Raw genomic sequence first — 47,333 nt, 5'->3', positions numbered from 1 at the left:
AGCAGCCGGTCCCAGCCGGCGTAGGCGAGGCCGACCTGTTCCTGGGCGGCGATCCGCAGCCCGTAGTCGACCGTCCTGGCCTGCTCGGAGGCCCACGCCGCGACGGAGCGCTCCAGCTCGGCGGAGTGGCCGCGGCAGGCGCCGAGCAGTCGGCGGGTGATCCGGCGGGTGATCCGGTCGGCGAGGGCGGCCGGGCCGCGCCGCGGCGGCCGGGGCGGGGCCGCCAGGGTGCCGCCGCCGAGACCGGGGGCGGCACCCCGGCCGGAGTCCAGGCAGGCGTCCAGGCTGCGCAGGAAGCGGCGGGCGGCGGCGATCTCCGGGTCGGCGGAGGCGGCGCTGCCGGCCACCACGGGGGCGAGCAGAGCGCGCAGCTCGCCGGCCCGCATCCACCAGAGGAAGGGCGAGCCGATCACCAGCACCGGCGCGGGCGCACCGGGGTGCGGCCGCAGCGGGCCGGGGCGCCGCGGCGGGGGGACGTCCTCCAGCCAGCTGTCGCAGTCCGGGGTGAGGGCGACGGCGGAGGGCGCGGGGACGTCCAGCCGGCCGGCGAGTTCGTCGATCAGCCGGTACAGCTCGGGGGCCTCGGCGCGGTCCAGCGGGACGGCGGGGGTCCGGGGCGGCTCGGCCCGGCGCAGGGCGCGGGCGGTCAGCCCGGCGACCAGCAGGGTCAGCGCGGCGACGGCGCCCACCGCCCAGCGGGCGGCGTCCCAGCCGGCGGCGTCGGCCGCGCCGGGCGCGCCGATCCTGCCGGTGAACCGGCCCGCGAGCAGGACCACCGCCACGGCGGCGGGCAGGACGGCGGCGGCCCGGGCGAGGCCTCGGACCCGCAGGACCGCCTGGGCGTGAGCGCGCGCGGTGTCGACAGCGGCCATACGGTGCGGCACCCCCTTCGGAGTCCTCGGGTGCCCGGCTAGGGGCCCTGAGCCGACTCGAAACGATCGGTTCCGACCGGGAAGCGGAGGCGTCCGATCCCGGTAGTGCATGCTGCGTGGCGCTACTGACATTTTCGACGCCCCGGTGCGGGTGGTCGTTCCGGATCACCCCGGTTTCCACTCGTCCCGGTGACATCGCCCGGATTCCGGACGCCGACGACCGGTCCGGTGCGAAGCACCCGGCGACCGCCCGGCCGGACGCCGTCCAGCATCCCCCCGCGGCAGCGTCGCTACCCGGCGGCGCCCCCCGCGCGCGAGCCCCGCACGCTGCGATCCAGCGCACCATAAGGCCGTGCGCGTGGTTACGTCAGCCGGATGCGGGTGCTGTCACTCGATGGGCTGGAATCCGTCCGCCGAACGGTACGGCCGCCCCCGGAGCCGCTCCGGCCCCGAAACGCCGGGGGCGCTGCGTCCATGGGAGTTGGTTCCCACGGTCCGCAGCGCCCTCGGAGCGGTCCCGACGCGGTCCCGACGCGGTCCCGGAGCGATCCCGGATCCGCCTCGGCTCGGTCTGACTCCCCTACGCGGTGGCCGCCTTCAGCGCGATGTCGGTGCGGTGCTGGCCGCCCTTGAGGGAGATCCGGTCCACCGCGGCGTACGCGTGCCCGCGCGCCTCGGCCAGGTCCGCGCCGGTCGCGGTGACCGACAGCACGCGGCCGCCGGCGCTCAGCACCTGCCCGTCCTCGCCCGCCCTCGTGCCGGCGTGCAGCACGAACGCGGTGCCGTCCGCCTCGGCCTCGGCCAGGCCCTCGATCGGGTCGCCGGTGCGCGGCGCGGCCGGGTAGCCCTCGGAGGCGACGACCACGGTGACGGCCGCGCCCTCGTCCCAGCGCAGCGGCTCCAGCTGGTCCAGGGTGCCGGTGGCGGAGGCCAGCAGCACCGCGGCCAGCGGGGTGCGGAGCCGGGCCAGCACGACCTGGGTCTCCGGGTCGCCGAAGCGGGCGTTGAACTCGATCACCCGGGTGCCGCGCGAGGTGAGCGCCAGGCCCGCGTACAGCAGGCCGGAGAACTCGGTGCCGCGGCGGCGCAGCTCGTCCACGGTCGGCTGCAGGACGGTCTCCAGGACCTCCTCGACCAGCCCGTCGGGCGCCCACGGCAGCGGCGAGTAGGCGCCCATGCCGCCGGTGTTGGGGCCCTCGTCGCCGTCCAGCGCGCGCTTGAAGTCCTGCGCGGGCTGCAGCGGGACCACGGTGGTGCCGTCGGTGATCGCGAACAGCGAGACCTCGGGGCCGTCGAGGTACTCCTCGATGACCACGCTCCCCCGGCCCTGACGGCCGGGAGGTGCCCCCATGCAGGACGCGGCGTGCGCCAGCGCGGCCTCGCGGTCGGAGGTGACCACGACGCCCTTGCCGGCGGCGAGGCCGTCGTCCTTGACCACGTACGGGGCGCCGAAGGCGTCCAGCGCCTCGGCGGCCTCCGCGGCGGTCGTGCAGACGTAGGAGCGGGCGGTGGGGACGCCGGCGCCGGCCATCACGTCCTTGGCGAAGGCCTTGGAGCCTTCGAGCTGGGCGGCCGCGCCGGACGGGCCGAACACCGGGATGCCGGCCGCGCGCACGGCGTCGGCGACGCCGGCGACCAGCGGGGCCTCCGGGCCGACCACGACCAGGGTGGCGCCGAGCCGCTCGGCCAGCCCGGTGACCTGGGCACCGTCGAGCTGGTCGACCGGGTGGACCGTCGCCACCTGTGCGATCCCGGCGTTGCCCGGGGCACAGTGCAGCTCGGTCACGGCGGGATCTTGGGACAGAGAGCGGCACAGGGCGTGTTCGCGGGCGCCGCCGCCGATGACGAGGACCTTCACGCCTCGGAAGCCTAGTCGGTGGCCTGTTCAGGCCGCTCTCCGGTCCCGTCGGATCGTCCAGGAGAAGAGCTCCGTACGCCGACGATCCAGGAGGATCCTCCAAGCCCGGAGGGGTCCGGAGCGCGCTGGGTGTCCGGGTCACGACCACGGGTCACCGGCCCCTCGCTCGGACGGGTGAAATCCCGCCGACCCCCGCAACCCGCTCACCTCGGGTTCCGATGGCCGAAACCGGTAACGATCAACCGGGAAGCTTCCCCACGGTCAGCCATTTGGCGGTAAGAAGTGCTGTTGGACAACCACCGGCAGACACCACGTCAGCCGATGCGCCGACAGACCCAGCCGCCCGCCCGCCACAGGGAGCCCCACAGGTGAGCCAGCCGGAAATGCAGCCCGAGGAGAGTGCCTGGGGCAAGGAGATCGGCGAGGAGGACCCGCCCGCCGCCGCCGTGGTCCGCCGGGCCCCGACCCGCCACCACACCGACCTGAGCACCCGCCAGTTCCCGCTCGGGGACTGGGGTGAGCCGGCCGAGCGGCTGGAGGAGCTCTACCGGTGGTCCGAGGAGCGGGCGGTGGAGGCCATCGAGTGGTACCGCCGGGACCGGGTCTGGAAGCGCCGGTGGGCGCGCCTGCTGCGGTTCGGCACGGCCGGCTTCGCGGTGGGCGGGGTGACCGCCCCGCTGGTCGACCTGGCCGGCGGCTTCGCGCACGGCACCGGCTGGGGCTACGTCGGCCTGGCGCTCTCCGCCGCCTGCTACGGCGCCGACCGGGCCTTCGGCCTCACCTCCGGCTGGATGCGGGACGTCTCCACCGGACAGGCCCTGCAACGCCGCCTGGAGGCCTTCCAGTTCGACTGGGCGTCGGAGTGCGTGCGCGAGGTGCTCGGCCCCACCGAGGGCACCGCGGGCGAGGCCGCCGAGCGCTGCCTGGGCGTGCTGCGCCGGTTCTGCGAGGACATCTCCGACATGGTCCGCACCGAGACCTCGGAGTGGATGCTGGAGTTCCGCGCGTCGATGACCCAGCTGCCCACCCAGACCCCGGGGAGCTGGGGCGGACGCTCCGAGCCGGGGGTGGGCGCCCAGGTGCGGGTGCTGCCGCCGCCGGGCACCCGGCCCACCATGCCGCGCCAGCGGCCGCCGGAGGGGCCGCTGCGGTAGGGCGCCGCGGGCGGGCAGCCACTGCGGGCGGCGTCGGCGGGCGGGCGGGCCGGCCGGGCGCTACGCGAAGACGATCATCGAGCCCTGGGTGACGCTCCTGGTCGCCGCCGCGTACAGGCCCGACCAGGCGTGCCGCTCCCGGGCGAAGGGGTGCACGTCGTCGATCGGCGGCCCGAAGGGCTGTTCCAGACCGGTCGGGCCGAGCGGCCGGGTCGGGTCCGGCGGGTTGAGCGGGTCGATGCCCAGCGCCGGTGCCACGGCCTGCAGTTCGCGCAGCAGTCCGTGGCTGGAGCCGAGCGGGCCGCCGGAGGCCAGCAGCGCGTCGTCCACCAGCGGCACCGCGAACTCGACCGGCACGTACGCACCCGCGTGGTCGAAGTGCCAGACCAGGTGCGACTGTTCGGCGCTGCTCTCGAACATCTCCAGCAGCTGCTCGTAGTCGCCGCCGAGCGCGTCGACCGGGGTGATGTCCAGACCGGTGAGGCCCAGCAGGAAGGCGCGGCGCAGGAAGTGCAGCGAGTCGTAGTCGAAGGCGGCTATCGGCTCGACCGCGCCGCTGATGCCCGGGACGTACTCGTAGACCGGCACCTCGGGCAGCCCGCGCGAGGCCAACACCGTGTTGTAGAGGGCTAGATCGTCCCGGAAGGGGTTGTCGGGGCTGTGGCTCAGCACGTCCACCAACGGGACGAGCCAGAGGTCGCAGGCCATGGCCGGCAGTTCCTCTCCGGGCGGCGGGGGATCGCCCTCGGGGCGGGGCGACGACGGGGGGGTCGGTACCCGGACGGCCCTTTCGCGGGGCCCCCGGTCCGATGCCCGACCACCCTACCGGCCCGGGGCGGCGTGCGGGCCGGGCCGTCCCTGCGGGGCCTCGGGGGGCGGCGCGGACAGCCGACGGCCGAACCGGCCGTACGGCACCGAGCGCGGCTGCGGCACCAGGCCGAGGCCCAGTCCCAGCTCACGGCCCAGTTCGCGGCCGACCTCGTCGCCGCGCGGGGGCCGCTCGGCGCGGGCCGCACCGGGCTCGGCGGCCGGTCCCGGCGGGGGCCCGGGCAGGGGCTCCGGGGCCGACGGCCCGCCGGGGCCCGGCGGCTCCGGCGGCGTCTGCGGTCCGGTGGTCTCGGCGAGCAGCCCGAGCACCGTCACGGACTCCAGCGGCTGCCCGGCCAGCTCGGCCAGCAGCCGGGCGGTGTACAGGTTGTACTCGCAGATGATCCGGTGCGCGCCGGCCAGGTCGTGCGCCTCGATCGCCCCGACCAGCTCCGGGTGGCGGTCCCAGCAGACCCCGGCCAGGCTGGGCATCTCCCGCAGGTAGGGGGCGGCGAACATCCAGGACTGCACCCGCAGCCAGTCCAGGTACTCGGCGATCCGGCGGTTGCCGAGCAGTCCGGCGACCTCCTGCCAGAACCTGCGGTCGCAGCCCACCATCACGTCCAGGTTCCCGGCCCGGGCGGCCCGGACGGCCGCGTCGGCCCGGCGGTGCAGCGAGGGCAGCCGGCTGAGGTCGGGCAGGGCCCGGCGGGTGACGAACTGGCGGTGGAAGCTGTCGGTGAGCAGCACCCGGGACTCGAAGATCTCCAGGAAGTCGTCCCAGCACAGCTCGGGCACCGTGAAGCCGCGGTGGTGCTCGGCCCGCAGCAGCCCCTGCGCGCCGAGGTCGACCAGCGCCTCCCGGGCCGGGGTCGCGGAGACGCCGTACAGCTCGGCGATCTCCTTGACGGTGAAGTTGCGGCCGGCCGCCAGGCGGCCGGCCATCATCTCCTCCCGCAGCGCACCCGCGATCTGCTCGCGCAGGCTGTTGCGCTGGATGACGGGGCGGGGGGCGTCGCCTGCGCCGTTGACGGGCATGGGCGCGACCTCCTCGGGCGGTCCTACCGTGCCGGCCCTCTTGGGCCGACGGGAACACGACGAGTGCTCATCTTCTCAAACCCGCCCGGGCCGGGTCCGAACCAACCCTCCCGAACGCCGCCCGCCCGGCCCGGATCAGCGCTGGACCGGCGCCGGGATCCCCAGCAGGCGGTCCCGCAGCACCGGGAAGTCCGCACGCGCCGCGGCCACCTCGGCCGGGTCGAACTCGACCGTCAGCACCTCCTCCTCCGTCCCCGCCTCGGCCAGCACCCGGCCCCACGGGTCCACCACGATGCTGTGCCCGGCCTGCTCCACCCCCGCGTGCGTCCCGGCGGTGTTGCACGCCAGCACGAAGGCCTGCTCCTCCACCGCCCGGGCCCGGGCCAGCAGCGTCCAGTGCTCGCGCCGCCGGGCCGGCCAGGCCGCCGGGACCACCAGCAGCTGCGCACCGGCGTCCAACAACGCCCGGAACAGCTCCGGGAAGCGCAGGTCGTAGCAGGTGGCCAGGCCCAGCGTGGCGAAGTCGGTGGGCGCGGTGACGATCTCCTGACCGGCGCCCATCACCACCGCCTCGCCACTGTCGAAGCCGAAGCGGTGGATCTTGCGGTAGGTGTGCACCAGCTCGCCGTCCGGGGCGAACAGCATCGAGGTGTTGTAGATCGGCCCGTCCGGGTCGCGCTCGACGATCGAACCGGCGTGCAGCCAGACCCCGGCAGCCCGGGCGGCGGCCGCCATCGCGTCCGAGGTGGGCCCGTCCAGGCCCTCCGCGCCGTCCGACCAGAGGTCGTACGCGAAGCCGCCGAGCGGCCACAGCTCCGGCAGCACCACCAGGTCGGCGCCCTGCTGCGCCCGGACCAGCGCCGCCGCCCTGGCCCGCCGCTCGGCGGGCGGCTCGGCGTCGGAGACCGCGAGTTGGATCAATGAAGCGCGCACAGTACCACCGTCCACGGCAATAGACCTACGATCGTCACCCGAAAGCGCTGCCCAGCTGTCCCCCGGCAGCGTAACGTGCGGTTAGCGTGCGCGCCCGGAAGCCGGACCATCCCGGTCGGCGGTGACGGCGGGGCGCGGACGGCAAGGAAGCTGACGGAGGGCCGGAGATTCCCGTGACGGACAACCAGACCGTGCAGGCTTACACGGAGGCGTGGGCCCAGAGCATCGAGTCCATATCGGAGCTGGTCGCCCCCCTCCCCGAGGGCTCCTGGAACCGGGCCACCGAGTGCCCCGGCTGGTCCGTCCGGGACGTCGTCTCACACGTCATCGCGGTCGAGTCCGAGCTGCTCGGCGACCCGCGCCCGATCCACTCGCTGCCGCGTGACCTCCGTCACGTGACCACGGAGTTCGCCCGCTACGTCGAGCTGCCGGTCGACAAGCGCCGCTGCCACACCGCGCTGGAGATGACCGGCGAGCTGGAGTACACGATCATCCGCCGCTCCCGGGCGCTGCGGAACGCCAAGCAGACGCCCTCCGAGCCGGTGCGCTGGCCGGCCGGGCCGCTCGCCCGGGACGTCCCGTACCACGAGCTGCTGCGGATGCGGGCCTTCGACGTCTGGGCGCACGAGCAGGACCTGCGCCGGGCCCTGGACGCCCCCGGCAACCTGGACGCCCCGGCCGCGCTGATCGCCCGGGACCTCCTGCTGGAACTGCTGCCCAAGGCCGTCGCCAACAAGGCCGGCGCCCCGGCCGGGACGGCCCTGGTGCTGGACGTCACCGGCCCGGTGGAGTTCCTGCGCACCGTCCGGGTCGACGCCACCGGCCACTGCACCGTGGACGAGTCGATCAGCCTGGCCCCCGACGTCCAGCTCACCATGGGCTGGGAGACGTACGTCCGGCTCGCCTGCGGCCGCGGCCGGCCGGGACCGGTCTCCGTCGAGGGGGACAAGGAGCTGGCCGAGCGGGTGCTGGCGAACTTCTCGGTCACCATCTGAGCTCCGGCCCCCACCACCCGGCGTGCACGCACCACCGCACGCCGGGTCGGCACCACTCGTGCGTCCATGCGTCAACCCGGCACCAGCCACCTCACCTGTTCGGCCTCGTTGTTCCCGGCGGTCCTGCCATCACCCGGAAGAACGAGGAGCAGTCCCGTGGACGACGAACAGAGGACGATGGTGCTGGTGCGGTCGAGCTTCCCGGTCACCGGGCAGCCGATCAGAGTCGTGATGATCGACGGGGAGCCGTGGTTCGTCACGACGGACGTGTGCCGGGTCCTCGGCCGCGGCAACCCGACGGACGCCGTCAAGGTGCTGGAACCCCACCAGCACCTCGTCGTCGACCTTCGATCGGTAACCCTTGTTCGGAACAAGGGTTACAACGTTTCCGCAGGTCAGAAAGCCTACCGGCGGGGGAATCCACTACTCGGCGTCGTCAGTGAAGCCGGTCTGTACGGCCTCCTGATGAGGTCGGACAAAGCCGCTTCCAGGCCGTTCCGGGAGTGGGTCACCGACGACCTCCTGCCCTCCGTCCGCCGCGGGGACACCGACGTCCCGACCCAGCAGCGGAGGATGGCGGAGACCCTGGCCGAGGCGATCGGACAGCAGGTGGAGGTCATCGCCGAACTCGATCGCGAGGGTTGGCCCCGGGTCTACCGCGGTCCGACGGGACCGTGCACTGCAAGCACGGGGAGATGCGCTTCGACGTACCGACACGCGAGGACGACAGCGGCCCGCCCTTCGGCGGCTACTTCTCCTGTCCGAGTGTCGAGCGGGTCGGCATCAGGGGTGGCACGGCCGTCCCGCGGTGCTCGAAGGTCAAGATCGTGGATCTGGTCCGCATGCTCGTCCTGGCACCTGCACCGCTCCCTGTCGGTGACGGACCGCTGACCGTGGAGCTGCACGGCGCGCGGATCCTCGGAACGGCCCGGCAGATTTCGGACCTGATGCGCGAGTACGGCCGCTGAGCCGCGTGCGCATGCTCTCGGAAATTCCGAGGGCCTGCGCATGTCCGCAGGTCGGAAACCCTACGCCCCGGCCGCCGCGACCTTCCGGCGCAGCCGCAGGATCATCGCCGCGCCCACCGCCAGCGGGACGTACTGCCAGCAGAACGCCCAGCGGAAGGCGGTCGCCGAGTACGACCCGGCGCCGTCCGGGGAGAGCGCGTCCAGCAGCACGCCGATGCCGAACAGCGTGATCATCGTGCCGATGAAGCCGCCCATGTTGACGATGCCGGAGGCGGTGCCGAGCCGCTCCGGGGGGTTCCCCGAGCGCGCGTAGTCCAGGCCGACCAGCGAGGCCGGGCCGTTGCTGCCCATCACCAGGATGATCCCGACCAGCAGCCAGGTCGGCGGGTGCCCACCGGGCCAGGACAGCACCAGCGCCCAGCCGAGCGCGGTGGTCACGATGACGGTCAGCACGATCGGCATCCGGGCACGCGCCGTGGCGGAGAGCAGCCGCCCGAAGACGAAGCCGAAGGTCATGTTGCTGAGCACCAGCAGGGTCAGCAGCCCGCCGGCGCCGGCCCGGGACATCCCCTGCGCCTCGACCAGGTAGGGCAGGCCCCAGAGCAGGCCGAAGGCGTTGCCGGGGAACTGGGTGGTGAAGTGCACCCACAGGCCCAGCCGGGTGCCCGGCTCCCGCCAGCAGGCCGCGACCTGTCGGCGGAGGCCCGGCCGGTCGCGCCGCTCCACCGGCCGCACCGGGGCTGCCGGCGCGGCCGACGCCTGCGGCGCTTCCGGGGCTCCGTGGTCCGGTGACTCCCGGAGGAACAACGCGACCAGTGCGAACACGGCGACGCCGAGCAGCGCGATCGCGGCGAAGGTGGGGGTCCAGCCCTCGCTGTGCAGCGCCTGCGCCAGCACCACGGTGGTGACCAGGTTGCCACCCATCCCGGCCAGACCGGTCAGCTGGGCCACGAACGGGTTCCGGGCCGCCGGGAACCAGCGGGCGGCGATCCGCAGCACGCTGATGAAGGTCATCGCATCGCCGCAGCCGAGCACCGCCCGGGAGGCCAGCGCGGGGGCGAAGGAGGAGCTGAACGCGAAGGCCAGCTGTCCGGCGCTCAGCAGTACGACCCCGAGCAGCAGCACCCGGCGCGGGCCGAAGCGGTCCACCAGCAGACCGACCGGGATCTGCATGGCCGCGTAGACCAGCACCTGGAGGATCGAGAAGGTGGAGAGCGCCGAGGCGCCGATGCCGAAGCGGTCGGCGGCGTCCAGGCCGGCCACGCCGAGGCTGGTGCGGTGGATGACGGCCAGGACGTAGACGCTGACGCCGACGGACCAGGCCAGCCAGGCCGCGCGACCGCCGGGCGGTGCGGGGGCGGGTTCGTGGACGGCCGGGGGCTCGGCGCCGGGCCGGGGAGCGGAGGCGGACAGGGGTGCTGCTGGACTGGCGGGCTCCACGGTCATAGTGCGACCAGGTTAGTCATCCCATGATGGGAGGCCCAGGGCGGGGTTCGGTCGCCCCGGGGCGCACCCGCGACCCCCCGGGCCCGCGGATCCGCCGGTGCGTTCCCCCGGCTCCCCGACCCCGGCCCGGCCCCGGAACGCGGACGCCCCGACCCGGCCCGGCCCGGCCCGGTTGCGGAACGCGAACGCCCCGGCCCGGTCGCGGCCCGCTTCAGCCCGTCAGGGTCCAGGACACCGAGCGGGTCATGAAGCGGTCCCGGAAAGCCTCGTCCCGCACCCAGTCGGTGGTGTCCCGGACGGTCGCCGTCACGGTGGCCGTCCGGCCCGGAGCCACGTCCAGCTGCGCGGTGTCCAGCCAGGAGCCGTCGGCGGACTGCGGTGTCACCGGGACGCCGTCCACCTTCCACTCCACCTTCAGCTGCCGCGGCCCGGTCAGCGGCAGCGGCCGGACGTCGAGCCGGGGCCGCCCCGTCACCTCGCCGGGCGCCGGGTGCGGGGCGTCGGTCGGGCGGATCTTGCGGTACAGCTCCTCGATGATCGCCTCGCGCGAGGGCAGGTTGTAGGCACTGCCCAGGGTCCGCATGACCGAGTCCTGGGTCGGCCGGTAGAGGCCGTTGGCGCTGCGGTACGCCCCGACGACGCCGGCGCCGTCCGGGGACACCGCACCCAGCCAGCGCCACCACTTGGTCTGCTTCCTGCGCATGTCGTCGGCGTTGAGGGCGGAGAGGTTCGGGTAGTCGGCGTCGTCGGGGGCGCTGTCGTACTCGTCGCCGAGGTCCCCCACGGTGTGCCCGATCTCGTGCTGGATGATCCGCCCGGCGTCCTGGCTGCCGCCCGCCAGGGTGGTCACCCCGGTGCCGCCGGCGCCGCCGTACTCGGTGGAGTTGGCCAGCGCTATCAGGTACTGCGGCCCGGCGCCGTCCCCCGCGTACCGGGCGGTGGCGGCCTCGTCGGCGCAGAGCAGCCGGGCGGTGCCCTCGCACCAGAAGTGCATGCCGAGCGGGGTGGCCGGGTTGCGGCCGCGGCTCTCGCTCTCGGCTATCCCGGAGGACGGGGAGACCACCTCGACCCGCCTTATGTTGAAGAAGCCCTGGTAGGTGCGGAAGGGCTCGATGTCCATCAGCGCGTGCCAGGCCCTGTCGGCCTGCTGGTGGAACAGGTCCTGCTCGCCGGTCGTGTAGCCGTCGCCGAGCAGGACCAGGGTGATCCGGTTGGCCGGGTCCCCGGTGCGGCGTATGTCGACGGTCGGGGCGGCCGCGGGTATCCGCTGGTCGGCGCGGAGCGCGGTGTGCGGCGGCACCGCCCGGTCGGCGGGGGCCCCCGGCCCGATCACGCCGAACGGCGAGGGGCCGGCCAGTTCCAGGGCGGCGGGGAGCAGGGCGGTGGACACCAGCACGAGCGCGGCCAGACTCCGAACGAGACGGCCAGGGTTGCCAGACGGCATACGGGTGCGTCCTCGGGGTTCCGGTCACCCGGCGTCGCCCGGGTGGTGGAGCGGAGACGTACCCGGACCGGCGTGTCGCCCCCACCGGCGGACGCAAATGTCACCGACCTGGCCGAACGATCCGCATCCTCCCAGCCGTGCGGGTCATACCAATCATCAACCCTCACGGCTCCGGCACCGGTTCCGCCCGGCGACCCCGGCACCGTTTCCGCCCGCGACCCCGGCACCGTTCCCCCGTACGGATCCCGCCGCGCTCCCGGTACCCCGCCCTCAGCGATCCGCCGCCGCGCCCTCAGCGATCCCCCGCCGCCGCCTCAGCGCTTCCGGAAGCCGAGCACCAGATGGGTGCCCAGCCCGAAGAGCAGTCCCCAGAAGGCCGAGCCGATCCCGAACAGGCTCATCCCCGAGGCACTCGCCAGGAAGGTCACCACCGCCGCGTCCCGTCCGCGCTCCTCCGCGACCGCCGCGGCCAGGCTCCCCTGCAGCGAGGCCAGCAGCGCGACCCCGGCGATCACCGCGATCAGCTCCTTCGGCAGCCCGGTGAACAGGCTCACCAGCACCCCGCCGAAGCTGCCCACCAGCACGTACAGCACGCCCGAGGACATCCCCGCGACGTACCGGCGGCGCGGGTCCGGGTGGGCCTCCGGGCCCGAGCAGATCGCCGCCGTGATCGCCGCCAGGTTCACCCCCGGCGAGCCGAACGGCGCCATCAGCACCGACACCGCACCGGTCGAACCGATCAGCAGCCGGTCGTCCGCCCGGTAGCCGAACGCGCGCATCACCCCGAGGCCCGGCGCGTTCTGCGAGGCCAGCGCGACGATCGTGAGCGGCAGCGCCAGCCCCACCAGCGCCGACCAGGAGAAGGCCGGCACGGTCAGCACCGGCACGGTCGGCCCGCCCTGCCCCAGGTGCGGTGACAGCCCGACGGTGAGCGCCGCCAGCACGCCGCCGACCAGCAACGCGACCGGCACGGCGTACCGCGGCGCGAACCGCTTGGCCAGCAGGAAGGCCGCGAAGCTGCCCAGCACCAGGGCCGGAGCACTGTGCACGGCGCCGAAGATCCCGGCGCCGAAGGAGAACAGGATGCCGGCGAGCATCGCGTTCACGATCCCCACCGGCACCGCCGCGATCAGCCGGCCGAACCAGCCGGTCACCCCGAACAGCGCCACCACCACCGCGCTCACCAGGAACGCCCCGACGGCCTCCCGGTACGGGTAGTCGCCCAGGCTGGTCACCAGGAGCGCGGCCCCGGGGGTGGACCAGGCGGTGATCACCGGTGTCCTGGTCCACCAGCTCAGCGCGAAGCCGCTCACCCCGCTGCCGATCGCCACCGCCCAGATCCAGGACGCGGTGTGCGCCGTGTCCAGCCGGCCGGCGGACGCCGCCGCGAGCACCACCACCAGCGGTCCCGAGAAGGACACCGCGACGCACACCAGTCCGGCCAGCAGCGCCGGCCCCGACACGTCCCGCCGCAGCGACCGACGTTCCCCGCTCTCGACCGGCGTCGTCTCCGGTCGGATCGTCAGCTCATCCGTCATCCCGGCAGTATCCCGAAGCACCCCTGCGAAGGCTCCCGAAAAAGTTTTTGAACCCACCTGCAACCCCCGCCGGGGATGCGCGTCCATACAGATGAAGGCACGGAGAGCGAGACCGGCAGAGCCGGGGGGCGCTTCCGCTCGACAGGAGCGGGGCCGGTCACCTTCACACCACACACCGTCAGTCACATGACCCTGGGGAGTCACGTCATGCGCACGCCCGTTATCACCCGTTTTGCGAAGAACGACCGCGCGCTCTCCGGCCGCCGCCGCATCGCCGTCCTCGCCGCCACCACCGTCCTCGCCGGCGGCATCCAGTTCCTCGCCACCGACAGCGCCTGGGCCTGCGGCGCACCGGACGTGGCGGCCACGTCGACCCGCACCGCCCAGACCGCCCCGGCCGTCCAGCACAAGGGCACGGTCGAGAACGGGTTCTTCATGACGCCGTCCCTGGCCATCACGGCCGGCGGCTCGAAGGTCGAGATCCCGGTCGAGGTCGTCAACTTCACCGGCGCCCCGTACCGCGCGGTCACCCCGGCGCTCGCGCTCTACAACGAGAAGGGCGCGCCGCTGCGCACGCAGGACCTGACCGTCGAGGTGGGCGGCCCCAAGGGCTGGGAGAAGGTCTCCCTCGTACGCGGCTGCGACCCCAACCTCTACGCGGTCGGCAAGCACAGCGAGCCCCTGGCCGACGGCCGGGCCGCCCACTTCACCTTCCGGGTCGGCCTCTCCGCCAAGGCCCCCGCCGACCTCCACGAGATCCGGGTCGGCCTCGCGGCGAACACCGAGGGCGGCGAGCACGCGCCGTGGGTCTTCAAAACCATGTCCGTGTCGTTCCCCGCGTCGAAGCCCCAGCAGCCCACCGCCACCGCGAAGCCGACCACCCCGGCCAGGACCGCGAAGCCCGCCGAGCCCGCGAAGCCCGCCAAGCCCGCGCCCACCAAGGCCGCCGAGCCGGCCGCCGACCACACCCCGGCCAAGGCGCCCGCCGCGACCCCCACCGCCGCACCGGCCACCACCGCGCCCGCCGGCACCCCCGAGCTGGCCCAGACCGGCGCGTCCGGCACCGACACCTTCCTCGCCGTCAGCTCCGCCGCCCTGCTCGCCCTCGGGGCCGGCGTCCTGCTCGCCGTCCGCCGGCTCCGCCACCAGCGCTGACCGGCGCTGACCGCCATCCGAGGGGGCCGAACGGACCTCGGCCCCCTCGGGCGAAAAAAAACCTCGAACCACCTGCAACCCCCGCCGGGGATGCGCGTCCATACAGATGAAGGCACGGAGAGCGAGACCGGCAGAGCCGGGGGGCGCTTCCGCTCGACAGGAGCGGGGCCGGTCACCTTCACACCACACACCGTCAGTCACATGACCCTGGGGAGTCACGTCATGCGCACGCCCGTTATCACCCGTTTTGCGAAGAACGACCGCGCGCTCTCCGGCCGCCGCCGCATCGCCGTCCTCGCCGCCACCACCGTCCTCGCCGGCGGCATCCAGTTCCTCGCCACCGACAGCGCCTGGGCCTGCGGCGAGGAGGTCGGCGGCACCACCGCCGTCACCGCCCCTGCCGCCCCGACCGCCAAGCACGACGGCAACTACAGCATCGACTTCCACATGACCCCGGACGGCCAGACCATCACCGCGGGCGGCGCCAAGGTCGAGATCGGCGTCGGCGTCACCAACTTCACCGGCGCCCCGTACCAGAACGTCTCCGCGGCGCTCGCGCTGTTCAACCCGAAGGGCGGCCTCCGCAGCGAGGACCTCACGGTCGAGGTCGCCACCGCCGGCGGCTGGAAGCCGGTCGGCCTCCGCCACGGCTGCGACCCGACGCTCTTCACCGTCAACTCCCCCGCCACCACCACCGCGCGCCTGGAGAACGGCCGGGCCGCCAACTTCATGTTCCGGGTGGGTATCTCCGCGAAGGCGCCGAAGGACCTGGCCGACCTCCAGGTCGGCCTGGTCGCCGCGGCCCCCGGCTTCCCGGACGAGATCGGCGAGAGCCACACCTTCCACGTCGCCCGGACCGCCGAGCCCGCCAAGCCCGCGCCGACCACCCCGGCCAAGCCCGCCAAGCCCGCACCGACCACCCCGGCCAAGGAGACCAAGAAGGCCGAGCCCGCCGCCGACAAGACCCCCGCCAAGGCCCCCGCCAAGGCCGCCGAGCCCGCCAAGGCCCCCGCCGCCGCTCCCGCCACCCCGGCCGAGATCCCGGCCACCACCACCCCGGCCACCACCGCGCCGGCCGGCACCCCCGAGCTGGCGCACACCGGCGCCTCCTCCACCAACACCTTCCTCGCCCTCTCCTCCGCCGTGCTCCTCGCCCTCGGAGCCGGCGCCCTGATCGCCGTCCGCCGACTCCGTCCCCAGCGCTAGTCGACGAACGGGAAGGACGAAGGGGCCCCTCCTCCGCACGGCGGTGCGGAAGAGGGGCCCCTTCGTCGTCACTCAGGACCTGCGGGCCGTCAGCCCCAGGTGATCAGGCGCTTCGGGTACTCCAGCAGGGCGGCCACGTCGGCCAGCACCTTGGAGCCCAGCTCCCCGTCCACCAGGCGGTGGTCGAAGGAGAGCGCCAGCGTCGTCACCTGACGCGGGACGACCTTGCCCTTGTGCACCCACGGCAGTTCCCGGACCGCACCGAAGGCGAGGATGGCGGCCTCACCGGGGTTGAGGATCGGGGTACCGGTGTCGACGCCGAAGACGCCGACGTTGGTGATGGTGATCGTCCCGCCCTGCATGTCGGCCGGCGAGGTCTTGCCCTGGCGGGCGGTCTCGACCAGCTCGCCGAGCGACACGGCCAGCCCCGAGAGGGTCTTGGCGCCGGCGTCCTTGATGTTGGGGACGATCAGGCCGCGCGGGGTGGCCGCGGCGATGCCGAGGTTCACCTGGCCCCTGATGACGATCTCCTGGGCCGCCTCGTCCCACTGGGCGTTGACCTCGGGGTGCCGCTTCACCGCGGTGAGCAGCGCCTTGGCGACCAGCAGCAGCGGGCTGACCCGGACGTCCCGGCCCAGCTCGCCGCTCTCCTTGAGCCGGCGGACGAACTTCATCGTGCGGGTCACGTCGACCTGGACGAACTCGGTGACGTGCGGGGCGGTGAAGGCCGAGGCCACCATCGCCTGCGCGGTCGCCTTGCGGACGCCCTTGATGGGCACCCGGACATCGCCCGTGCCGGACACCGGCAGCGGCGCCACGACCGGCTCGGCCACGACGGCCGCGGCGGTCTCGGCCACGGGGGCGGCCGGCGCCGCCGGAGCGGCCTGGGCCGCGGCGTGCGCGTGCACGTCCTCGCGGGTGATCACGCCGTCCCGGCCGGTGGGGGTCACCGCGCGCAGGTCGACACCCAGGTCCTTGGCCAGCTTGCGGACCGGAGGCTTCGCCAACGGCCGCTCCCCGGCGGGCAGGTCGACCGGCAGCGCCGGAGCAGCCGGGGCCGCCGGAGCGACCGGAGCCGCCGGAGCGGGCACGGCCGGGGCCGGCGTGGCCGCGGTGACCTTGGTGGTGGTCGTCCGCCGGGCCCGGCGCTGGCTGCCGCCGGTGCGCGGGCCGTACCCGACCAGCACCTCGCGGCGCTCGGGCTCGGCCTCCTCGGCGGGGGCCGGGGCGGCCGGAGCGACCGCTGCGGGGGCGGCCGGAGCCGCGGCGCCCGCCTCCCCGGCGACCGCGATCGAGATGATCACGGTGCCCACGTCGACGGTCGCGCCCTCGGGGAAGTGCAGCGCCTCGACCACCCCGTTGAACGGGATGGGCAGCTCCACCGCGGCCTTGGCGGTCTCCACCTCGCAGACGACCTGCCCGTCGGTGACGGTGTCACCGGGCTTGACGTACCAGCTGAGGATCTCGGCCTCGGTGAGGCCCTCGCCCACGTCGGGCATCTTGAACTCGCGGAGCGAGCGAACTTCGGTGGTCATCTTCGCTCCCCGGTATCAGTACGCGAGCGCGCGGTCGACGGCGTCGAGCACGCGGTCCAGGTCGGGGAGGAAGGCCTCCTCGACGCGGGACGGCGGGTACGGCGCGTAGTAGCCGCCGACCCGCAGAACCGGTGCCTCCAGGTGGTAGAAGCACTTCTCCGTGAGCCGGGCGGCCAGTTCGGCGCCCATGCCCAGGAAGACCGGTGCCTCGTGCACCACGACGGCCCGACCGGTGCGCTTGACCGACTCCTCCAGGGTGGTGAAGTCCACCGGGGAGAGCGAGCGCAGGTCGACGACCTCCAGCCGGCGGCCGTCCTCCTCGGCGGCCGCGGCGGCCTCCAGGCAGACCTTGACCATCGGGCCGTACGCGATCAGCGTCGCGTCGGTGCCGGGCCGGACGATCCGGGCGTCGTGCATGCCCAGGTCGGCGGCGTCACCGACCTCGCCCTTGTCCCAGTAGCGGCGCTTGGGCTCCAGGAAGATGACCGGGTCGTCGGACTCGATCGCCTGCCGCAGCATCCAGTGCGCGTCGTGCGCGTTGGAGGGGGTGACCACGCGCAGACCGGCGGTGTGCGCGAAGTACGCCTCGTGCGACTCGCTGTGGTGCTCGACCGCGCCGATGCCACCCGCATAGGGGATGCGGATGGTGACCGGCATCTTGACGTGACCGAGCGCGCGGGCGTGCATCTTCGCCAGCTGGGAGACGATCTGGTCGAAGGCCGGGTAGACGAAGCCGTCGAACTGGATCTCCACCACCGGGCGGTAGCCGCGCAGTGCCAGGCCGATCGCGGTGCCGACGATGCCGGACTCGGCGAGCGGGGAGTCGATCACCCGGTCCTCGCCGAAGTCCTTCTGCAGGCCGTCGGTGATCCGGAAGACGCCACCGAGCTTGCCGATGTCCTCGCCCATGAGGAGGGTCTTCGGGTCGTTCTCCAGCGACTTGCGCAGCGCCCCGTTCAGCGCCTTCGCGATGCTCAGCTGACCGGCCATCAGAGGTTCTCCCCCGCCTCGAAGGACGCCGCGTACTCGACGTACTCGGCCCGTTCCTCATCGACCAGTGCGTGCGGCTCGCTGTATACGTGGTCGAAGATCAGGGTCGGGTCCGGGTCCGGCATGCCGCGCACGCCCTCGCGCACCCGCAGCCCCAGCTTCTCGCTCTCGGCGTCGACGGCGGCGAAGAACTCCTCGTCGGCCAGGCCCTCCTTCTCCAGGTGGGCCCGGAGCCGGGTGATCGGGTCCTTGGCCTTCCAGGCCTCGGTCTCCTCGGCGTGCCGGTAGCGCGTGGGGTCGTCGGAGGTGGTGTGGGCACCCATCCGGTAGGTGAAGGCCTCGATCAGCACCGGGCCGTTGCCGTTGCGGGCGTGGTCGAGCGCCCAGCGGGTGACCGCGAGGCAGGCCAGCACGTCGTTGCCGTCGACCCGGACGCCGGGGAAGCCGAAGCCGGAGGCGCGGCGGTACAGCGGGATCTTGGTCTGGGTGGTGGTGGGCTCGGAGATCGCCCACTGGTTGTTCTGGCAGAAGAACACGACCGGCGCGTTGTAGACCGAGGCGAAGGTGAAGGCCTCGTTGACGTCGCCCTGGCTGGAGGCGCCGTCGCCGAAGTACGCGATGACCGCGTCGTCGGCGCCGTCCTTGGTGATGCCCATCGCGTAACCGGTGGCGTGCAGCGTCTGCGAGCCGATCACGATGGTGTACAGGTGGAAGTTCTTCTCGTTCGGGTCCCAGCCGCCGTGGTTCACGCCGCGGAACATGCCGAGCAGGTTCAGCGGGTCGACGTCGCGGCACCAGGCCACGCCGTGCTCGCGGTAGGTGGGGAAGGCGTAGTCGCCGGTGCGCATGGCACGGCCGGAGCCGACCTGGGCGGCCTCCTGGCCGAGCAGCGAGGCCCACAGGCCCAGCTCGCCCTGGCGCTGCAGTGCGGTGGCCTCGCCGTCGAACCGGCGCACCAGCACCAGGTCGCGGTAGAGGGCGCGCAGCTCCTCGGGAGTGGTGGTGAGGGGGTAGTCCGGGTGCTCGACACGCTCGCCTTCCGGCGTGAGCAGCTGGACGAGTTCCGGCTGGGCGTCCTTACCCGTGGCGCGGAGGGTGTCAGGAACAGCGGGGGCCGCCTTCTTGCGAGCCCTCGCCGTGCTTTTGACGGTCACGTTCACTCCTCGGTCTGTCCGGCCGCCCGGGGTCGCCGGTGACCGGTCCGGTCACCGCCTCGCGGGGCGCGCGTGGGTGTGCGCACCTACTGCGGGGCAGGTGGTGATCCTGTTCCGACGGCGTCCCTCACGAGAACGTTACCCAGCGTCCGCCCCTGGCGCGCTTGCGCTAGGACGTCCTACTTGTTCAGGGCCTACAACCCCGAGGGTGCCGCGCTCGGACCGCCGTCGGAAGGGTGGGGGTGACGGGCGACGTGACGCAGCTCTCAATCCGAGCGCCTTCAGGACACCAGCGCACGTTATCCGGGCGGACGCCCGTACGTAAGGGGGTTCTCGGTATCGGTTTCGGATGGGTCTGGCCGGATCACGTCTTTACGCCGGTGCGAGCGATAGGTCTTTCCTACGGTGATATGGGAGGCTTTGGACGTGGCTGATAACGGACGAATCAGGGTATTCCTGCTCGATGATCACGAGGTCGTCCGGCGGGGCGTGCACGACCTGCTCTCGGTCGAGGACGACATCGAGGTGGTCGGCGAGGCCGGGACGGCCGCCGAGGCGATCACCCGGATCACTGCGGTGCACCCCGACGTCGCGGTGCTCGACGTCCGGCTGCCGGACGGCAACGGGGTCGAGGTCTGCCGCGAGGTCCGCTCCAGGCTGCCGGAGATCAAGTGCCTGATGCTGACCTCGTTCTCGGACGACGAGGCGCTGTTCGACTCGATCATGGCCGGCGCCTCCGGCTACGTCCTGAAGGCGATCCGCGGCACCGACCTGATCACCGCGGTCCGGGACGTCGCGGCCGGCCGCTCGCTGCTCGACCCGGTCGCCACCAGCCGGGTGCTCGCCCGACTGCGCGACGGCGGCGAGAAGGAGGACGAGCGACTGTCCCAACTCACCAAGCAGGAGCGGCGGATCCTCGACCTGATCGGCGAGGGGATGACGAATCGTCAGATCGGCAACGAGTTGCACCTGGCCGAGAAAACGGTGAAGAACTACGTCTCCAGTCTGCTCGCCAAGATGGGCATGGAGCGACGCACCCAAGCGGCCGCCTTCGTGGCGCGGCACCAGGCCGACCACCAGTACTGACCCAGGGCTGCACAGTCCTGACGGTTTGTCAAGGACCCCCGCTGAGGGGCCATACCCTCTGGCTGTGACTTTCAGCCAGACCCTCGCCTGCGCCCCGGCCCGTCCCGACCTCTCCGCACCGCCGATGGGGACCCTCAGTCCGCCCGTCCCGCACACCGCGCTCGCCGAGGTCCTGGCCCGTTACCGGGTGGGGCGCCTGTCGACCGCCGAACCGGTCGCCGAAGGCCTGCTGAACCGGGGGTACCGGGTCACCACCGAGGCCGGTTCGTACTTCCTGAAGTGCTACGTCGACACCGCCACCGCCAGCCGTCCGAAGATCCTCGCCCACCACCGCGCGATGGCCGCGCTGAACACCCTCGGACTGCCCGTCGCACCCCCGCTGGCCTGCGCCGAACGGTCCGGCACGGTGGCCGGCTGGGGAGGGCGGCTGTTCGCGCTGTTCCCGTGGACGGACGGCCGGCACCGGCACGGCAGCGAGCTCGACCTCCCGCAGTGCGAGGCGCTCGGCGCGCTGCTCGGCCGGCTGCACGGCGCGCTCGACGACATCTGCGCCCCCCTGGATCCGCCCGCCGGCTACCGCAGCGCCGACCCCGCGGACAGCGCCGACCTCGCCCGCGACCTGCGCGGCCGCGCCCGTGCGCACCGCCCGCACGGGGAACTGGACGCGCTGGTCGAGCAACGGCTCACGGAACGGCTGGAACTGCTCGCCGAGCACGCCCACCGCCGCCCGGTCCCGCTGGCCGCCCCGCCCACCGGCTGGACCCACGGCGACTTCCACGGCCTCAACCTGCTGTACGACGACGGCCCGGCGGGCGGGCGGGTGAGCGCCGTCCTGGACTGGGACAAGCTCGGGCCGCAGCCGCGCGCCGAGGAGGCCGTCCGGGCCGCCACCCTGCTCTTCAACGACCGGGCGTCCGGCGTCCTGGACCTGGTCCGGGTCCGGCGCTACTCACAGGCCTACCGGGCCTCCGGCGCCGCCACCGCCGAGCACCTGGCCGCAGCCGCCCACCGGGTGTGGTGGGAGCGGCTGAACGACTTCTGGATGCTGCAGTGGCGCTACCAGCGGGCCGACCACCGGGCCGACCCGCTCTACCCCGGCTCGGCCGGGCAGCTGGCGTGGTGGTGCCAGGAGTACGAGCAGGTCCTGGACGCCTTCGCCAACTGACCGGGTCAGGGGGTCTGCGTCCCCGTCGGCTTCGGGTCCGGCTTCGGCGGCGGGTTGCTGGGCGTGCCGCCACCGCCGCCCGAGGTCGGCGTCGTCCCTCCGGTCGGCCCGCCGGTCGAGCTCGCCGACGCCGACATCGACGACGTGTGACTGGGCGTCGTCGTCGGCGACGGCGTCATGGTGTGCTTGCCCGAACCCGGCGACGGCGACATGTTGGTGCCGTTGTTCCCGGTGTTGTTGCCGCTGTTGTTGTTGCCGGGCTCGGTCGGCTGCTGCGGCTTCTTGCTGTTGGAGAGCGAGGGCTGCGGGCTCGGCAGCCCGCTCTGGGCCGGCGTGGTGGGCTCGGGCGTGCTGACCACCGGCGCGGGGGTCGGGGGCAGCACGTGGTCCCTGGTGACGTCGTTGCCGACGCCGTTGAGCGCGATCGCGATACCGGCACCGGCCGCGACCAGCACGGCGATACCGCCGGCCACCCAGGCCCACGGCCCGCGCCGCCGGCGGTACCCGTCGTCGTGGCCGTCGTCGTCGCCACCGCCGTACCCGCCGCCGGCCGCCGAGTAGGACGAGGCGGGGGTGTGCGGGCCGTTCCCGCCCGGGTAGGGCAGCGCGGAGGTCTGGTCGCCCGGGTGGACCACACCGAAGGCCGCGGTGGCCGCCGCCTGGTCCGGCCGGAGCACCTGGGTCGCACCGGTGTCGCCGGCCGCGCCGACCCAGCCGGCCCCGGCGGCGCCGTGCATCTCGCGCAGCGCGTGCTGCAGGTGGGCGCGGAACTCGTCGGCGTCCTGGAAGCGGTCGTCCGGGTTCTTGGCGAGCGAGCGCAGCACCAACGCGTCGAGGCCGACCGGCACCCGGCCGTTGGCCTGCGAGGGCGGCACCGGCGGGTCCTGGACGTGCTGGTAGACCACCGAGAGCGGGGTGTCGCCGGTGAACGGCGGACGCAGCGTGAGCAGTTCGAACAGCATGCAGCCGGCCGCGTACAGGTCGGAGCGGTGGTCGACCGGCTTGCCGAGCGCCTGCTCGGGCGAGAGGTACTGCGGGGTGCCCATGACCATGCCGGTCTGGGTCATCGTGGTGGCGCCCCCGGTCAGCGCCCGGGCGATGCCGAAGTCCATCACCTTGACCGCGCCGGTGGTCGTGATGATCACGTTGGCGGGCTTGATGTCGCGGTGGACGATGCCGTGCCGGTGGCTGTAGGCGAGCGCCTCCAGCACCCCGGCGATGATGATCAGTGCCTGGTCGACCGGCGGCGCGTCCTCGTCCGCCAGCAGCTCGCGGACGGTCCGGCCCTCGACCAGCTCCATCACGATGTACGGCGTGGACTCGTCCCCGACGTACTCCTCGCCGGTGTCGTAGACCGAGACGATGGAGTGGTGGTTGAGCGCCGCGACGGCGTGTGCCTCGCGGGTGAAGCGCAGCCGGGCGACCTCGTCCTGAGCCAGTTCGCCGCGCAGCAGCTTGACGGCGACGGTGCGGCCCAGCCGCACGTCCTCGGCGGCGAAGACCTCGGCCATGCCGCCGCGGCCCAGCCGGTGGGTCATCCGGTAGCGGCCGTCACCGACGGTGCCCAGCGGTGCGGCACTGCCGCGACCGGGGGTGTGCGGGCCTCCGGCGCCGAAGGCGGGCGGCAGCGCCGAGGTCGCGGCCTCGCTGCCGGGCTCCGGGATCCTCGGCGTCCCGCCGGTCCGGCCGGCCGCTCGGGCACCCGCGTCGTCGTCCGGCTGCTGCGTCTGTGCCATCGCTCCTCGCCCCGGGCGTTCGCTCGGATCGCGGTGCCCTGTCGCTTACGTATTCCCCGAACGCTACCGCCTCCGGGAAGCGCACGTGGCATGCCCGAACCGGCCGGAAACCGTCAGAGCAGGCCATTCCGGTCGGCCGGGAGGTCGACCACCAGCACGTTCGCCGGGCGGTCGGCGTGGCTGAACTTGCCGCCGGTCTTCTTGTCGGCGTTGTCGACCACGATCGCGATGATGATGCCCGCGAGCACCAGCACGCCGATGATGATCCCGACCACGACCACGACCGTCGAACAGCCTCCGCCGCCGGGCGCCTTCGGCTGCTGGTACGGCGGCATCTGCTGCGGCGGCGGGGTGTGCGCCTGCTGCGGCCCCCCTTGCTGGAGGTACTGCGGGTGCGGCGTGTGCGGGGCCTGCGGACGCGGCGCCTGGAAGGCGGGCGGCGGGGTCTGGTACTGCTGCTGCCCCTGCTGGAGGTACTGCGGGTGCGGCGTGTGCGGGGCCTGCGGACGCGGGGTCTGGTAGGCCGACGGCGGGGTCTGGTACTGCTGCTGCTGCCCCTGCTGGAGGTACTGCGGCTGCGGCGTGTGCGGGGCCTGCGGGGCCTGCGGGGCCGCGTGCACCGAACGCGGGCCCTCGTTGATCACCAGCGGGGTGCTGGCCTGCAGCTTGTGCCCGCTGCCGCCGCCCTTGGCGGCCTCGATCAGCCGCTCCGCCTCGTCCCGCATCGCCGCCGCGCTCTGGAACCGGTGCGCCGGGTCCTTGCGCAGCGCCTGGGCGACGAAGGCGTCCACCTCGGGGGGCAGCGAGCGGTTGAGCGTGGAGGGCGCCGGCGGCTCCTCCTGGACGTGCTTGTAGGCGATCGAGAACGCCGAGTCGCCGTCGAAGACCAGCTGGCCGGTGATCATCTCGAAGAGCATCACGCCGACCGAGTACAGGTCGGAGCGGGCGTCCACCGGCTTGCCGAGCGCCTGCTCGGGCGAGAGGTACTGCGGGGTGCCGACCACCATGCCGGTCTGGGTCATCGACGTCACGCCGGACTCCAGCGCCCGGGCGATGCCGAAGTCCATGACCTTGACGTTGCCCTTGCGGTCGAACATGACGTTGCCGGGCTTGATGTCGCGGTGCACCAGGCCCATGTCGTGCGAGGCCTCCAGCGCGTTCAGCACGCCGACGGTGACCCGCAGGGCCGCCTCGGTCGGCATCGCGCCGTACTGGCCGATCGCCTCGTTGATCGCCTCGCGCAGGCCCTGGCCGTCGATCAGCTGCATGACGATGTACGGCGTGCTGGAGCCGTCCGGGGCGACGTCCTCGCCGCTGTCGTACACCGTGACGATGTTCGGGTGTTCCAGCCGGGCCACCGCCTGGGCCTCGCGGCGGAACCGCTCCTTGAACGAGTCGTCCCGGCCCAGCTCGCTGTGCATGCTCTTCAGCGCGACCTGCCGGTCCAGCACGCTGTCGTAGGCGAGGTGCACGGAAGCCATGCCGCCCTCGCCCAGCAGCCGCTGCAGCACATAGCGGCCGTTGCCCAGGGAGAAGCCCTCGACCGCCGCGTTGCCGTGCTCGCTCATGGTCCTCTGCTCCCCCTCGGCGCGGGCGTGCTGCCGCATCCGTGACGTTCGGTCTCGGCCGTGCGTGGTGGGCCCGGCCCGCTGGCCCGGCGGACCCCTGTCGCGGCGGCTCGACCGGCCTGCGACAGGGGTCAGGGTATCGGCTCGCGCCGACGGTGATCGGCCCAGGGCCGTTCCGGGGCCCGGGCGGGCGGCTCCGGATCCCGGCGGCACGGCCCGGGACGGATCGTCGTGGTACGTCCGGTCCGGCGGACCGCCCGGCCGCACCGGCGGGTACCGCTACAGGTACGGACCGGAGCGGATGCCGCGGCCGTGGCCCGGCTCGTCCTCGTCCTGGTCCCCTCCGTGCAGGCCCGGCGGCAGCGCCCGGCGCATCTGCTCCAGCTGGGCCCGCGCCGCCATCTGCTGGGCGAACAGCGCGGTCTGGATGCCGTGGAACAGGCCCTCCAGCCAGCCGACCAGCTGGGCCTGGGCGATCCGCAGCTCGGCCTCGGTCGGGATGCTGTCCTCGGTGAACGGCAGCGACAGCCGTTCCAGCTCGGCGACCAGCTCCGGGGCCAGACCGAGTTCGAGCTCCTTGATCGAGCTCGCGTGGATGTCCTTCAGCCGGGCCCGGCTCGCCTCGTCGAGGGGAGCCGCCCGGACCTCCTCCAGCAGCTGCTTGATCATGCTGCCGATGCGCATGACCTTGGCGGGCTGCTCGACCATCTCGGTCACCGGGAGCTCACGCGGCACGTCGCCGTCGTCGTCCCCCACCGGGGCGGTGAACCCCGGGCCCACCGGCATCCCGTCCGGTCCGACGATCAGCACCTTCTGGCCGTCCTGCGGCTGCCCGCCGGCCGCCTGGTAGGGCTCCTGCGACGAGCGCTCGTTCATCGGATTCGTCATGAACAACATTCTCTCTCACTGGGGTTGGTCGGGCGGAAGCCCCCGTTCGTCCCGCCGTCCTGCGCCACCCGTGACGAAGGTACGCCTCCGCGCGCCGCGCGGGAATCCGTACGGGTACTCAGATCACGCGGCCCGCGCACCGACCGCCCGTCCCCGCCCACGCCCACGGAACCCGCACCGAACCTCCACCCCCTCCGGCGCGCCGCGGCCCGCGGCGGCTCCCCGTCCGCGGGCCGGCCATCCCGCGGGTCGGTCCTCCCGCAGGTCAGTCCTTCCGCAGGTCAGTCCTTCCGCGGGTCAGTCCTTCCGCAGCCTCAGGCCGATCAGCCCCAGGCCGCAGCCGATCAGGCCCAGGCCGACGCCCAGCGGGAGCTGGGTGGTGGAGGCGTCCTGCCAGCGCGCGGGCAGGACGAGGGGGATGCCGACGGCCGCGACGGCCTGCCCGGAGGCGGCCGTGACGGCGTCCGGCGCCGCGGCGTCGCCGGGGGCCGCCGGGTCCGGGGTGCCCGGGTCGGCGTCCGACCGGTCGGCCTCGGCGCCCTGGTCCGGGGCCTGCTCGGGAGCCCGGTCCGGGGCCTGGTCGGGGGCCTGGTCCGGGGCCTGGTCGGGAGCTCGACCGGGGGCCTGGTCGGCCGTCTGGTCCGGCGCCTGTTCCACGGTGGCGCCGGAGCGTTCCGGCAGCGACGCCGGGCGGTGCCGGAGCGACCGCGGGAAGTCGTCGACCTGGTGCGGACGGGGCGCCGGGTGCTGCGGCGGCGCTGCCGCCGGCCTGGGCACGGACGCCGTCGCCGACGCATCGCCGCCCGGTGCGGCCGCGTCGCCCGCCGTCGCCTCGCCGTCCGGCGTCGCCTCGTCGTCCGGCTCCTCACTCGCCGCGGTCGACCCGGCACCCGGCGTCGAAGCGGAGGAGGAAGAAGCGGAAGACGAAGGAGAGGGAACGAAAGAAGGGGACGGGAAAGGGGACGGGGACATCCCCGCCGAGGGCGACGGCATGGCCACCGCCGCCGACGCGGCGGCCAGCGGGAGCGTGAGCCCCAGGACGGCCGCCGCCAGCAGTCGCTGGGCGCGGCCCGAGCCCGGGCGGCGACGGGTGCGACGGTGGTGCGGCGCTACGGGCAGCGGCCCGAGGCGGGCGTGCGGGGATGCGGCCACGGTCGGAGTCCTTCCGACGGCCGGCCCCGCCCGGGGGCGGGGTCGGCGGCGGGACAGCTCCGGACCAGCGTCGCACGGCCCGACAGTCCGGGCATTTCGGACACAGCCCGCGGGTCCCGCCCGCAGGCCCGCAGCCCCATGGCCCTCAGGCCCGCAGCACGACCTTCCCGACCTGCTCCCCGGCCTCCAGCACCCGGTGCCCCTCGCCCGCGTCGGTCAGCGGCAGCACCCGGTCCACCACCGGCTTCACCACCCCGGACTCGACCAGCGGCCACACGTGCTCCCGCACCGCCGCCACGATCGCCGCCTTCTCCCCCAGCGGCCGCCCGCGCAGGTTGGTGGCGATCACCGCCGCCCGCTTGCGCAGCAGCGCGTTGAGGTCGAGTTCGCCCTTCACCCCGCCCTGCAGCCCGATGATCACCAGCCGCCCGTTGACCGCCAGCGCCTCCACGTTCCGCTGCAGGTACTTGGCGCCCATGATGTCCAGGATGACGTCCGCCCCGGCCCCGCCGGTGGCCTCCCGGAGCACCTCGACGAAGTCCTGCTGCCGGTAGTCGATCACGATGTCCGCGCCCAGCTCGGTGCACCGGGCCAGCTTCCCGGCGCTGCCCGCAGTGACCGCGACCCGCGCGCCGACCGCCTTGGCCAGCTGGATCGCCATGGTCCCGATGCCGCTCGCGCCGCCGTGCAGCAGCACCGTCTCGCCGGGCCGCAGGTGCGCGGTGAGGAAGACGTTGGACCACACCGTGCAGGCGACCTCGGGCAGCGCCGCGGCCTGCTCGGGGGTGAGCCCCGCGGGCATCGGCAGCAGCTGCCCGCTCGGCACCGCGACCCGCTGCGCGTAGCCGCCGCCGGACAGCAGCGCGCACACCTCGTCGCCGACCGCCCAGCCGGCCACCCCGGACCCGAGCGCGACGATCCGCCCGGCGCACTCCAGCCCCGGGTAGGGCGAGGCGCCGGGCGGCGGGTTGTAGAAGCCCTGCCGCTGGAGCAGGTCGGCACGGTTGACGGCGGTGGCCGTCACCTCCACCAGGACCTCGCCCTCGGCGGGCACCGGATCGGGCACCTCGGCCCAGACCAGTGCCTCGGGGCCGCCGGGTACGGGAATCGTCATCGCATGCATGTCCCGAACCTACTGCGCGTCAGGCCGGTCGGCGGGGCAGGGACCGCACCGTGCGGCCGACGTCGTGTCAGCCGGACGACCTGATGACGATCACCCGGTCGGTGAGCTGCAGCACGGCCGCCTCCGGCGCGTTGTAGTTGAGCACCCGCCGGCCGCGGACCACCGCGACCACGAGGTCCTCGCACTCGCGCGGGCCGTGCCCGGCCTCGGCCCGGGTGACCGGGCGTTCCATCACGTCCAGCCCGTTGCCGTACGTCAGCAGGTCCTCCATCACCGCCCCGGCGTGCGGGCTGAGCATCGACAGCCCGAGCAGCCGCCCGGCCGAACTGGAGCTGGTGACCACGACGTCGGCGCCGCTCTGCCGCAGCAGCGGGGCGTTCTCGTCCTCCCGCACGGCGGCGACCACGGTGGCGCCCTTGTTCAACTGCCGTGCCGTCAGCGCGATCAGGACCGCGGTGTCGTCCCGCTCCGGGGCGATCACCACCCGGGCCGCCGAGGCCAGGCCGGCCCGCACCAGCGTGTCGGTGCGGGTGGCGTCGCCGACCACCCCGACCAGGCCGTGCTGCGCGGCCTGGTCGATCACCTTGCGCTGCGGGTCGACGACGACGATCTCCTCCTTCTTCACCCCTTGCCCGAGCAGGGTGTCGACCGCGCTGCGGCCCTTCGTCCCGTACCCGATGACGACGGTGTGCTCGTGCACCGTGGACCTCCAGCGGTTCAACCGCCATTGCAGGCGGGTGCGTTCGGTGAGCACCTCCAGCGTGGTGCCGACCAGGATGATCAGGAACAGCACGCGCAGCGGGGTGACCACGAAGATGTTGGTGAGCCGGGCGCTGTCGCTGTACGGGGTGATGTCGCCGTACCCGGTGGTGGAGAGCGTCACGGTGGCGTAGTACGCCGCGTCGAGGAAGCTGACCCCGCCCCCGGCGTTGTCGTTGTAGCCCGCCCGGTCGACGTAGACGATCAGCGTGGTGGCGATCAGCACGGCGAGCGCCAGCAGCAGCCGCGAGCCGACCTGCCGCCCGGCGGGTGCGGCCCGGCGGGCGGGCAGCACGATCCCGGCGTCCGCCCACGGTTCCGTCCCCGGCGCCCGGACACGTCGGAAGCGGCTCATGCGGCCGCCCCGCTCCGCCCGTTCACGGCACCTCCAGCAGCTCGACCGTCTCCCCCGCCGCCGCCCCGCCGGGCGGGACCACGGCCAGCGCCTCGGCCCGGGCGAGTCCGCGCAGCATCGCGGGCCCGTCGAAGGCGAGCGGGACGACGCCCTCGGCCGTGCGCCGGACGGGCTGCAGCCGGGTGTCCGCCGGGTGCCCGGGCAGCGCGGCCGCGACGGGTGCGAGGGCGGGGGCACCGACGGTCCGTCCCCCGCGGGCGTGCAGCAGCGGCAGGGCGAGCGTGACCATCCCGGCGACGGCGGCCAGCGGGTTGCCCGGCAGGCCGACCAGGTGGCGCCCGCCGGGGAGTTCGGCCAGCAGCATGGGGTGTCCGGGCCGGACGGCGACGCCGTCCACGAGCAGCCGGGCGCCGGACTCGGCGAGCGCCCGGTGCAGGAAGTCGACGGGCCCGGCGGCCGTCCCGCCGGTGGTGACCACGATGTCGGCGGTGGAGTGCCGCAGCGCGTCCCGCAGCAGTAGGAAGTCGTCGCGCACGTACCGCACTTCGGCGACCTCGGCACCGGCGGCCCGCAGCCAGGGCGGCAGCAGCGGCCCGAGCGCGTCCCGGACCAGGCCCGGACCGGGGATCCCGGAGTCCAGCAACTCGTCACCGAGGACGAGCAGTTGGACGACCGGACGGCGGCGGACCAGCAGCCGGTCGTGGCCGCAGGCGGCGGCCAGCCCGAGCACGGCGGGCCCGATCTCGGTGCCCTCCGGCAGCAACTCCTCGCCCCGGCGGCACTCCTGGCCGCGCGGACGGACGTCCTGGCCGGTGGTCAGCTGCCCGGGGCCGCAGTCGCGCAGCAGCGCGCCGTCCGTCCGTCCGTGCTCCCGGCGCAGCACGGCGGTGGCGCCGACCGGCAGCCGGGCGCCGGTGGCGATCTCCACGGCGGAGCCGTCGGCCAGCGGCGCCGGGTCGGCCGCCCCGGCCAGCACCCGGCCGGCGACCCGCCACGGGCCGGGCCCGGCGACCGCCCAGCCGTCCATCGCGGAGGTGTCGAAGGCGGGCAGGTCGGTCAGCGCGCCGAGCGGCTCGGCGAGGGTGCGGCCGAGCCCCTCGGCCAGCGGCAGCGCGACCCCGGGCAGCGGGCGCAGCCCGGCCCGGCGCGCGGTCTCCCGGGCCCGGGACCAGCTCGACCCGGCGGGGGCGGCGGCCGGCGCGGGGCCGGTGGACGGCGCGGTCACGGTGTTCTGCCCGACCGTGCTCACTGCTCGCCCGGGCGGTCGGCGGCGATCCACCCCTCGGCGAGCACCTCGGTCCGCCGGGCGGCCTCGGCGACGGCCTCCGGCCCGCCGCCCTGCCGGGCGGCCGCGTAGCCGATCAGGAAGGCGGTCAGCGGCGCGGCGGGCCGGGCCACTCCGTGCGCGACCACCCGGGCCGTGTCGAGCAGACCTCGGACGTCCACGTCCAGGTCGATGCCCAGGTCGGCCTTGACCTCGGCGATCCAGTCATCCAGCGTGCGCTCCATGCGCCCATGCTGCCTGATCGGCGGTTTCCCCGAGGTGTTCGCCCCGTGTGCGGGGCGCGTCGTTTCCCTCACGGCGCGGTGTCCGGTGCCGTGAGGTTCAGTTCCGGTCGCGTTCCCTGGCCTGCTCCAGGTCCTCCCAGGTGTCGCAGTCGTAGGCGACGCCGTCGGTGTCGGCGACCCGCAGCTGCGCCAGTTCGCCGACCAGGCGGCGCAGCGGCTGACCCTCCGGGTCGCCGAGGGCGGCCAGCGCGGCGCGCAGCGGGGCGGTGCAGTACGCGGCGGCGAGCGGCTGGTCCCGGCCGCCCGCGTCGACCAGCACGGCGGCGGCCACCGCGGGCCCGGCGCCGTCCAGGGCGGCGACGAGCCGGTGCACGGTCCGCCGGTCCAGGAAGGGCAGGTCGGCGGCGAGCAGCAGCACGGTGTCCGCGGTGACCAGGTCGAGTCCGGCCGCGACGGCGGCGACCGGACCGCCGCCGGGCGGCTGTTCCCTGGTCCAGCGGACGCCGGTGCGCGCGGTCGGCCGGGCCGGGCCGACCACGATGGTGGTGCGGGCCTCCGTGCAGGCGGCGAGCACCCGGTCGAGCAGGGTGGTCTCCCCCACCGTCAGCCCGGGCTTGTCGGCCCCGCCGAGGCGCCGCGCGGCCCCGCCGGCCGGAACGATCACGTCGTACGGCGTCATGCGGCCAGTATCCGCCCGGTCGCGGCGGACCCTACTCGTCCGGGTCGTCCTCGACGATCTCCGCGTCGATGATCCCGTCCTCCGCGGCCGACCGGGCGGTGTTGGCCGCGGCGCCGAGGTCCAGGATGACCGGCAGGGTCAGCTCCCCGTACCGCTGGTTCACCGCGGTGACCAGGGCTTCGGGGTCGTGCGGGTGCCGGGCCAGCAGCCGGTCGAAGTCCTGCAGGTACCCGCCGGTGAAGGCGAGCACCCGGGCCGCGTCGTCGCCCTGGTCGGGGGCCCGGTGCCCGGCGATCACCCGGTCCGCGCCGAGGTCGGCGATCCTGCGCAGGTTGTGTCCCCAGGTGGTGCGCTGGGCCGGGGTGGTGTCGGCGGTCCAGACGTGGGTGCCGTTGTAGACGAAGTCCCCGGCGATCACGGTCCGGATGCTCGGCACGTGGACGACCGTGGAGTCCCCGCAGTCGCCCTGGCCGAGCAGCAGGACGGGGATGACCTGGCGGTCCAGCATGAGCGGCTGCGGCAGCAGCGGGGCGGGGACCAGCGGGTGGTCCGGGATGTCGTCGCCGTACACCGGCTTCCACTGGGCGACCTTGGCGGCGGCGGTGCGCCGGATGCCCTCGACCACCGCCGGTGCGGCCAGCAGCTGCGCCTCGGGGAAGAGCTTGAGCACCTCCTCGGCGCCGAAGTAGTGGTCCGGGTGCTGGTGGGTGACCACGATGGCGAGCAGCCGGCGGCCCTTGCCCGCGACCCACTCGGCCAGTTCGCGCCCGGCGCTGCGGGTGAGCTGGGCGTCCACCAGGATCGCGGTCCGCTCACCGAGGATCAGCGTGGAGGTGGCGAAGAAGGCCGACTCGGGGCCGGTGAAGACGGCGGCCTCCAGCGGCGCCGCGGGTGGGGCGTCCGCACGCTCCGCGCCGGCGCTCTCGTCGGGCGGGGACGACGTCACGGGCTGCTCCCTCGGGTGGGCGGTCGGATGTGCTGCGCCCTACAGCATGGGAGCACCGCCGCCCGATTGCGCGGAAGGCGCGCCCGGCGGGCCCGCCTTCCGCCTCACGTCACGCCGCGACGCGGGCGGCGAGCTCCTTGCCCCGGCGGGCGGCCTGCTCCAGGGCCCGGGCCTTGGACTCGGCGGCGTTCGGGATGAAGTCCGCCATCGCCGGGACGGCCGGGGCCAGGGTGAACTCCGGGACGATGAAGTCGACCTCCAGGCCGAGCATCCCGGTCAGCACCTTCTCCAGGTAGGTGGTGACGAACTCGAAGGGCTCGCGCGGGGCGCCGGGCGCGTAGGAGCCGCCGCGGGTGGCGACGACGGTGACCGGGGTGCCCTTGGCGGAGGGCGTCTCACCGGCGGTGCGGCCCATCAGGATCACCTGGTCCAGCCAGGCCTTGAGGGTCGACGGGATCGTGAAGTTGTACATCGGGCTGCCGATCAGCACGGCGTCGGCCCGCTCCAGCTCGGCCATCAGTTCGTCGCGCAGCGCGAAGGAGGCGGCCTGCTCGGTGCTGTGGACCGCGGCGGGCGCGAATCCGGCGGTGATGCCGTGCACGTCCAGGTGCGGGAGCGGCTCGGCGGCGAGGTCCCGGTGGATCACCGTGCCCCCGGGGTGCTCCGCCTGCCAGGCGGCCCGGAAGGCGGCCGTGACCTCGCGGGAGACGGAGCCGTCGGTGACCGCGGAGGAGTCGATGTGCAGGAGCGTGGGCATGGCGGGACCTCCAGAGAATAAGTAGCTGCCGATTTCGCTGCAACTGAAAGTACGGTAGCAGCTTACTTTTCTGCAGTCACTAGTGACCTGTCGAGTACGCTGGATCCATGGCCCAGCACGAGGTAGTGACCGACGGAGTCCCGAGCGCCCTCGACCCGGGCGGCAACGGCGCCCGCGGCGCGTCCTGCCAGAACGTCGACCTGGCCCTCGGCCGGGTCTTCACCCTGCTCGGCAAGCGCTGGACGGGCATGCTGCTGGGCGTGCTCAACAACGGCGGCCAGGCCTACTTCTCCGAGCTGCGCCGCGCCGTCCCGGGCATCAGCGAGCGGATGCTCTCCGACCGGCTGACCGAGCTGGCCGAGGCCGGACTGGTGGTCCGCGAGGTCGACGCCGGCCCCCCGCTGCGGGTCAGCTACCGCCTCACCGAGGGCGGCGTCGCGCTCAAGCCCGCGCTCCACGAACTGGCCGTCTGGGCCGACCGCTACCTGCCGGAGAGCGCCCTCAGGGGCGGCGGCTGCTGACCCCGCCGGGGCGCCCGCTCCCCACCCGGACACACGGAAGGGCCCGCCCGCTGTCACCAGCGGACGGGCCCTTCACCCACGCGTGTCCTCCGTCGTCAGCGCTTCTTCGCGCCGCGCAGCCGGGCCAGCCGGTCGGACAGACCCCAGGAGGTCACCCGCCACAGCGCCTCGACCACGATGGTGCGGCTCATCTTGGACGCACCCAGCTCGCGCTCGATGAAGGTGATCGGCACCTCGGCGACCTTGAACCCGGCCTTCACCGTGCGCCAGGCCAGGTCGACCTGGAAGCAGTACCCGGCCGAGGCGACCTCGTCCATGCCCAGGCCCAGCAGGGTCTCCTTGCGGAACGCCCGGTAGCCGCCGGTGACGTCCTTGATCGGCACGCCCAGCATCAGCCGGGAGTAGGTCGAGCCGCCGCGCGAGAGCAGCAGCCGCGACTTCGGCCAGTTCACGACCCGGCCGCCCGGCACCCAGCGGGAGCCCAGCACCAGGTCGGCGCCGCGCAGCGCGCCCAGCAGCCGGTCCAGCTCCTCGGGCTGGTGCGAGCCGTCCGCGTCCATCTCGACCAGGACGTCGTAGCCGTTGTCGATGCCCCAGCGGAAGCCCGCGAGGTAGGCGGCGCCCAGGCCCTCCTTGCCCTTGCGGTGCATGACGTGCACGTTCGGGTCCTCGACGGCCAGCTTGTCGGCCAGCTCGCCGGTGCCGTCGGGGCTGTTGTCGTCGGCGACCAGCACGTGCGCCTCGGGCACCGCGGCACGGACCCGGCCGACGATCCGCTCGACGTTCTCCGCCTCGTTGTAGGTCGGGATGATCACCAGGACCCTGCCGAGATCAGCAAAACTCTGCTGGTTCACGGTCACGTACAAACCTCTCGGCCGATGGCGGGGAATCTCGGAACACCGTCGCCCGCACTCTGGAACGCGGCTGCACCGGCAGCCCCTCCGACGGGATGACCACGGTGGAGAACTGCGCGCAGGGCGGAGACTACTGCGTCCTGGCATCCTACTACCGCGCCCGGGACCCACCGGTCCGTCCATGGCACTCCCACCGGACCCCCGCCGTTTCCCCGTGGGTGACACCGGTCGGCTAGGGTCGATGCCCTTGCCCGTGCCCGGACCGCCCGCACCGCCGGGCCCGCCCCCGGCGATCCGGCACACCCGCCCAGACAGCGAAGGAGTAGGACCGCGCGCATGGACAGGCTCGTCAACACCATCCGCCCGTACGCCTGGGGGTCGCTCACGGCCCTGCCCGAGCTGCTCGGGCAGCAGCCGAGCGGTGAGCCGCAGGCCGAGCTGTGGATGGGCGCCCACCCCGGCGACCCGTCCCGCGCCGACCGCGGGGACGGCCCGCGCCGGCTGGACGAGCTGATCGCGGCCGACCCCGGGGCCGAACTGGGCGCCGCGAGCGTGGCCAGGTTCGGTCCGACCCTGCCGTTCCTCTTCAAGGTCCTCGCCGCGGGCACCCCGCTGTCGATCCAGGCCCACCCCACGCTCGACCAGGCCCGCGCCGGCTTCGCCGCCGAGAACGCCCTCGGCATCCCGCTGGACGCCCCCCGGCGCAGCTACCGCGACGCCAACCACAAGCCCGAGATGGTCTGCGCGCTGGGCGGGTTCGAGGGCCTGTGCGGCTTCCGCCCGCCGATCGAGACCGTCGAGCTGATGGCCCGGCTCGGGGTGCCCGGACTGGACCCGCTGATCGACCTGCTGTGCGTCGAGGACGAGTCCGAGGCGCTGCGCGGCACGCTGGCCGCCATCCTCACGATGGACGAGGACACCGCCACCAAGACCGTCCGGGAGACCGCCGAGGTGCTGGCGGAGCAGGACAGCGGCGACCCGGACTGGTACTACGCCCCGTACGCCCGGATCGCCAGGGACTTCCCGGACGACCGCGGCGTGATCGCCGGCATGCTGCTCAACCACGTCCGGCTGCGGGCCGGCGAGGCGCTCTACCTGGGCGCCGGGGTGCCGCACGCCTACCTGTCCGGCGTCTGCGTCGAGCTGCAGGCCAACTCCGACAACGTGCTGCGGGCCGGCCTCACCCCGAAGCACATCGACGTGCCCGAACTGCTGAAGGTCGTGGTCTTCGAGGCCGGCGCCCCCGCGGTGCTGACCCCCGTCCCGGTCGGGGCGACCCCGGGCGAGGAGCTCTACCCCGTCCCGATCGACGAGTTCCGGCTCTCCCGCTTCGCGCTGGACGGCGTCGAGCGCGCGATCGACGGCCGCACCCCGCAGATCCTGCTCTGCACCGAGGGCGGCGTGCGGCTGACCGCCGCCGACGGCACCGTCCTGGACCTCGCCCGCGGGGAGTCCGCCTTCCTGCCCGCGACCGGCGAACCGACCCGCCTGTCCGGCACCGGCACCCTCTTCCGCGCCACGGTGACCATCTGACCCCCTGACGCGCCACGGACCGCGGGCCGGGCGGCGGGAACACTCCCGCCGCCCGGCCCGGGCTCACTCGGCCTGCTTCCCCTGACCGCCCGGGTCCCCGCCCGGGGCCGTGTCCGGCCCCACCGCCGAACCCGCGGCCACCAGCACCGGCTCCGGCACGGGCCCCTGGGACTGCGCCGGGACGACGGCCACCACGGCCGCCGGCGCCGGCCGCTCCAGGGACTGCGACGGCCACCGCCGGTTCGCCGCCGTGGTCAGCCGGCGGCCCAGGTTCTGGAACGGCAGCTCCACCAGCCGGTACACCGCCCAGCAGACGGCCAGCAGCACCGCGACGTAGCCCGCCACCCACGACCACCGCTCCACGAACGGCATCGCGGCCAGCTTGTCCGGGTAGTTGATGCTGTCCCAGCCGAGCCGCCACAGCAGGAACTTCTTGACCGCCCAGTGCAGCAGGTAGACCGAGTAGCTCACCGCCCCCAGCCACACCAGCGGACGGGGCATCCGCCGGCTGCGCAGCAGGAAGAAGAAGCCGAACGACGCCCACGCCCCCAGGTAGGCGTAGGTCCACGCCGACCAGGTGAAGGTCGAGGTCGCGTTCGCCATCGCGCCCCGGTTGTACATCGGCCCCACGAGGGCGCCCGCCACCACCACGAAGCCGACCGACAGCCAGGCCTCGATCCGCTCGATCTGCCCGTTCTGCGCCCGGTAGATCACCGTGCCCGCGAACATCGTCGCGAAGATGGTGAAGGTCTCGTACGCGGTCGTCCGGCCGTTGGTGAACGCCAGCAGCAGGCCGAGACCGCCCAGCAGCAGACCGCCGGTCCGGGCCAGGGACGCGTTCCCGCTGACCATGCAGAACACGCCCGTGACCACGACGACCACGGCGGCGACCACGAGGTTCCTGATCGCCTCGGCGCTGGTCTGCAGGCTCCACGAGGGCAGCAGGACGCCCAGCACCAGTGCGACCGCCCCGGCCCCGACCGCGATCGGCGCGCTGCGCCGGTGCCAGGCGAAGGTGAAGAGGCTGCTGACGAAGAAGTAGAAGAGCATCTCGTACGTCAGCGTCCACATGATGCCGAGGCCGTTCACCACGCCCAGCACGTCCGTCAGCATCAGGCCGTTGCCCGCCAGCCAGAGCAGGTCGTGGTGGTAGCCGTCGAAGGTGAGGACCTGGTAGTCGTGCGGCAGGACCAGTTCGGCGAAGACCATGGTCACGATCAGCGCCGGGTAGATCCGGAAGACCCGGCCGATCCAGAAGGCCCGGACGTCACCGCGCCGTTCCAGCGAGGCCGGGATGATGTACCCGCTGACGATGAAGAACGCGATGACGCCGTAGAAGCCGAGGTCGAAGTGGGCCGAGACGGTGGCGCCGCCCGGGATCAGCTTCAGGACCTCGAAGTGGTGGGCCGTCACGGCCAGTGCGGCGATCCCGCGCAGTGCGTCCAGCCAGCCGAGCCGGCTTCCCGGCGCGGCGGCCCGGTCGCCCTGCCGCCCCCTCCGCACTCCCCATCGAGCCGGCGATCCCTTGGTTTTCATCCGCCGGAGATTAGCCCATCCGGGTGAGCTCGCCCCCGGCCGGGGCCGCTCCGGGCCCGCATCGGTCGTGCGCGGTCAGTCCCGGGTCATGTCGACGAAGCGCGAGTAGTGGCCCTGGAAGGCCACCGTGATGGTCGCGGTCGGACCGTTTCGGTGCTTGGCGACGATCAGGTCGGCCTCGCCCGCGCGCGGCGACTCCTTCTCGTAGGCGTCCTCGCGGTGCAGCAGGATGACCATGTCGGCGTCCTGCTCGATCGAGCCCGACTCGCGCAGGTCCGAGACCATCGGCCGCTTGTCGGTGCGCTGCTCGGGGCCACGGTTCAGCTGGGACAGCGCGATGACCGGGACTTCCAGCTCCTTGGCCAGCAGCTTGAGGTTACGGGACATGTCCGAGACCTCCTGCTGGCGGTTCTCGGCCCGGCGGGAGCCGCCGGACTGCATCAGCTGGAGGTAGTCGATGACGACCAGCTTGATGTCGTTGCGCTGCTTGAGCCGGCGGCACTTGGCGCGGATCTCCATCATCGACAGGTTCGGCGAGTCGTCGATGAACAGCGGCGCCTCGCTGACGTCGGGCATCCGCCGGGCGACCCGGGTCCAGTCGTCGTCCGTCATGTTCCCGGAGCGCATGTGGTGCAGCGCGACCCGGGCCTCGGCGGAGAGCAGGCGCATGGCGATCTCGTTGCGCCCCATTTCGAGCGAGAAGATCACGCTCGGCAGCTTGTGCTGGATCGAGCAGGCCCGGGCGAAGTCCAGTGCGAGGGTGGACTTTCCCATGGCGGGGCGGGCCGCGATGACGATCATCTGGCCGGGGTGCAGACCGTTGGTGAGCTGGTCGAAGTCGGCGAAGCCGGTCGGCACGCCGGACATCTGGCCCTGCCGGGATCCGATCGCCTCGATCTCGTCGAGGGCGCCCTCCATGATGTCCGCGAGCGGCGCGTAGTCCTCGTTGGTGCGCTGCTCGGTGACGGCGTAGATCTCCGCCTGGGCGGCGTTGACGATCTCGTCCACGTCGCCCTCGGACGCGTAGCCCATGCCGGCGATCCGGGTGCCCGCCTCGACCAGGCGGCGCAGCACCGCGCGCTCGTGGACGATCTGGGCGTAGTACTCGGCGTTGGCCGCGGTCGGGACGGAGTTGACCAGGGTGTGCAGGTACGAGGCGCCGCCGACCCGCTGGAGCTCACCGCGCTTGGTCAGCTCGCCGGCCACGGTGATCGGGTCGGCCGGCTCGCCGCGGGCGTAGAGGTCGAGGATCGCGCCGTGGACCATCTCGTGCGCGGGCCGGTAGTAGTCGGCGGGCTTGAGCACCTCGACCACGTCGGCGATGGCGTCCTTGGAGAGCAGCATGCCGCCGAGGACGGACTGCTCGGCCGCGAGGTCCTGCGGGGGGACGCGCTCGAAGCCGTCCGAGCCGCCTTCGCCGTCGCCCTCGCCCCGGCGCTGCCAGCCGCCGTCCCGCTGGCCGCCTTCGCGCCCGGAGCCGTTCCGGCCGCCTTTGCCGCCCTGGAAGCCGCCGCCCTTCTGGAAGCCGTCGCGGCCACCGCCCTGGCTGCCCTGGCCCCCCTGGCCGCCGCGGCCGCGGGAGACCGGGAGCCGGTCCCCGGGGCCCTCCGGGAAGGGCGCGTCGTCGAAGGTGCCGGCCGGGAAGGGGTCCTCGGCGGTCTGCCAGTCCTCTTCCGGCGGCGGGGCGTCGTGGTCGTCGTACTGGGGGCCGGTCACGCGTGTTCCCCGATCAGCGAGTGGTGCGAGTTGGAGCGGGCCTTGCCGGTGGCTGGGTGGAGCGGATCCGCTCCTCTTTCTACGCCACGGCTCCGACAAATCGGACGCCGGGGGCGGTGGGAGTGTCGGTCGGAGGGGCCCACGCTAAGGCGCCGGACGCCCTCGCGCCAAGGCGGTTATCCACAGGGGGTGTGGATGAACGGCCCCTGCCTGTGGAGAACTGCCGCAAAGCTGTGGACACCCCTGTGGACGTCCCTGTGGATAACCGGACGATCGATCCACCGTCAACCTGCTGACCTGGGATTACCCCGTACCGGGCCTGTGCATGAGAAATTCTTCACACACCTCCGAACGGCTGTGGGCACCGAGCGGACGAACGGCGCCGCTCAAGATTTCGAGTAATGGTCATAGGCCATCTGTACCTATTACCTGTGGATGAGTAGCCTGGAGCGCATGACCGCCTCGCCGCCCCACGACACCTCCCGGGCCCCGGCCCCCGCCCCGGCCGGGCGTCGGCACGACCGGGAGATCCTCGCCCTGGCCGTCCCGGCCTTCGGTGCGCTGGTCGCCGAACCGCTCTTCCTGCTGGCCGACTCGGCGATCGTCGGCCACCTCGGCACCGCCCAGCTGGCCGGGGTCGGCGTCGCCTCCGCGGCGCTCACCACCGCGACCGGCGTGTTCGTCTTCCTCGCCTACGCCACCACCGCGGCGGTCGCCCGCCGGATCGGCGCCGGGGACCGCCGGGGCGCCGTCCAGCAGGGCGTCGACGGCATCTGGCTCGCCCTCGGCCTGGCCGTCCCGGTGGTCCTGCTGACCCTGCTGACGGCCCCCTGGGTGGCCGACGTCCTGGGCGCCTCCCCGACCGCCGCGCCCCACGCGGTGACGTACCTGCGGATCAGCTCCCTGGGCATCCCGGCGATGCTCATGGTGCTGGCGGCGACCGGCGTGCTGCGCGGTCTCCAGGACACCCGCACTCCCCTGCTGGTGGCCGTGGCGGGCTTCGCCGCCAACATCGGCCTGAACGCCGGGCTGGTGTACGGGGCCGGGCTCGGGGTGGCCGGCTCGGCCTGGGGCACGGTGGCCGCGCAGACCGGGATGGCCGCCGTCTACCTGGTCGTGGTGGTCCGCGGGGCCCGCCGGGAGCGGGCCTCACTGCGGCCGGACGCGGCGGGCATCCGGGCGAGTGCCAGGGCGGGCGGCCCGCTGCTGGTGCGGACGATCAGCCTGCGCGCGGTGCTGATGATCGCCACCGCGGTGGCCGCGCGGCTGGGCGACGACCGGGTCGCCGCGCACCAGATCACCATGACGCTGTTCAGCTTCCTGGCCTTCGCCCTGGACGCCATCGCGATCGCCGGCCAGGCCATCATCGGCCGCTACCTGGGCGCCTCGGACGTCCCCGGGGCCAGGGCCGCCACCCGGCGGATGGTCGAGTGGGGCATCGGCGCGGGGGTCCTGCTCGGACTGCTGGTGGTGGCCGCCCGGCCGCTGTACGTGCCGCTGTTCACGCCCGATCCGGCCGTCCGGGCGCAGCTGGACACCGCCCTGCTGCTGCTCGCGCTCAGCCAGCCGGTCTCCGGCCTGGTCTTCGTGCTGGACGGGGTGCTGATGGGGGCCGGGGACGGTCCGTACCTGGCCCGGGCGGCGCTGGCGACCCTGGCGGTGTTCGCCCCGGTGGCCTTCGCGGTGCCGGCCACCGGCGCCGGGCTGGCCGGGCTCTGGTGGGCGATGAACCTGTTCATGCTGGTCCGCGCCGGCTTCCTGGTCCGGCGCGCCCGCGGCGGCGCCTGGCTGGTCACCGGAGCGGTGCGCGGGTAGCCGTCCGGGAACGACCGAGGGCCGGGCTCCCGGAGGAGCCCGGCCCTCGGGCCACTGCTACGGAACTCAGGCAGCGACGACCGCGATGTCCAGGTTGGCCTGGACATCGGAGTGCAGCTTGACCGAGACCTTGTGGGTGCCCACGGTCTTGATCGGCGAGGCGATCGCGACGGCGCGCTTGTCGACCGACGGGCCGCCGGCGGCCTTGATGGCCTCGACGACGTCGGCCTGGGTCACCGAGCCGAACAGACGGCCGGCCTCGCCGGAGCGAACGGCCAGCTTGACCTGGACGCCCTCCAGCTTGCCCTTGACGTCGTTGGCGGCGTCGAGGGTCTGGATCTCGTGGATCTTGCGGGCGCGACGGATGGCGTCGACGTCCTTCTGACCGCCCTTGGTCCAGCGGATGGCGTAGCCACGCGGGACCAGGTAGTTGCGGGCGTAGCCGTCCTTGACCTCGACGACCTCGCCGGCGGAGCCGAGACCCGGCACCTCGTGCGTGAGGATGATCTTCATTACTCGGTCACCCTCTCTTAGCGCGCGGTGCTGGTGTAGGGCAGCAGCGCCATCTCACGGCTGTTCTTCACGGCCGTGGCGACGTCACGCTGGTGCTGGGTGCAGTTGCCGGTGACCCGGCGGGCACGGATCTTGCCGCGGTCGGAGATGTACTTCCGCAGCAGGTTCGTGTCCTTGTAGTCAACGTAGTTGACCTTGTCCTTGCAGAAGACGCAAACCTTCTTCTTCGGCTTGCGAGCAGGCGGCTTCGCCATTGTGTGCTCCATTTGGGGTTCACGGCCCGGCGGGCGTCCGGGGACGCCGACGGCCGGGCCGCACGAAATCTGTCAGCTCTTAGAACGGGGGCTCTTCCGAGTAGCCGCCGCCACCACCACCGGACGGGGCACCCCAGCCGCCGCCCTGGTTTCCACCGGACGGGGCGCTGGAGGCCCAGGGGTCCTCGGAGGGGCCGGACTGGCCGCCGGAGTTTCCACCCCAGCTGCCGCCCTGCTGGCCGCCGCCGCCACCCCAGTTGCCGCCGCCCTGCTGGCCGCCGCCCTGCTGGCCGCCGAAGCCGCCACCGGGGCCGCCGGGACCACCGGACCGGTTGGCCCGGGTGACCTTGGCGGTCGCCGAGCGCAGGCTCGGGCCGACCTCGTCGACCTCGACCTCGAAGACCGTCCGCTTCTCGCCTTCCTTGGTCTCGTAAGACCGCTGGCGCAGTCGGCCCTGCACGATGACGCGCATGCCGCGCTGCAGCGACTCGGCCACGTTCTCCGCCGGCTGCCGCCAGACGTTGCACGTGAGGAAGAGGCTCTCGCCGTCCTTCCACTCGTTCGTCTGACGGTCGAAGGTGCGGGGGGTGGACGCGATGCGGAACTTCGCGACCGCCGCACCCGACGGGGTGAAGCGCAGCTCGGGGTCGTCGACGAGATTGCCGACGAGGGTGATGACGGTCTCGCCTGCCATGGTGGTGATGACCTCTCGGGAAGATGTCCGTTCACCGCTGTTTCACGTGAAACAGCGGTCGCGAGCTACCCGAGACCCGAAGGCCTCAGAGGTGGCTCAGTGGGTGTCCGGGCGCAGGACCTTGGTCCGCAGAACCGACTCGCTCAGGCCCATCTGGCGGTCGAGCTCCTTGACGACCTCAGGCGTGGCCTTCAGGTCGATGACCGAGTAGATGCCCTCGGACTGCTTGTTGATCTCGTAAGCCAGACGGCGACGACCCCAGGTGTCGACCTTCTCCACCTTGCCGCCCGCGTTGCGGACGACCGTGAGGAAGTTCTCGATCAGGGGGGAGACAGCGCGCTCCTCGACCGAGGGGTCGAGGATGACCATCACCTCGTAGTGACGCATGGGTAACCCACCTCCTTTGGACTCAGCGGCCACGGTCTCTCCGTGGCAGGAGGGTTGTGCGTAGCGTCGGCACCGGTGCGGTGACGACTCCGGCCCACCGTAGCGGCCGGGTCCGACAGTCGGCCCCGCCCGCCCGCAGGGGCGTCGCCCGGAAGAGGGCGCAAGGGGGCACAACTACACCAGTGCAGACGGCACAGCCTACCCGCACCCGTACGGCCGAACAAAACGCATAGGGGTTGTGAGAGCGGCCCAAGCGCCGCAATCTGGACGGAACGGGATTCCTGCCCGTTCGTCTCCACGCCTGGAGGTGGGACCAATGGCCCAGTCCGTCCACCGCATGCCCGCGCTCACGCTGAACACCGACGGCCATCCGCACCCCCGCGAGAACACCCTGGTGGCGCTCACCGCCGTCCTGGGCGTGATCGCCTTCACCACCTCGTTCTTCTACGACCTCCACCTGCTGACCTCGTGGACCGGCCTGGCCGGCGTCGTCACGGGGTTCTGGGGCGTGTTCGTCTCGGTCACCACCGCCGAGCGCTTCGTCCTGATGGTCTCGCTCGGCGCCTCCGCGGTCGGCTTCTACCTCGGCATCGCCCGCGGCGGCCTCTGGGGCTGATCCGCCCGGGCCCGCTCCGGCCCCCAGGAACCCTCGGCGCCCCCGTCGCGTATCTGCAAGGAGACAGGTACCGCGACGGGGGCGCCGTCGTGCCCGCCGCGACGGGCGCCCGGACCCCGGACGATAAGGTCAGCCCGAGAACCTGGGGCCCACCGCAGCCCGACCGACGAGGAGCACCGAGCAATGAGCCTGCGCCTGAGGACGATCACCCGCGAGGAGCACCTCGCCTTCATCAGGAGCCGCGCCTCGGCCAGCCACATGCAGGTGCCGTCGTGGGGCGACGTGAAGGCGGAGTGGCGGTCCGAGTCGATCGGCTGGTTCGACGACGCCAACCAGCTCGTCGGCGCCGGCCTGGTGCTCTACCGCCAGCTGCCCAAGCTCAAGCGCTACCTGGCCTACCTGCCCGAGGGCCCGGTCATCGACTGGTTCGACCGCGACCTCGACCGCTGGCTCTCCCCGATGCTGGCGCACCTGAAGTCGCAGGGCGCGTTCTCGGTGAAGATGGGCCCGCCGGTGGTCATCCGCCGCTGGAACGCCCCCACCATCAAGGAGGCCATCGCCGCCAAGCAGGCCAAGCGGCTGCGCGACGTCGAGGCCGACTGGTACGAGCCGCGCGCCTTCGAGGTGGCCGACCGGCTGCGCAAGGCCGGCTGGCTGCAGGGCGAGGACGGCGGCGCCGGCTTCGGCGACGTCCAGCCCCGCTACGTCTTCCAGGTGCCGCTGGCCAACCGCTCGCTGGACGACATCCACAAGAACTTCAACCAGCTGTGGCGCCGCAACATCAAGAAGGCCGAGAAGAGCGGCGTCGAGGTGTACCAGGGCGGCTACGACGAGCTGCCGATCTTCCACCAGCTCTACCTGGTGACCGCCGAGCGCGACCGCTTCACCCCGCGCCCGCTGTCCTACTTCCAGCGGATGTGGAAGGCCCTCACCGCCGAGGACCAGAACCGCATGCGGCTCTACATCGCCTACCACGACGGCGAGCCGCTGGCCGCCACCACGATGCTCGTGGTCGGCGAGCACGTCTGGTACTCCTACGGCGCCTCGGCCAACCACAAGCGCGAGGTCAAGCCGTCCAACGCCATCCAGTGGCGGATGATGCGCGACTCCTACGCCCTCGGCGGCGGGGTGTACGACCTGCGCGGCATCAGTGACACCCTGGACGAGAACGACCACCTGTTCGGTCTGATCCAGTTCAAGGTCGGCACCGGCGGCCAGGCGGCCGAGTACCTCGGCGAGTGGGACTTCCCGCTCAACAAGCTGCTGCACAAGGCCCTCGACCTCTACATGTCCCGCCGCTGAGGAGGCTGACCCGATGACGCTGTCGCTCTACCTCGACACCGAACGCTGGCGCACCCACCAGCGCTCCGTCCTCGCCGAGTTCCCCGGCCTGGTGCCGGTCGCCAAGGGGAACGGCTACGGCCTGGGCAACCACCGGCTGGCCGAGGAGGCGACGCTGCTGGGCACCGGTGTGCTCGCCGTCGGTACCGCGTACGAGGCCGCCGACGTCGCCGAGTGGTACGGCGGCGAGCTGCTGGTGCTCACCCCCTACCGGGTCGGCGAGGAGGTCCTGCCGCTGCCGCACGCCCGGGTGATCCGCACGGTGGCGAGCGTGGCCGCGCTGCGGACGCTGCACGGCACCCGGGTGGTGCTGGAGTGCATGACCACCATGCGCCGCCACGGCGTGAGCGCCGCCGACCTGAGCACCGTCGCCGCCGAGCTGGACGGCGTCAGCTTCGAGGGCCTGGCGCTGCACCTGCCGATGGACCGGCCGGACGGCTCCAGCCCGGTCGAGGAGGTCGCGTACTGGGTGGACACCGCCCGCGCGGCCGGCATCCCGGTGCACACCGTGTTCGTCAGCCACCTCGGCGCGGCCGGCATGGAGCAGCTGGCCCAGCGCTACCCGGGGACGGTCTTCCGGGCCCGGATCGGCACCCGGCTCTGGCTGGGCGACCACGCCGCGCTGGAGGTCCGCGCCACCGTCCTGGACGTCACCCCGCTGAAGAAGGGCGACCGCTACGGCTACCGCCAGCACCCGGCGCCGGCCGACGGCCACATCCTGGTGGTCGCCGGCGGCACCGCGCACGGCATCGGCCTGGAGGCGCCCAAGTACGTGCAGAGCATGGCCTCGCGGGCCAAGGGCATCGCCCGGGCCGGGCTGGCGACCGTCAACAAGACCAAGTCGCCGTTCCACTGGGCCGGCAAGCAGCTCTGGTTCGCCGAGCCGCCGCACATGCAGGTCTCGCTGCTCTTCCTGGACGGCGAGACCGAGCCCCCGGCGATCGGCGAGGAGCTCGGTCTCCAGGTCCGCCACACCACCACGCACTTCGACCGCGTGGTGGACCGCTAGGCCCAGGTCCTCGTGGCGGACCGCAGGACCCGTCGGACGTGACGGGTCACGGCTTGTCGGCCGGCTCCAGCAGTTCCGGCTCTCCCAGCCACTGCTCGGAGCCGGCCGGCGCGTACGCGGCGTAGGTCTCCTCCTCGCGCAGCCGCCGGGCGGTGCCCAGCACGAACACGTCCGGGGCGTGGTCGAGCACCCCGCCGGAGGGGTCGTCGCTGCCGTCCCAGCGGACCGGGTCGCGGTCCGGGTGCAGGACGTCGCGCACGACCAGGGCGACCAGGTAGAGCGTGCCGATCAGGTGCAGCCCGATCGCGAAGTGGTACCAGGCCTCGCCGATCCCGTGCTGCTTGGGCCCGGTGACGAAGCCCAGGTGGGACCAGATGCCCAGGGTGTAGAGCACCTCGCAGGCCTGCCAGACCAGGAAGTCCCGCCAGCGCGGCCGGGCCAGCACCACGAGCGGCAGCAGCCAGAGCGCGTACTGCGGCGAGTACACCTTGTTGACCAGCACGAACAGCGCGACCACCAGGAAGGCCAGCTGCACCAGGCGCGGGCGGCGCGGCGCGGAGAGCCCGAGCCACGCTATGGCCAGGCAGCCCAGCACCATCAGCACCCCGATGTAGAGGTCGAGGTCGGCCAGCCCCACGCCGCGGGTCTGCATCAGGATCAGCCAGAACGAGCCGTAGTCCTCGCCGCGGTGCTTGCTGAACACGTAGAAGGTCGACCAGCCCTGCCAGTTGGCGAGCATGATCGGCAGGTTGACCACCAGCCAGGCGCCCACCGCGCCGCCCAGCGCCACCCGGAACTCGCGCCACTTGCCGGCCCGCCAGCAGAGCACCAGCAGCGGGCCGAGCAGCAGCAGGGGGTAGAGCTTGGCGGCGGTGGCCAGCCCGATGAAGACGCCGGCCCAGCCCGGCCGGGAGCGGGACCACCAGGCCACCGCCACGGCGGCCAGCGCGACCGCGAGCAGGTCCCAGTTGACCGTGCCGTTGAGCAGCAGGACGGGCGCGAGCGCGAACATCAGCGCGTCCCAGGGGCGGCGTCGGTGGGTGCGGGTGAGCGCCACCACCGCGACCACCGCGCAGGCCATCAGCAGCCCCGCGTTGACCGCCCAGAACCACTGCTCCTGGTTCTGCTGGTTGCCCCCGCCGGGCGTCAGCCAGGCCGCGACCTGCATGAACAGGCCGGTCAGCACCGGGTACTCCAGGTACTGCAGGTCCCCCGACGAGCCCGGGATGCGGTCCACGTACGGGTGCAGCCCGGACGCGAAGCCGCGTCCGGAGAACAGGTGCGGGATGTCGCTGTAGCAGGCGTGGATGTACTGCGGCGAGCCCGGCTGGAACCAGGCCTGCTCGTAGCAGGGCAGCTTCTGCACCATGCCGAGCACCGAGACCACGATCACCGCGAGCGCCAGGAAGCGCGCCGGGATCCACCAGGAGACGCCGAGCAACGCCCTGCGCCCGGGAGGCCCGCCGAACACCTCGCTGCCGGCCGCCGCCACCGGGTCCTCGTCGGCCGGGACGACCACGGTGTTGACCGGCGGGGCGGCCGTGGCGCCGGCTGCCGGGGTGGGCCCTGCGGCGGCGCCGGGCCCTGTCGGCCCGGCGGTTTCGTCACGATCGCTCGACGTCATGCCGGACATCCTGCCGCACCATTCCCGCCGGGACGAGGAGGACCCCGCCACGGTCTGCGGGGGTCCGGAGCGGCCGGGTCCGCGAACCGTGACGAAAACGGCGG

Annotated in this window: 41 protein-coding genes and 3 pseudogenes; 14 read left to right on the top strand and 30 right to left on the bottom strand. The window is 73.4% G+C overall.

Annotated elements, in window-relative coordinates; translation table 11 throughout:
* Window positions 1-872, bottom strand: a pseudogene (locus tag ACFV04_RS23095) (hypothetical protein); the annotation flags it as partial.
* 580 nt (window positions 873-1,452) lie between these two features.
* Window positions 1,453-2,730, bottom strand: a complete 1,278-nt coding sequence (gene purD / locus ACFV04_RS23090; protein WP_380531693.1) for a phosphoribosylamine--glycine ligase — start codon at window positions 2,728-2,730, stop codon at window positions 1,453-1,455.
* Between the two features lie 368 nt (window positions 2,731-3,098).
* On the opposite strand from purD, the gene ACFV04_RS23085 reads away from it, so the two are divergent.
* A complete protein-coding gene (locus ACFV04_RS23085) occupies window positions 3,099-3,884 on the top strand; it encodes an SLATT domain-containing protein (RefSeq protein ID WP_380337040.1) in 786 nt (261 codons plus the stop codon).
* A 60-nt stretch (window positions 3,885-3,944) separates the two neighbouring features.
* Here the strand turns inward: ACFV04_RS23085 and ACFV04_RS23080 are convergent, their stop codons facing one another.
* The 3 genes from ACFV04_RS23080 to ACFV04_RS23070 form a co-directional block, all read right to left on the bottom strand.
* Window positions 3,945-4,592, bottom strand: coding sequence for a hypothetical protein (locus tag ACFV04_RS23080; RefSeq protein WP_380337042.1), 648 nt, complete (start codon window positions 4,590-4,592; stop codon window positions 3,945-3,947).
* A 114-nt stretch (window positions 4,593-4,706) separates the two neighbouring features.
* On the bottom strand, window positions 4,707-5,729 hold the full coding sequence (locus ACFV04_RS23075; protein WP_380337045.1) for a GntR family transcriptional regulator: 1,023 nt from the start codon (window positions 5,727-5,729) through the stop codon (window positions 4,707-4,709).
* 135 nt (window positions 5,730-5,864) lie between these two features.
* The gene (locus tag ACFV04_RS23070) at window positions 5,865-6,662 is read right to left on the bottom strand and encodes a carbon-nitrogen family hydrolase (RefSeq protein ID WP_360260101.1); all 798 of its coding nucleotides are present in this window, start codon (window positions 6,660-6,662) and stop codon (window positions 5,865-5,867) included.
* Between the two features lie 173 nt (window positions 6,663-6,835).
* Here ACFV04_RS23070 and ACFV04_RS23065 point away from each other — a divergent pair, with 173 nt between their 5' ends.
* Complete coding sequence (locus tag ACFV04_RS23065; protein ID WP_380337049.1) at window positions 6,836-7,657, top strand: maleylpyruvate isomerase family mycothiol-dependent enzyme; 822 nt, start codon at window positions 6,836-6,838, stop codon at window positions 7,655-7,657.
* 71 nt (window positions 7,658-7,728) lie between these two features.
* Here the strand turns inward: ACFV04_RS23065 and ACFV04_RS23060 are convergent, their stop codons facing one another.
* Window positions 7,729-7,917, bottom strand: coding sequence for a hypothetical protein (locus ACFV04_RS23060; protein ID WP_380531703.1), 189 nt, complete (start codon window positions 7,915-7,917; stop codon window positions 7,729-7,731).
* On the opposite strand from ACFV04_RS23060, the pseudogene ACFV04_RS23055 reads away from it, so the two are divergent.
* Both ACFV04_RS23055 and ACFV04_RS23050 read left to right on the top strand, forming a co-directional pair.
* Window positions 7,835-8,125, top strand: a pseudogene (locus tag ACFV04_RS23055) (Bro-N domain-containing protein); the annotation flags it as partial. The gene ACFV04_RS23060 and the pseudogene ACFV04_RS23055 overlap by 83 nt on opposite strands.
* Window positions 8,126-8,352: 227 nt before the next feature.
* The gene (locus ACFV04_RS23050; RefSeq protein WP_380531700.1) at window positions 8,353-8,625 is read left to right on the top strand and encodes a hypothetical protein; all 273 of its coding nucleotides are present in this window, start codon (window positions 8,353-8,355) and stop codon (window positions 8,623-8,625) included.
* A 60-nt stretch (window positions 8,626-8,685) separates the two neighbouring features.
* On the opposite strand, the gene ACFV04_RS23045 is transcribed toward ACFV04_RS23050, so the two are convergent.
* From ACFV04_RS23045 to ACFV04_RS23035, 3 genes are all read right to left on the bottom strand, one after another.
* Entirely contained in the window at window positions 8,686-10,038 is a 1,353-nt protein-coding gene (locus ACFV04_RS23045; protein WP_380337217.1) for a nitrate/nitrite transporter, read from the bottom strand.
* Window positions 10,039-10,282: 244 nt separating this feature from the next.
* Window positions 10,283-11,515, bottom strand: a complete 1,233-nt coding sequence (locus ACFV04_RS23040; protein ID WP_380337054.1) for a M64 family metallopeptidase — start codon at window positions 11,513-11,515, stop codon at window positions 10,283-10,285.
* 314 nt (window positions 11,516-11,829) lie between these two features.
* Window positions 11,830-13,053, bottom strand: a complete 1,224-nt coding sequence (locus ACFV04_RS23035) for a benzoate/H(+) symporter BenE family transporter (protein ID WP_360260090.1) — start codon at window positions 13,051-13,053, stop codon at window positions 11,830-11,832.
* Window positions 13,054-13,260: 207 nt separating this feature from the next.
* Between ACFV04_RS23035 and ACFV04_RS23030 the strand changes: the two genes are divergently transcribed.
* The gene (locus tag ACFV04_RS23030; RefSeq protein WP_380531686.1) at window positions 13,261-14,208 is read left to right on the top strand and encodes a hypothetical protein; all 948 of its coding nucleotides are present in this window, start codon (window positions 13,261-13,263) and stop codon (window positions 14,206-14,208) included.
* A gap of 222 nt (window positions 14,209-14,430) precedes the next feature.
* On the top strand, window positions 14,431-15,414 hold the full coding sequence (locus tag ACFV04_RS23025) for a hypothetical protein (protein WP_380531683.1): 984 nt from the start codon (window positions 14,431-14,433) through the stop codon (window positions 15,412-15,414).
* An 89-nt stretch (window positions 15,415-15,503) separates the two neighbouring features.
* Here the strand turns inward: ACFV04_RS23025 and ACFV04_RS23020 are convergent, their stop codons facing one another.
* The 3 genes from ACFV04_RS23020 to pdhA are packed head-to-tail and all read right to left on the bottom strand — an operon-like array spanning window position 15,504 to window position 19,093.
* Window positions 15,504-16,949 (bottom strand): dihydrolipoamide acetyltransferase family protein, encoded by a 1,446-nt coding sequence (locus tag ACFV04_RS23020; RefSeq protein ID WP_380531680.1) that lies wholly within the window; start codon window positions 16,947-16,949, stop codon window positions 15,504-15,506.
* A gap of 15 nt (window positions 16,950-16,964) precedes the next feature.
* Window positions 16,965-17,939, bottom strand: coding sequence for an alpha-ketoacid dehydrogenase subunit beta (locus ACFV04_RS23015; RefSeq protein ID WP_380337069.1), 975 nt, complete (start codon window positions 17,937-17,939; stop codon window positions 16,965-16,967).
* Window positions 17,939-19,093 carry a pyruvate dehydrogenase (acetyl-transferring) E1 component subunit alpha gene (gene pdhA / locus ACFV04_RS23010; RefSeq protein WP_380337072.1) on the bottom strand — a complete coding sequence of 385 codons (1,155 nt, stop codon included), beginning with the start codon at window positions 19,091-19,093 and terminating at the stop codon, window positions 17,939-17,941. The genes ACFV04_RS23015 and pdhA overlap by 1 nt, the downstream gene beginning before the upstream one ends.
* Window positions 19,094-19,519: 426 nt before the next feature.
* Here pdhA and ACFV04_RS23005 point away from each other — a divergent pair, with 426 nt between their 5' ends.
* Both ACFV04_RS23005 and ACFV04_RS23000 read left to right on the top strand, forming a co-directional pair.
* Window positions 19,520-20,179: a response regulator gene (locus tag ACFV04_RS23005; protein ID WP_380337076.1), complete on the top strand. Its 660-nt coding sequence runs from the start codon at window positions 19,520-19,522 to the stop codon at window positions 20,177-20,179.
* Between the two features lie 64 nt (window positions 20,180-20,243).
* Window positions 20,244-21,344 carry a phosphotransferase gene (locus tag ACFV04_RS23000; RefSeq protein WP_380337079.1) on the top strand — a complete coding sequence of 367 codons (1,101 nt, stop codon included), beginning with the start codon at window positions 20,244-20,246 and terminating at the stop codon, window positions 21,342-21,344.
* Between the two features lie 5 nt (window positions 21,345-21,349).
* On the opposite strand, the gene ACFV04_RS22995 is transcribed toward ACFV04_RS23000, so the two are convergent.
* The 10 genes and pseudogenes from ACFV04_RS22995 to ACFV04_RS22950 all read right to left on the bottom strand — a co-directional run bounded on the left by ACFV04_RS22995 (window position 21,350) and on the right by ACFV04_RS22950 (window position 32,816).
* A complete protein-coding gene (locus tag ACFV04_RS22995) occupies window positions 21,350-23,080 on the bottom strand; it encodes a protein kinase (RefSeq protein ID WP_380531675.1) in 1,731 nt (576 codons plus the stop codon).
* A 113-nt stretch (window positions 23,081-23,193) separates the two neighbouring features.
* Window positions 23,194-24,648: a protein kinase gene (locus tag ACFV04_RS22990; RefSeq protein WP_380531673.1), complete on the bottom strand. Its 1,455-nt coding sequence runs from the start codon at window positions 24,646-24,648 to the stop codon at window positions 23,194-23,196.
* 279 nt (window positions 24,649-24,927) lie between these two features.
* Window positions 24,928-25,536, bottom strand: a complete 609-nt coding sequence (locus ACFV04_RS22985) for a bacterial proteasome activator family protein (RefSeq protein ID WP_360260077.1) — start codon at window positions 25,534-25,536, stop codon at window positions 24,928-24,930.
* Between the two features lie 297 nt (window positions 25,537-25,833).
* Window positions 25,834-26,193, bottom strand: a complete 360-nt coding sequence (locus tag ACFV04_RS22980; RefSeq protein ID WP_380531670.1) for a hypothetical protein — start codon at window positions 26,191-26,193, stop codon at window positions 25,834-25,836.
* Between the two features lie 640 nt (window positions 26,194-26,833).
* Complete coding sequence (locus tag ACFV04_RS22975) at window positions 26,834-27,811, bottom strand: NAD(P)H-quinone oxidoreductase (RefSeq protein WP_380531667.1); 978 nt, start codon at window positions 27,809-27,811, stop codon at window positions 26,834-26,836.
* Between the two features lie 67 nt (window positions 27,812-27,878).
* A complete protein-coding gene (locus tag ACFV04_RS22970; RefSeq protein WP_380531665.1) occupies window positions 27,879-28,925 on the bottom strand; it encodes a potassium channel family protein in 1,047 nt (348 codons plus the stop codon).
* A 22-nt stretch (window positions 28,926-28,947) separates the two neighbouring features.
* A complete protein-coding gene (locus ACFV04_RS22965) occupies window positions 28,948-30,150 on the bottom strand; it encodes a molybdopterin molybdotransferase MoeA (protein WP_380531662.1) in 1,203 nt (400 codons plus the stop codon).
* A 20-nt stretch (window positions 30,151-30,170) separates the two neighbouring features.
* A pseudogene (locus ACFV04_RS22960) lies at window positions 30,171-31,113 on the bottom strand (NTP transferase domain-containing protein).
* A 31-nt stretch (window positions 31,114-31,144) separates the two neighbouring features.
* Window positions 31,145-32,059, bottom strand: coding sequence for an MBL fold metallo-hydrolase (locus tag ACFV04_RS22955; protein WP_360260068.1), 915 nt, complete (start codon window positions 32,057-32,059; stop codon window positions 31,145-31,147).
* Between the two features lie 109 nt (window positions 32,060-32,168).
* A complete protein-coding gene (locus ACFV04_RS22950; protein ID WP_380531658.1) occupies window positions 32,169-32,816 on the bottom strand; it encodes an FMN-dependent NADH-azoreductase in 648 nt (215 codons plus the stop codon).
* Between the two features lie 107 nt (window positions 32,817-32,923).
* Here ACFV04_RS22950 and ACFV04_RS22945 point away from each other — a divergent pair, with 107 nt between their 5' ends.
* Entirely contained in the window at window positions 32,924-33,337 is a 414-nt protein-coding gene (locus ACFV04_RS22945; protein ID WP_380337103.1) for a winged helix-turn-helix transcriptional regulator, read from the top strand.
* A 95-nt stretch (window positions 33,338-33,432) separates the two neighbouring features.
* Here ACFV04_RS22945 and ACFV04_RS22940 read toward each other — a convergent pair whose 3' ends face one another.
* On the bottom strand, window positions 33,433-34,197 hold the full coding sequence (locus ACFV04_RS22940) for a polyprenol monophosphomannose synthase (protein WP_380337106.1): 765 nt from the start codon (window positions 34,195-34,197) through the stop codon (window positions 33,433-33,435).
* Window positions 34,198-34,527: 330 nt separating this feature from the next.
* Between ACFV04_RS22940 and manA the strand changes: the two genes are divergently transcribed.
* Window positions 34,528-35,724, top strand: a complete 1,197-nt coding sequence (gene manA, locus ACFV04_RS22935) for a mannose-6-phosphate isomerase, class I (RefSeq protein WP_380337109.1) — start codon at window positions 34,528-34,530, stop codon at window positions 35,722-35,724.
* Between the two features lie 63 nt (window positions 35,725-35,787).
* Here manA and ACFV04_RS22930 read toward each other — a convergent pair whose 3' ends face one another.
* Window positions 35,788-37,260, bottom strand: a complete 1,473-nt coding sequence (locus ACFV04_RS22930; RefSeq protein WP_380337112.1) for an acyltransferase family protein — start codon at window positions 37,258-37,260, stop codon at window positions 35,788-35,790.
* Between the two features lie 75 nt (window positions 37,261-37,335).
* On the bottom strand, window positions 37,336-38,976 hold the full coding sequence (dnaB, locus tag ACFV04_RS22925) for a replicative DNA helicase (RefSeq protein WP_380531653.1): 1,641 nt from the start codon (window positions 38,974-38,976) through the stop codon (window positions 37,336-37,338).
* A gap of 453 nt (window positions 38,977-39,429) precedes the next feature.
* Between dnaB and ACFV04_RS22920 the strand changes: the two genes are divergently transcribed.
* On the top strand, window positions 39,430-40,791 hold the full coding sequence (locus tag ACFV04_RS22920) for an MATE family efflux transporter (RefSeq protein WP_380531696.1): 1,362 nt from the start codon (window positions 39,430-39,432) through the stop codon (window positions 40,789-40,791).
* A gap of 66 nt (window positions 40,792-40,857) precedes the next feature.
* Here the strand turns inward: ACFV04_RS22920 and rplI are convergent, their stop codons facing one another.
* The 4 genes from rplI to rpsF all read right to left on the bottom strand — a co-directional run bounded on the left by rplI (window position 40,858) and on the right by rpsF (window position 42,639).
* Entirely contained in the window at window positions 40,858-41,304 is a 447-nt protein-coding gene (gene rplI, locus ACFV04_RS22915) for a 50S ribosomal protein L9 (RefSeq protein WP_380337118.1), read from the bottom strand.
* Window positions 41,305-41,321: 17 nt separating this feature from the next.
* Window positions 41,322-41,558: a 30S ribosomal protein S18 gene (gene rpsR, locus ACFV04_RS22910; RefSeq protein ID WP_030059640.1), complete on the bottom strand. Its 237-nt coding sequence runs from the start codon at window positions 41,556-41,558 to the stop codon at window positions 41,322-41,324.
* Between the two features lie 79 nt (window positions 41,559-41,637).
* Entirely contained in the window at window positions 41,638-42,252 is a 615-nt protein-coding gene (locus tag ACFV04_RS22905) for a single-stranded DNA-binding protein (RefSeq protein ID WP_380337121.1), read from the bottom strand.
* A 96-nt stretch (window positions 42,253-42,348) separates the two neighbouring features.
* Complete coding sequence (gene rpsF, locus ACFV04_RS22900) at window positions 42,349-42,639, bottom strand: 30S ribosomal protein S6 (RefSeq protein WP_063348486.1); 291 nt, start codon at window positions 42,637-42,639, stop codon at window positions 42,349-42,351.
* A 316-nt stretch (window positions 42,640-42,955) separates the two neighbouring features.
* On the opposite strand from rpsF, the gene ACFV04_RS22895 reads away from it, so the two are divergent.
* The 3 genes from ACFV04_RS22895 to ACFV04_RS22885 all read left to right on the top strand — a co-directional run bounded on the left by ACFV04_RS22895 (window position 42,956) and on the right by ACFV04_RS22885 (window position 45,605).
* A complete protein-coding gene (locus ACFV04_RS22895) occupies window positions 42,956-43,255 on the top strand; it encodes a hypothetical protein (RefSeq protein WP_380337124.1) in 300 nt (99 codons plus the stop codon).
* Window positions 43,256-43,438: 183 nt separating this feature from the next.
* Entirely contained in the window at window positions 43,439-44,557 is a 1,119-nt protein-coding gene (locus ACFV04_RS22890; protein ID WP_360260042.1) for a peptidoglycan bridge formation glycyltransferase FemA/FemB family protein, read from the top strand.
* Between the two features lie 13 nt (window positions 44,558-44,570).
* Window positions 44,571-45,605 (top strand): alanine racemase, encoded by a 1,035-nt coding sequence (locus ACFV04_RS22885; RefSeq protein WP_360260039.1) that lies wholly within the window; start codon window positions 44,571-44,573, stop codon window positions 45,603-45,605.
* Between the two features lie 46 nt (window positions 45,606-45,651).
* Here the strand turns inward: ACFV04_RS22885 and ACFV04_RS22880 are convergent, their stop codons facing one another.
* A complete protein-coding gene (locus ACFV04_RS22880; protein WP_380337128.1) occupies window positions 45,652-47,229 on the bottom strand; it encodes a glycosyltransferase family 87 protein in 1,578 nt (525 codons plus the stop codon).
* Window positions 47,230-47,333: the final 104 nt, after the last annotated feature.

Source organism: Kitasatospora sp. NPDC059599 (genome assembly GCF_042735125.1).
Lineage (GTDB): Bacteria > Actinomycetota > Actinomycetes > Streptomycetales > Streptomycetaceae > Kitasatospora.
Note: the sequence above shows the minus strand (reverse complement) of the source record. Positions and strands in the feature narration are given on the sequence as shown.

What these genes read in the sequence shown, in the direction of transcription:
- ACFV04_RS23080 (WP_380337042.1), bottom strand. Translation starts at nt 4,592, where the DNA reads ATGGCCTGCGACCTCTGGCTCGTCCCGTTGGTGGACGTGCTGAGCCAC.
- ACFV04_RS23075 (WP_380337045.1), bottom strand. Translation starts at nt 5,729, where the DNA reads ATGCCCGTCAACGGCGCAGGCGACGCCCCCCGCCCCGTCATCCAGCGC.
- ACFV04_RS23050 (WP_380531700.1), top strand. Translation starts at nt 8,353, where the DNA reads ATGCGCTTCGACGTACCGACACGCGAGGACGACAGCGGCCCGCCCTTC.
- ACFV04_RS23040 (WP_380337054.1), bottom strand. Translation starts at nt 11,515, where the DNA reads ATGCCGTCTGGCAACCCTGGCCGTCTCGTTCGGAGTCTGGCCGCGCTC.
- ACFV04_RS23035 (WP_360260090.1), bottom strand. Translation starts at nt 13,053, where the DNA reads ATGACGGATGAGCTGACGATCCGACCGGAGACGACGCCGGTCGAGAGC.
- ACFV04_RS23030 (WP_380531686.1), top strand. Translation starts at nt 13,261, where the DNA reads ATGCGCACGCCCGTTATCACCCGTTTTGCGAAGAACGACCGCGCGCTC.
- ACFV04_RS23025 (WP_380531683.1), top strand. Translation starts at nt 14,431, where the DNA reads ATGCGCACGCCCGTTATCACCCGTTTTGCGAAGAACGACCGCGCGCTC.
- ACFV04_RS23020 (WP_380531680.1), bottom strand. Translation starts at nt 16,949, where the DNA reads ATGACCACCGAAGTTCGCTCGCTCCGCGAGTTCAAGATGCCCGACGTG.
- ACFV04_RS23015 (WP_380337069.1), bottom strand. Translation starts at nt 17,939, where the DNA reads ATGGCCGGTCAGCTGAGCATCGCGAAGGCGCTGAACGGGGCGCTGCGC.
- ACFV04_RS22995 (WP_380531675.1), bottom strand. Translation starts at nt 23,080, where the DNA reads ATGGCACAGACGCAGCAGCCGGACGACGACGCGGGTGCCCGAGCGGCC.
- ACFV04_RS22990 (WP_380531673.1), bottom strand. Translation starts at nt 24,648, where the DNA reads ATGAGCGAGCACGGCAACGCGGCGGTCGAGGGCTTCTCCCTGGGCAAC.
- ACFV04_RS22985 (WP_360260077.1), bottom strand. Translation starts at nt 25,536, where the DNA reads ATGACGAATCCGATGAACGAGCGCTCGTCGCAGGAGCCCTACCAGGCG.
- ACFV04_RS22975 (WP_380531667.1), bottom strand. Translation starts at nt 27,811, where the DNA reads ATGCATGCGATGACGATTCCCGTACCCGGCGGCCCCGAGGCACTGGTC.
- ACFV04_RS22970 (WP_380531665.1), bottom strand. Translation starts at nt 28,925, where the DNA reads ATGAGCCGCTTCCGACGTGTCCGGGCGCCGGGGACGGAACCGTGGGCG.
- ACFV04_RS22950 (WP_380531658.1), bottom strand. Translation starts at nt 32,816, where the DNA reads ATGCCCACGCTCCTGCACATCGACTCCTCCGCGGTCACCGACGGCTCC.
- ACFV04_RS22945 (WP_380337103.1), top strand. Translation starts at nt 32,924, where the DNA reads ATGGCCCAGCACGAGGTAGTGACCGACGGAGTCCCGAGCGCCCTCGAC.
- manA (WP_380337109.1), top strand. Translation starts at nt 34,528, where the DNA reads ATGGACAGGCTCGTCAACACCATCCGCCCGTACGCCTGGGGGTCGCTC.
- ACFV04_RS22930 (WP_380337112.1), bottom strand. Translation starts at nt 37,260, where the DNA reads ATGAAAACCAAGGGATCGCCGGCTCGATGGGGAGTGCGGAGGGGGCGG.
- ACFV04_RS22920 (WP_380531696.1), top strand. Translation starts at nt 39,430, where the DNA reads ATGACCGCCTCGCCGCCCCACGACACCTCCCGGGCCCCGGCCCCCGCC.
- rplI (WP_380337118.1), bottom strand. Translation starts at nt 41,304, where the DNA reads ATGAAGATCATCCTCACGCACGAGGTGCCGGGTCTCGGCTCCGCCGGC.
- rpsR (WP_030059640.1), bottom strand. Translation starts at nt 41,558, where the DNA reads ATGGCGAAGCCGCCTGCTCGCAAGCCGAAGAAGAAGGTTTGCGTCTTC.
- ACFV04_RS22905 (WP_380337121.1), bottom strand. Translation starts at nt 42,252, where the DNA reads ATGGCAGGCGAGACCGTCATCACCCTCGTCGGCAATCTCGTCGACGAC.
- rpsF (WP_063348486.1), bottom strand. Translation starts at nt 42,639, where the DNA reads ATGCGTCACTACGAGGTGATGGTCATCCTCGACCCCTCGGTCGAGGAG.
- ACFV04_RS22895 (WP_380337124.1), top strand. Translation starts at nt 42,956, where the DNA reads ATGGCCCAGTCCGTCCACCGCATGCCCGCGCTCACGCTGAACACCGAC.
- ACFV04_RS22890 (WP_360260042.1), top strand. Translation starts at nt 43,439, where the DNA reads ATGAGCCTGCGCCTGAGGACGATCACCCGCGAGGAGCACCTCGCCTTC.
- ACFV04_RS22885 (WP_360260039.1), top strand. Translation starts at nt 44,571, where the DNA reads ATGACGCTGTCGCTCTACCTCGACACCGAACGCTGGCGCACCCACCAG.
- ACFV04_RS22880 (WP_380337128.1), bottom strand. Translation starts at nt 47,229, where the DNA reads ATGACGTCGAGCGATCGTGACGAAACCGCCGGGCCGACAGGGCCCGGC.